Here is a 55631-nt window from a genome sequence, read left to right as displayed (position 1 = left end):
CGTGTCCCGCCGCCTCGGCCCCGAGGTCGCCGAGGACCTGGTGGGCGAGACGTTCCTGGTGGCGTTCCGGCGCCGGGACCGTTACGACCTGACCCGCCCCGACGCCCGTCCCTGGCTGTTCGGCATCGTCAGCAAGCTGGTCTCCCGGCACCACCGTGACGAGGCCGCCCGCTATCGGGCGCTCACCCGCAGCCCGCTCGACGACGTCGCGGAGTCCCCCGCCGAGCGCGTCGAGGACGGCGTGCGCGCGACGGCCGTACGCCCGCTGCTGGCCGCCGCGCTGGCGCGCCTGCCGAAGGGCGACCGCGACGTCCTGCTGCTCATCGCGTGGGCCGACCTGACGTACGAGGAGGTGGCGCAGGCCCTCGGCATCCCCGTGGGCACCGTGCGTTCACGTCTCAACCGGGCGCGTCGCAAGGTGCGCGAGGCGCTCGGCCACACCAATCCGCTGCGGGACGAGGAGTAGCCATGGACGACCTCACGATGCTCCGCGACCTCGGCCGCGACCTCGACCTCGAACATGAGCCCCCGGCAGGGCTCGCGCGCCGGCGGAGCCGCCTGCTCGACGAGGCGGCGGGCGGGCGCCGCCGGCGCCCGACGTGGTTCACCGGCGGACGCCGGGCGGGCTGGATCGCCCTGGCGGCGGTCGCCGTGGTCACCGCCGCGCTGGTTGTGCTGCCGACCGTGCTGCTGCGCGGGACGACCGGCGCGCACACCGTGGCGCCGCCCGCGGGAGACCGTCCTCCCAAGAAGGGCGAGGCCCTGACCGTGCTGCTCCTCGGCTCCGACCGGCGCCCGACGTCCGCACGCGTCGGCGACCTGGGCGAGCGCAGCGACCTCATGGTCCTCCTGCGGCTGTCCGCCGACCGGAAGCAGGCGACGGCCGTCAGCCTGCCCCGGGACTCCATGGTCCGGATCCCGCAGTGCCGGTCGGCCGACGGCCGGACCATCGCCGCACATGAGGACATGATCAACCAGGCGTATGCGATCGGCGGCCTGACCTGCGCGTGGAAGACCGTGGAGACCGCCACGGGCGTGCGCGTCGACCACGCCGTCGCCGTCCGTTACGACGGGCTGGCGAAGCTGGTCGACGCGCTCGGCGGCGTGGAGGTCACCCTCCCCCGTGCCGTGGACGACCCCAGGTCGAAGCTCAGGCTGCCGGCCGGCCGCTCGGTGGTCGACGGCGAGACCGCCGTGGCGTACGCGCGCCTGCGCTATGTGGGCGACGGCTCCGACATCGCCCGCATCAAGCGGAACATGGCCCTGATGCAGGCGATGCTCAAGAAGGTCTCGCGTATCGACACCCCCGCCGCCCTGTCCGCTCTCGTCCGCGTGGCCGCGACGTCCGTCACCACGGACGCGGGTCTGGACCTGGACACCATGCTCGCGCTGGCGGAGGACGTGCGACGGGCCGGCACCCGGGTCACGGCCCTGACCGTGCCCTGGCGGCCCTACGAGAAGGACCCGAACCGGATCGAGTGGAAGCAGCCCGACGCCGCGCGCCTGTTCGCCCGGCTCACCGGCGACGGAGGCTGACCGCACCGGCGTCGTCAGCCTCGCCGGTGCACGTCAGGCCCGCTGGACGGCCGGCTCCCACAGGGCGGTGGTGCGGGCCGCGACGAGGTCGCCGATGCGGGCCAGCGCCTCGGCGGCGGGCATCGCGTCGAGGGCACGGCCGTCGCGCAGGCGCAGCGCGATCTCGTCGCCCGCGGCCTCCTTCGCACCGATCACGGCCTGGTAGGGCGCCAGCCGGGCGGCCCGGACGCGGGCGCCCAGGCTGCCGTGCTCGGGCCCGGAGACCTCCGCCCGCAGGCCCAGCTCGGCGCAGCGCCGTACGAGCGCCTCGGCCCGGGGCAGCTCGGCCTCGGTCACCGGCAGGACCACCACCTGGGTGGGGGCGAGCCAGGCCGGGAAGGCGCCGCCGTACACCTCGATGAGGTGCGCCACGGCCCGCTCGACGCTGCCGATGATGCTGCGGTGGACCATGACCGGTCGGTGCCTGCCGCCGTCCGGGCCGATGTAGTGCAGGTCGAACTGCTCGGGCTGGTGGAAGTCGACCTGCACGGTGGACAGGGTGGCCTCCCGTCCCGCACCGTCGGCGATCTGCACGTCGATCTTCGGGCCGTAGAACGCCGCCTCGCCCTCGACCGCCTCGTACGGCAGGCCGGAGCGGTCGAGGACGTCGGTCAGCATGGCGGTCGCCCGCCGCCACATCTCGGGGGCGGCGACGTACTTGCCGCCGGCCCCGGGCAGGGACAGCCGGTAGCGGACCGGGCGGATGCCGAGGGCGGCGTAGGCGCGCCCGATCATCTCCAGTGCCCCGGCGGCCTCGGCGGCGACCTGGTCGAGGGTGCAGAAGATGTGCGCGTCGTTGAGCTGGATCGCCCGCACGCGGGTGAGCCCGCCGAGCACGCCCGACAGCTCGGAGCGGTACATGCCGCCCAGCTCGGCGACGCGCAGCGGCAGCTCGCGATAGCTGTGCGAGCGCGAGCGGTAGATCAGCGCGTGGTGGGGGCACAGGCTCGGCCGCAGCACGACCTGCTCTCCCCCGAGGTCCATGGGCGGGAACATGTCGTCGCTGTAGTGCGACCAGTGCCCGGAGATCTCGTACAGCTCCCGTTTGCCGAGCACGGGGGAGTACACGTGCCGGTAGCCCGCGCGCCGTTCGGCGTCGCGGATGTACTCCTCCAGGGTGTGGCGGATCACGGCTCCGTCGGGCAGCCAATAAGGCAGCCCCGAGCCGATCAGCGGGTCGGTGTCGAACAGGCCGAGCTCGCGGCCCAGCTTGCGGTGGTCGTGCATCGGGTGGTCGTGCATCGCGGTCTCCTCGCGGTTCGTGTGCGGCGAGGCGAGTGACCGGACGACGAAGCCCCGGGGCACTCGCCCCGGGGCTTCGTCGAAAGTACGTGTCAGCGCGCCGGGACGGTCTCCGGCGTCGTCGTCAGGCAGGCGCGCTTCATGCCGCGAACGCTAGCACAGCCGTTGATCGTCTCTGAACCACTTTCTCACCGCTTTCTCACCGCGCGGCGGACCGCGTTCCCGTCGCCGCTCTCACAGCGAGATGGGGCCGAGGTCGGCGGCGGTCTGCGCCAGCACGTGGATCGCGGGGTTGTCGGCGGTGGAGCGCCATGTCAGGGCCCAGTGGAGGGCGGGGGCGTCGTGGATGGGCAGGAACACGACTCCGGGAGGTCTGTTGTAGCGGGCGGCGATCTCGCCCAGCGGGTGGACGCACTGCCCGGAGGCCACCAGGGAAAGGATCTCGTGGAAAGTCCGCGCCGCGGGCCCGCGCGGGATACGGCGGCCGAGCGGTGTACGCGTGGGGACCATGGACTCGACCCAATACTCGGGGGCGCCGGGGCCGAGGTCGACGACATGGTTGTCGGCGAGGTCCTCCAGGGACGCGGTGCCGCGCCCGGCGAGCGGATGGTCCGCCGGCACGGCCAGCACGCGGCCCCCGGTGAGCACGGTCGGGCCGACCGTGAGGTCCGGTTCGGCGATGGGCAACCACAGCACGTTCACGTCGTGCTCTCCGGTGCGCAGGGCGGTGAACGGGTCGCTGCCGTAGATCTCGCCGAACTGGACGTCGCCGCCCGGGCAGCGGGCGCGGAACGCGTCGACGAGGGGGCGCAGTTCGTGCGCGGCATGACCGAACACGCCCAGCCGCAAGGTCTGACCCGTGCGCAGACCGGCCGCCTCGGCCCGGGCGAGCCCCGCCTTGATCAGGTCGAGGGCCTGCTGGAGGTCTTCCCGGAGGCGCCGGCCCACAGGGGTCAGCGCCACCCGCCGGCTGGTGCGATCGAACAGGGCCACGCCGAGGCGCCGTTCCTGCTTGCTGATGGCCTGGCTGACGCGGGCCTGGGACACGTGAAGCCGTTCCGCCGTGCGGCCGAAGTGCAACTCCTCCGCCAGCGTGAGGAAGATCTCGATGTCGCGCAGCTCCACTGATAACCCCACTGTTATGGATCGCCCCGCGAATCGTACATTGTTCCGCCGCTGACGTGCCTTGATGCTGGACACACCACACCACCGGAGAGGCGGCAGGCGAAGGATCACCGCCTCCCCTTTTCCCCAGGAGCGACCAGCGTGACAACCGCGGCTCTGACCGGCGACTACACCCTCGACATCGCCCGCACCCGGATCGGCTTCGTCGCCCGGCACACGATCGGTCCCAAGGTGCGCGGGTGGTTCGAGGAGTTCGAGGGCCGCGCGCACCTGGACGGCGACGACCCGGCCAAGTCGAACGTCGAGCTCACGATCCAGGCCGGCAGCATCCAGACCCGCAATGCGCAACGCGACGAGATGCTGCGCGGCAGGTTTCTGAACCTGGCCGCCCACCCGACCATCACCTTCGTCTCGACCGCGGCACGGCAGACCGGCGCGACCACCTTCGAAGTCACCGGTGACCTGACCATCCGCGGCGTGACCAAGCCGGTCACCGTGGTCCTCGAACGGATCGGCGCCGAGCACGACCCGCAGGGCGGTGTCCGGGTTCGTTTCACGGGCGGCGCCACGATCAACCGCAAGGACTGGGGTGTCGCCTCGATCGCCGCCGCGGGCCTGGTCGGCAAGAAGGTGGTGCTGGAGTTCGATGTCGCCGCGGTCCGGCGGATCTCTGACCCATCGCGATCCGAATAGGTTGCATTCCTAACTAGCTCGCCTTATCGTCTAGATCGCCAACATGGCTAAGAAGGGCGGCGATCCATGGACATCTCTGCGAGCTTCTCGACCCCGGGCCTGCTCCTGGCGGGCGCGCTGGCCGCCTATCTGGCCTTCGCCGCCCCCGTGCTGGGCAAGCGTCAGTACGACCGGCTGGCGCGACTCCGCGACCACGACCCCGGGGCGCTGGTGCGGGCGTACCGGCAGTGGATCGCCGAGGAGTGGGCCTGGGTCGCCGTGACGGCGCTGGTCCTGGTGCTGTCGCCGGGGGTCGGCCTCGCGGATCTGGGCTTCGCGATGCCGAGCCACTTCGGCACGGTCGCCCCGGCGGTCGCCGGCATGGCGGGGGCCTTCGTGATCAGCATCGTGACGGCGCGACGGCTGGCCCGCTCCGGCCGGAGCATGCCCGGTCTGGAGGGTGTGCGGGAGCTGCTGCCGCGCACGTCCGCCGAGCGGTGGCACGCCCTCGCGATGTCGGTGACCGCCGGTGTCTGCGAAGAGATCGTCTACCGTGGCCTGCTCATCGCGCTCGGCGTCGGCGCGCTGGGTCTGAACACCACCGTGGCCGCCGCCCTGGCCCTGGCGGTCTTCGTGGTGGGCCACCTCTACCAGGGATGGACGAGCATGCTCGGGGTGGCCATCGCCGGTTGCGTGTTCACCGCCCTCTACCTCACCACCGGCAGCCTCCTGCTGCCGATCCTGATGCACGCCCTGATGGACATCAGGGGCCTCGTGTTCACGCCACGGCCCGCCCCGAAGACGGTCGGTCACGCGGTCTAGATAGTGGTCCTACCGTGCGAGGATGAAGCACATGGCGACCGACCGCCGCGCGAGCTGGCTCAAGGGCGTCCTCGACCTGCTGGTGCTGGCCAGCCTGACGGAGGGCGAGAACTACGGCTACGAGATCGCCAAGATGCTCGCCGGTTCGGGGCTCGGGCAGATCCGGGGAGGCACGCTCTATCCCGTGCTCAACCGCCTGGAGGAGGCGGGCCTGGTGTCGGCCGAGTTCCGGGTGACCGAGCGCGGGCCGGGCCGGCGTTACTACCGGCTGACCGAGCAGGGCAGGCGGACGCTGGCCGAGCAGGGCCGCCTTTGGCTGGCGTTCGACGAGTCCGTACGCACGATGCTGGCCTCGGGAGGGCTGGCCACGGGAGGGCTGAAGTGAGCGCCTACCTCGACGAGCTGCGGGCCCTGTTACGCGAGGGCGGCGTGCCCGCCGATCAGGTCGAGGCCACCATCGCCGACCTGGCGTCGTACGTCGCGGAGACCGGCGGCGACCCGGAGGAGGAGTTCGGGCCGGTGGGCGAGTTCGCCGGGCAGTTGCTGGCGGCGCGAGCGCCCGAGGCCGACGCGACGGACGCCACCGAGTGGCGGTGGACCGCCGACATCTTCACCGACCGTCAGATGCTGGCCCGGCTCGGCGACCAGGGCTGGGAGATCGACCGGGTCGACCACATCGGCAGGTTCGTCAGCCACCGCGACCCGGAACGGCCGCAGCGGTGGGAGTATCGCCGGGAACTGTCGATCGGCGGCTCCGCACTGGCCGCCCGCCTGGCGCCCGAGGGCTGGGAGCCCTGCGGCACCTGGGTGTACTACCGGTATTTCAAGCGGCCCAAAGCCGCCAGCGTGGGACCTGCCGCGCAGCTCGACTCCCCGCCCGCGGCGCCCACCCGCAGCGTCTTCTTCAGCCGGCGGTTCTATCTCGTGCTGGCCGTGGCCCTGCTCGCCGTGATCGTGCCCGCGATCCTGTGGGAGCCGTCGGACGGCGACGAGCCGGGCTTCCTCGCCGGCATGGCCGTCGGGGGCGTCGTCGCGATCGCCGCCCTGACGGCGATGTGGCTCTGGACGGCCCGCCGCCGTCCCTGAGCCCACCGCCGGGCCCTCCGCCCCGGGTGCTCAGCGCGTCTGCCGGGCCGGCTCGGCCGCCTCGGCCGATCCGGCCCGCCCGTCGCCGAACACCTCGGCGACGAGGCGCTGCGTCGCCTGCTGGAACGCCACTCCCATGGACATCGTGGCGTCGTCCACATAGTTCAGGGCGGCGGTCAGGGTCGTGCTGCCGTCGGGCGTGCTGTACATCAGCGCCGCGTGACCCGCCATGCCGCCGTTGTGCGTGATGACGGTTCCGCCGCCCGGCCTCTCCTGGACGAACACCCCCAGGCCGTACCCGGCCTTCGTCTCGGGCGTGCACATCTCGGCCAGCAGCCCGGCCGGCAGCAGCCTGCCGCCCAGCAGTGCGGAGATGAACGTGTGCAGGTCGCGGGTGGTGGAGATCATGTCGCCGCCGGAGGAGATCCAGGACGGGTTGTGGCGGGTGACGTCGACCGTCCGGGTCTGGCCGTCCTCCTCATATCGGTAGTAGGCGTGGGCGTGCGGCTCGGGGATCCCGGTCTCGACGGCCGGCTGAATGGTGCCGGTCAGGTCGAGCGGTCCCAGGATCAGCCGCTGCATCTCCTCGGCGACCGAGCAGCCGGTGACCTTCTCGATCAGCAGTCTGGCCAGCACGTAGTTGGTGTTGGAGTAGCTCCAATCGGTGCCCGGCTCGAACCGTGCGGGCTTGGACAACGCCAGCCGGACCAGTTCCTCCGGCCGGTAGGTGCGGAACCGGTTGTCCACCCATTCCCTGCCCGCGGGGGTGGCGGGGATCCCCGAAACGAACGTGCCGTCCTCGAAGTACTCGCCGGTGAAGTTGAACACCCCGCTGGTGTGCTGCAGCAGCATCCGCACCGTGATCCGCCGGTCCAGCCCGAACTCGGGCAGATAGTCGTCCACCGCGGTGTCCAGCCCGAGTTTGCCCTCGGCCACCAGTTGCAGCACCACCGTGGCGGTGAAGGTCTTGGTGTTGCTGCCGATCCGGACGTGCCCGTCGATCGGCGGCTCTTCGATCCCGCCCAGCTCGCGCAGCCCGGCGCTGCCGGTCCACTCGCCGTGCTCGTCGTGCACCCGCAGCGTCACCCCGACGAAACCGGAATCGACCATCTCCTCGATGATCTTCTGCAGCTCCGGGCGGCCCTGGCCGGTGAGAGTGACGGACATGGTGGGGCTCCTTCAGGTCGGCGATGAGTCGGACGCTCGTTTCGTACACCGGAAACGCTACGTTGCGTTTCCAACTACTGCAACTTGATTCTTGCGTTGTAGACCAATAATCGCAGTTCACAGCCATAGAATCGTTGCAATGGTTCTGAAGTCAACGCAACATAGCTTCGCTCGTTCGTTGCAACCGATAGAAAGTGAACGCTATGGTGGAGGGGCCACAGACCACGGAGGAGACCGCGATGCCGGGAGGCAGGCTCACCCAGCAGGACCGCCAGCAGATCGCGCTGGGACTGGCCGACGGCCTCGCCTACGCGGAGATCGCCAGAGGACTCGGCCGCCCCACTTCGACGATCACGCGTGAGGTGATGCGAAACGGCGGCCCCACCGCCTACCGCGCCGACCTGGCCCACCGCGCGACCGAACACCGCACCCACCGCCGCAGGAAGACCGCGCCCCGGGAGCCCGGCGCCCCCTCCCAGGCCCACGGACGCGATGCCGAGGCGGTGCGCGAGTACGAGGAGGTGTTGGCCACGGTCTTCATGCAATCGGGCCTGCCCAAGATGACGGCACGGGTGCTGGCCGGCCTCTACACCACCGACGCCGGCAGCCTCAGCGCCTCCCAACTCGCCGGACGCCTTCAGGTCAGCCCGGCGTCCGTCTCCAAGGCGACCACGTTCCTGGAGAGCCAGGGCCTGATCCGCCGGGAACGCGACGAACGCCGCCGCGAGCGCTACGTCGTCGACGACGACGTCTTGTATCAGTCGATGATGGCCAGCGCCCGTGCCACCGCCCACCTCGGCGAGGTCGCACGACAGGGCGTCGGCGTCCTCGGCCCCGGAACCGCGGCCGCCGCCCGTCTGGAGAACATCGCACGCTTCGTCGCCTTCGTCTCCGAGAGCATCGTCCGGGCCGCTGACCAGGCCCGCGAGATCCTCCACACGAAAGTCGAGACGACTTCGGACAGCGCTCCCTGAGCACGCCCGGGTCACGGGTGGACGGCCTCTGCCACCACCGCCGGGACGCCTGTCCCGAGACGTCACGCGCGGCTGATGGGGACTCATCGCACGGACCCGGGCGGAGGGCCCACTAGCCTGAGCGGCGATGGACCGTATGACGACGGCGCGGGGTGATCTCGACCTCGCCCGCTTCCCCGAGGATCCCCGCGACCCGCTCCGCGCGTGGGACGCGGCCGACGCCTACCTGCTGCGGCACCTCGACGAGCGCGAGGGCGGGCCGGTGGACCTGTCCGGGAGCCTGGTCGTGGTGGGCGACCGGTGGGGCGCCCTGTCCACCGCACTGGCCACTGCACTGTCCACCTCACTGGCCACCGCGCTCGCCGCGCAGCGCCCCGTCCACCGTCCCACGCAGATCAGCGACTCGTTCCTCGGGCAGCAGGCCACCCGCGCCAACCTGGAGCGCAACGGCCTCGGCGCGGACGCCGTACGGCTGCGCACGACCAGGGACGCGCCGCCGGACCGGATCGACGTGCTGCTGGTGCGGGTGCCCAAGAGCCTGGCCCTCCTGGAGGACCAGTTGCACCGGCTCGCCCCGCACGTGCACGAGGACACGGTGGTCGTCGGCGCGGGGATGGTCACCGAGATCCACACCTCGACGCTGAAGCTGTTCGAGCGCGTCCTCGGGCCGACGCGGACCTCGCTGGCGGTCAGGAAGGCGCGGCTGATCTTCTGCTCGCCCGATCCCGGGCTGTCGCGCGGCGCGAATCCGTGGCCGCGCAGCTACGCGTTGCCCGCCGATATCGGCGTGCTCTCCGGCCTGACCGTCGTCAACCACGCGGGCGTCTTCTCCGCCGAGCGCCTCGACGCGGGCACCCGCCTCCTGCTCAGCGCCCTGCCCGCGCGTACGGGGCCCGAGCACGTGGTCGACCTCGGCTGCGGCAACGGGGTGATCGGGCTCGCCGCGGCGCTGTCGAACCACGAGGCCGAGGTGACGTTCATCGACGAGTCCTACCAGGCGCTCGCCTCCGCCGAGGCGACCTTCCGGGCGAACGCACCGGACGACGCCGCCGCGCGCTTCGAGGCGGCCGACGGCCTCGCGGGCTTCCCGCCGGGCACCGCCGACCTGGTGCTGAACAACCCGCCGTTCCACACCCATCGGGGCAGGACCGACGCGACCGCCTGGCGCATGTTCAACGGCTCGCGTGCCGCGCTGCGGCGGGGCGGCGAGCTGTGGGTGGTGGGCAACCGCCACCTCGGCTATCACGTGAAGCTGCGCCGGCTCTTCGGCAACTGCACGGTCGTCGCGAGCGACCCCAAGTTCGTCGTGCTCCGCGCCGTCAAGCGCTGACCCCTGCTGTCCGACCCGGCAGCTCCGAACCGGCAGCTCCGAACCGGCAGCTCCGAACCGGCAGCTCCGAACCGGCTCAGAACAGAGTCAGCGGCTCGTCCGGCGTCTCCGGCGCCATGGGCTCGGGCAGCGGCTCCAGGCCGGGCACCTCGGCGCGTACGTCGTCGTGGAAGCGCCGGGCGAGCGTCGGCGCGTCGGCGTTGTCCGGGGTGTGCACGAACACGGTCGGCGAGCGTCCCTCGCGCAGCCATCCGGCGACGGTCTCCACCCAGTGCCGCCAGCCCTCGGCCGTACGCTCCGGGTCGTCGCGGCCGATGTAGCGGACGATCGGGCGGTCGGTGAGGGCGGCGGTCCGCAGCGGCACGCGCGGCTTCTTCGACCAGGCGTCCCGTTCGGCGTCGCTGGTCGGCGGGGTGCGGAACAGCACGGTCGTGTCGAACGGCACCCACTCGGCGCCGGCCACGGCCAGCACCCGCTCAAGCAGCCGCGCGGCCCGGGTGTCCTCGAAGAACGCGCGGTGCCGCACCTCGACGGCGTAGCGGTGGTCGCGGGGAAGCCGGCCGAGGAAGGCCGCGAGCGCCCCGGCGTCCGCCGGGCCGAACGAGCCGGGAAGCTGGATCCACAGCGCGTGGGCGCGCGGGCCCAGCGGCTCGATCGCGTCGAGGAAGGCCCGCAGGTCGTCGTCGGCCCCGGTCAGGCGGCGCTCATGGGTGATCGGCCGGGGCAGCTTGACCACGAAGCGGAAGCCGGGATCGGTCTGCCCCGCCCACGACTCCACCGTGCTCCGCGAGGGGGTGGCGTAGAACGTCGTGTTGCCCTCGACCGCGTTGCACCAGGTGGCGTAGGCGCGCAGCCGCTCCCCCGGAGGAAGCGGGTGCGGCAGGAGACGCCCCTGCCACGGCGCGTGCGTCCACATCGCGCATCCCACATGAAGCCGCATGGCCCCGACGTTATCCGGTCGGGATCACTCAGACGTGCGGGGGCGTCGGCGTCACGGACCAGGTCACGCGGTGGCGCAACACCTCTCCGGGGGCGAGCGAGGTCAGGGGCGACATGGTCTCGGCCTCGACCAGCCGTGCCGTGGGGCGCAGGCCTTCCAGCCCCTCAAGCTCCTCGTCCTTGGGGTACTGCATCCAGATCGCGACCTCGGAGCCCTGGTCGGGGTAGGGCGCGCCCGGCCGCACGTCGAACCGCTGCGTCAGCGTCGCCCCGCCGGGGGCGACCACGGCGAGCCATCCGGCCGTGCCGCCGATGCCGATCTTGCCGACGACGTCGCGCACCGGCACCCGGCCCGCCGAGGGGGAGACCCGCTCCAGGACCGGCGCGCCGTCGGGCGCGAACAGCGTCACCGGCGCCCGGTGGCGGTCGGTCAGCCCGACCCACACCCCGCATCGGGGATCGTCGTGCCCGCAGAACGACTCGGTCTCGAACTGGGTCACCGTCCAGGCCGCCCACCGCACCGGGTGATCGGTGACGTTCTCCAGCTCGCTCTCCACCACGAGGACCGCCTGGTCGGCCTGCATCGTCACCGTGCGGGTGACGGCCAGCCCGGTGCGCGGGTCGTCACCGCTGCGCAGCCGTACGCGCAGGTCGTCGCGCTCCAGCACCGCGTACGCACCGGCGTCGAGCACCGGGTCGGGCGGCCCCGCCCACTCCTCGGGCGACGACCATCCCTGCGGGGCGGGCCAGGTCTTGTCGCCGCCCCAGTTGGCCCAGCTCGCGAACCCGGTGGGGGCGGGCAGCCGCCGCGCGGCGGGGGTGAGCGCGAGCGACGCGTCGAGCAGCTCGGGGTTGCGCCACAGCCACTCGCGGCCCGCGGCGCGCAGCGAGATGATCCGCCCGCCGCGCCCCGGCAGGACGACCGCCTCTCCCCAGGGCGCGGCCAGCGTGATCAGCGGCTCCTCGCTCATCACGCGCGCTGCGCGGGGACCAGGCAGACCTTGCCGGTGCGCCCGGAGTCGGCCAGCCGGTATGCCTCGTCGGCCTGCTCCAGCGGCAACACGTCGGTCACCAGCCGCTGCGGGCTCGCGCCCCACCGCACCAGGCGGAAGGCCAGCTCCTCCATCGCCTGCAGCGAGGTGACCCAGGAGGCGTACAGGGTGAGCTGGCGGTGCAGCAGCAGGTCGGAGACCTCCGTCTCCAACCGGCCGCCCTCGCCCACCAGGGAGACCCGGCCCCACTCGGCCGCGCCCCGGATCGCGACGCTGCGGCCCGCGGCCGAGCCCGAGCAGTCCATCGTCACCGAGCAGCCGCGTCCTTCGGTCGCCTCGTCGAGGGCCTCGGCGACCCCGTCGTCGGCGATCAGGACCTCGTCGAACAGGCCGAGCGACCGGGCGTGCGCGGCGCGCTCGGGCGAGCGCTCCACGCCGAGCACCCGGGTCGCACCGAGCCCTCGGGAGATCATGGCGGCGGCCAGCCCGACCGGCCCGAGACCGACCACGAGCAGGTCGTCGCGCCCGCCGACCCCAGTGCGCAGCAGGCCCTCGTACGCCGTGCCGAACCCGCAGGCGATCAGGGCGCCGTCCACGTAGGACAGCTCGTCGGGCAGCGGCACGGCCGTGCTCTCCTCGACCAGGATGTATTCGGCGTGGCCGCCGTCGCGCTGCCAGCCGTACGCCGACCTGCGCTCGGGGTCGGAGCAGCTGATCATGTGGCCGCGGCGGCAGTTCGGGCACAGCCCGCAGCCGGAGATGTGGTAGACGATCACGCGGTCGCCCACCCCGAACCGGCGGCAGCCCGGCCCGGCCTCCACGACCTGGCCGCTGGGCTCGTGCCCGGCCACGACCCCCTTGTACGCCGCGCCCTCCTGGCCGACGTGGGTCTTGTGCCCCCGGTAGATGTACGACAGGTCGCTGCCGCAGATGCCGGACGCGCCCACGCGTACGAGCAGCTGGCCGGGGCCGGGCGTGGGCACCTCCACGTCGCGGAGCACGGCGGTGAAGTCGCCGGGCAGGTAGACGCCTTTCATGGTGGTCATGCGCTACGGGCTCCGTTCCGCTTGGAGAGCAACACGTTGATCAGCACGGCGCCGACGATGATCACGCCGCGCACCACGTCCTGGAAGAAGGCGTTGACCCCGAGCAGCACGAGGCCGTTGCCGATGACGGTGATGAAGGCGACGCCCAGCAGGGTGCCGAGCAGCGATCCCTTGCCGCCGGCGAGGGAGGTGCCGCCGATCACGACCGCGGCGATCACGTCGAATTCGAGGCCCACCGACGCGCCGCCGTTGCCGGATCCGAGGCGCGCGGCCAGCAGCAGGCCGCTGACCGCGGCGAGCAGGCCGGTCGTGGCGAACAGGATCACCCGGATCCGCGAGACGTTGATGCCCGCGAGGCGGGCGGCCTCGGCGTTGCCGCCGACCGCGAAGACCGAGCGGCCGTACGCCGTGCGGTTGGCCACGAAGAGGAACACGACGAACAGGACGGCCATGATGATGGCCGGGGTCGGGATGCCGAGGATGCTCCCGGCCAGCACGTCGAGGAACCCGTTGGCGTCCAGCGGCACCGGCAGGCCGTCGGTCATGTACTGCGCCAGCCCGCGCAGCGCGCTCCACAGGCCGAGCGTGGCGACGAACGACGGGATGCCCCAGCGGGCGCGCAGGAATCCGGCCCCGGCCCCGAGCAGCAGGCCCACCGCGAGGCAGACCAGTACGGCGAGGGCGAACGGGATGTGCCACTCCCCGGTGGCCTTGGCCAGCAGGACCGACGAGAACGCCACGGCGGGGCCGATGCTGATGTCGATCTCACCGGCCACGATGACGAGGGTCATCGCCCAGGCCACGACGCCGATCGTCGCCGCGTCGCGCAGGATGGCCAGCTGGTTCGTCACGGACAGGAAGCCCGGCGCGGTGGCGGACAGCACCACGAACAGCACCACGATGGCCCCGATGAGCCCGATTTCGTTCAGCCGTTGGGTGTTGCGTTGCCCGCCCCGGGCGTCCGCCTTGGTCGCGGGCGGGCCGGTGGGCGTGGTCGTGCTCATGTTCTCCCTCACTCCTCGGCAATGGCCAGGGCCATGACCCGGTTCAGCTCGATCTCGTCGCCGCTCAGCTCGGCGACGGCGCGCCCGCCGCGCAGGACGACGATCCGGTCGCAGACGTCGGCCAGCTCCTCCACCTCGCTCGACACGAAGACCACGGCGCGCCCGTCGTCGGCCAGCAGGCGCATCTGGTCGTAGATCTGGCGCTTGGCCTCCACGTCCACGCCGCGGGTGGGCTCGTCGAGGAGCAGCACGTCGCTTCCCGCGTGCAGCCATCGGGCGAGCACGGCCTTCTGCTGGTTGCCGCCGCTGAGCGTGCCGATCGGCGTCCCCGGGCGGGCCGTCTTGATCGCCAGGCGGTCGATGAGCGCCCGGGCGGCCTGCCGGATCGCCCGGCGGTCCAGCACGCCCGACCTGCTCACCTTGCGCAGGTCGCTGATGACGATGTTCTCGTCGACGCCCATCAGCGGCACGATCCCCTCGCGCCGCCGGTTCTCCGGCGTCATGCCGAGCCCCTTGGCGAGCATCGCGGCGAACGCGCCGGGCCGTACGGGCTCGCCGCGCAGACGGATCTCGCCGGACGCCGGGCGGTCGAGCCCGACCAGGGCGCGCAGCGTCTCGGTGCGGCCCGAGCCGAGCACCCCGGCGATGCCCAGGATCTCGCCGGGCCGCACGTCGATGTCGAGGCCGTTCAGCCGGTCGCTGACCAGGCCGCGCGCCGACAGCACGGGCGGCTCGGCGCTGGGGCGGCGGGTCCGGCCCGCGACGGCCTCGGGCGCCGCGCCGAGCATCATCGCCACGATCTCGTGCGTCGAGGCCGTGCGCACCGGCAGCGTCTCGACGATCCTGCCGTCGCGGACGACCGTGGCGGTGTCGGCCACCTGCCGGATCTCGTCCATGCGGTGGCTGACGTAGATGACCGCCACGCCCTGCTCCGCGACGGTCCGTACGACGTCGATGACCTGCCGGACCTCGGCGGCGGCCAGCGAACTGGTCGGCTCGTCGAGGATGAGCAGGGTGGGCCGCTGGGCGACGGCGCGGGCGATCTCCACGAGCTGCTGCCCGGCGGAGCCCAGCGTGCCGACCGGGCTGTCGACGTCGATGTCCACGCCGATGCGCGCCATCGCCTCCTTCGCGTCGGCGCGCATCCTGCGCAGGTCGAGCGCGCCGCGCGAGCGCGGCCAGGCCCCCAGGAACAGGTTCTCCGCGACCGTCATCTCCGGCACCAGGCTCAGCTCCTGGTAGACGGTCGCGACCCCCAGCGCGGCGACGTCGCGCGTGCCGAGGCCCGCCAGCGACGTGCCGCGTACGAGCGCCTCGCCCGAGTCGAGGTGCTCGGCGCCGGACAGGACCTTGATCAGGGTGGACTTGCCGGCGCCGTTCTTGCCCAGCAGCGCGCGGACCTCGCCGCGCCGCACCGCGAAGTCGACGTCGCTGAGAGCGGTGACGCCGGGGTAGCGCTTGGTGCCGGCGCGCACCTCCGCGACGACGTCGGTGTTCGACATGGGAGCCTTCCTGGGAGCCTTCAATGGGGACGAGTCGCCTGGACGGTTTACGGGATGCCGTCGGCGTGCTCGGTCAGCCACTTCTCGTTGGTGGCCTTGTCGTCGGCGGTGTAGAGGATCGGGTCGACCGGGATGACGAACGAGTCGTTCTTGGCGCCGCTCGACGCCTTGCGTGCGGCCTCGTACGCGAGCTTGCCCACGGTCTGCGCGGGGACGTCGATCTCGGCCTTGAGGATGCTGCCGTCGACCAGGGCCTTGGCGATGTCGACGGTCATGTCGCTGCCGAAGACGACGGTCTTGCCCACGCGGGAGCGGGTGGTGACGGCCTTGATGCCGGCCAGGGTGCCGCCGCCCGCCACGGCGTAGAACGCGTCGAGCTCGGGGTTGGCGGTGATGATGTTCTCGGCGACCGGGGTGGCCTTGTCGACGACCGCGCCCTCCTGGTCGGCGACGTACTGGGCGCCGGGCACCGACTCGGCCAGGCCGTCCTTGAAGCCGCGCTTGCGCTCCTTGCAGACCTCGACGAAGTCGCAGTTGAGGATGGCGATCTTCGGCTTGTCGATCTTCTGGGAGGTGAAGTACTTCCCGGCCTGCTCACCCAGCTTCTTGCCGAAGACGTACGGATCGGACAGGACGTAGCCCCACACGTACTTCTTGGCGTCCGCGTCGTTGATGCAGGTGTTGTAGCAGACGACCGGAATGCCGGCCTTGCTCGCCGCCGCGATCGCCGGGGTGGACGCCGTGGCGGAGACGGCCGAGGTGATGATCGCGTCCACGTTGGAGGCGACCAGGGTCGACATGAACGAGGACTCCTTGGCCGCGTCACCCTGCGCGTTGTTGCCCAGCAGCTTGAGCTCGGAGTCCTGGGCGGCGGCGGTCTCGATGCCCTTCTTCACGCCGGCGTAGAAGCCCTGCGAGTCCAGGTAGATCACCCCGACGCGGAGCTGTTGTTTCCCGCCCGATGCGCCGCCGGACCCGGCGGACTGACCGCAGGCGGCGAGCACGGCGCCGACGGCCAGCAGAGCGATGCAGCGCATCGCCGTGAGTCGAACTGATGCCACGAATGGCCTCCCATGAGTCTGTCTTCGGTTGGCGACGCCACCGGGTAGGGCGCGCTGCGCCACGTCCAGATGATGAGGCGGTCGTAACGTGCCTGTCAATAAATTGTCATAAAAAAACACTTATCGTAGAGTGACGGTGTGAACCTCCCCGGACCTTCCACGGAGGCCGGATGCTGCGCGGTCGTGACCGGCGCCGCCTCCGGCATCGGCGCGGCTACCGCCAGGCGCCTCGGCGCGACGGGCATGCCCGTCCTGCTGTGCGACATCTCCCCGGCGGGGGAGGAGGTCGCCGCGGCTGTCGTCGAGGCGGGCGGCACGGCAAGATTCGTGCGCATGGACGTCAGCGACGAGAGCGCGTGGGGGGAGCTCCGCCGCGTCGCCCACCGGGAGTTCGGCCCGGTGCGGCAGCTCGTCAGCAACGCCTACGTCGTGGACGTCAGACCTGTCCACGACCTGGGCGCGGCATCGTGGAACCGCCAGCTGGAAGTGAACCTCACCGCCTCCTACCTGGCCTTTCGCACGCTACACGAGGATCTGCGGGCGACGTCGGGGGCGGTCGTCCTCGTCTCGTCGGTGCACGCCCTCGTCGGCCTGCCCGGCCACCCGGCGTACGCGGCGACGAAGGCGGCGCTGGTGGGTCTCGGCCGCCAGCTCGCGGTGGACTACGGCCCCGACGTGCGCGTCAACACCGTGCTGCCCGGGCCGATCATGTCCCCCGCGTGGGACCGCGTGGCGGAGGAGGACCGGCGCCTGAGCGTGGAGGCCACCATCGCCAAGCGGTTCGGCGACCCCGCCGAGGTCGCCGCGGCGATCGCCTTCCTGCTGTCGGACGAGGCGTCCTACATCACCGCCACCACCCTCGTCGTCGACGGCGGCTGGAGCGCGACGAAGAACTCCTCCTGAGAGGTATGACCGCAGAGCATGAGCACCTACAAAGGGCGTGGCATCCACGGCCAGGTCGTCGAGATCATCGGCCGCCGCCTCGTCACCGGGCAGTTCGCCGAGAACGGGCGCATCGACCTGGTCGAGCTGGAGGCCGAGCTGCAGGTGTCCCGCACCGTGGTGCGTGAAGCGCTGAAGGTGCTGGCCGGCAAGGGCCTGGTCGACTCGCGGCAGAAGCGGGGCACGGTGGTGCGCCCCCGCAGCGAGTGGAACCTGCTCGATCCCGACGTGATCAGCTGGGAGTTCGAGAACCGGGGCAGCGAGATGCTCGGGCAGCTCGCCGAAGTGCGGCAGATGTTCGAACCGGCCGCAGCCGCGCTGGCCGCCGGCCGGCGCACCGACGCCGACCTCGCCGAGCTCGAAGCGGCCCTTGAGGACATGACCGCGGCCACGACACCGGCCGAGGCGGCCTCCGCCGACCTGCGTTTCCACCGCGCCGTCCTGGCCGCGACGGGCAACGAGCTCCTGGTCCGCATGGAGGTCGTCATCGAGTCGGTGCTCGCCGAACGCGACCGCATCGTCCACGACGTCGTCACCACCGACGACCCGGTGCCGAGCCACCGGGCCCTGCTCGACGCCATCCGGGCGGGGGACGGCGAGGCCGCCAGAACCTGCGCGCTCGCGCTGCTCGACAAGTCCATGGCCGACGTCGACCGCGCGGCCCGCCTCCAGGGAGACCGGTGAAGATCACGCGCATCGAAACGTTCCTGGTGCCGCCCCGGTGGCTGTTCTGCCGGGTCGAGACCGACGAGGGACACGTCGGCTGGGGCGAGCCCGTCGTCGAGGGGCGGGCCGGCTCGGTCAGGGCGGCGGTCGGCGAGATCGCCGAGCTGCTCATCGGCGCCGACCCGCTGCGCATCGAGGACCACTGGCAGGTCATGACCAAGGGCGGCTTCTACCGCGGCGGGCCGGTGCTCGCCAGCGCCGTCGCCGGTCTCGACCAGGCCCTGTGGGACATCGCCGGCAAGGCGCGCGGCGTTCCCGTACACGAGCTGCTCGGCGGTCCCGTACGCGACCACGTCCGGGCGTACGCCTGGATCGGCGGCGACGAGCCCGGCGAGATCGAGGAGGAGGCCCGGCGTCAGGTGGAGGCGGGCTTCACCGCGGTGAAGATGAACGCCAGCGGCCGCATGTCCCCCATCGCGGGCCCGGGCGAGATCGACGAGGTCATCGCGCGCGTCACGGCGGTCCGCGAGGTGCTCGGCCCGGGCCGCGACATCGCGGTCGACTTCCACGGCCGGGTCTCCTATCCGAACGCCCGGCGGCTGCTGCCGCTGCTCGAACCGCTCACGCCCCTCTTCGTCGAGGAACCGGTCGTGCCGGAGTCGCTGCCCCAGGTGCGCAGCCTCGTGGAGGCGTCGAACATCCCCATCGCCCTGGGCGAGCGGCTCTACTCCCGCTGGGACTTCCTGCCGGCCTTCCAGGCGGGCGTCGCCGTGGCGCAGCCCGACCTGTCCCACGCCGGCGGCATCTCGGAGGTCCGCCGCATCGCCGCCCAGGCCGAGGTGTTCGGCGCGCTGCTCGCGCCCCACTGCCCGCTGGGACCGATCTCCCTGGCCTCCAGCCTCCAGGTGGCGTTCGCGACCCCCAACTTCCTGATCCAGGAACAGAGCATCGGCATCCACTACAACGACGGCAACGAACTGCTCGACTACCTGGTCGATCCATCCGTCTTCGCGTTCAGCGAGGGCCGCCTCTCCCGGCCGACCGGGCCGGGCCTCGGCATCGTGGTCGACGAGGCGGCCGTACGTGAGGCCGACAAGCGGGGTCACGCCTGGCGCTCCCCGGTCTGGCGCTACCCCGACCACTCCTTCGCAGAATGGTGACCGGCGTGCAACCACACGATCTGCTCGATCTCCTCACGACCCGGCGGCTCCTGGCCATCGTCCGCGGCGACGACCCGGCGGCGGCGCTGCGCAGCGTCGAGGTCCTCGCCGAGGAGGGCGTGACCCTGATGGAGGTCTCGCTCAGCGGCGCCGACGCGCTGTCGGTCATCCGGCAGGCCGCCTCCAGCCTGGGCGCGGGCGTGCACCTCGGCGCGGGCACCGTGCTGACCGCGCGCGACGCCGTCGCGGCCCGGGACGCGGGCGCGACGTTCGCCGTCACCCCCGGCCTCGGCGAAGGGGTGGACGAGGCGCTGCGCCTCGGCATGCCCGTGCTCGCCGGGGCGATGACACCCACCGAGGTCATCGCCGCGACCGCGCGGGGCGCCGCCGCCATCAAGCTCTTCCCCGCTTCCACGGGCGGGGTCTCCTATCTGCGCGCGCTGCGGGACCCGTTCCCCCGCGTGCCGTTCGTGCCGGTCGGCGGCGTCGGGCTCGACAGCGTGCGCGACTATCTTGAGGCCGGTGCCGTCGCGGTCGGGCTCGGCTCGCCGCTGCTCGGCGACGCCCCGCGCGGCGGCGACCTGGACGGCCTGCGCCGCCGGGTGAGAACGGCGCTCGACCTGGTGGGCGCGCGATGAGGGCGGACGTCCTGACGATCGGCGAGGCGATGGTCACGGTCCGCTGCGCCGGGCCGCTGCGCCTCGGCGGCGACTCGCGGATGTCCACCGCCGGCGCGGAGGCCAACGTCGCGATCGCCCTGTCGCGCCTCGGGCACACGGCCCGCTGGGCCGGCGCGCTCGGCGACGACGAGCCCGGCGAGCTGGTCCTGCGCACGCTGCGGGCCGAGGGCGTGCTGACCGACCACGTCGTGCGGCGCACGGACGCCCCGACCGGCCTGCTGCTGCGGGACGTGGCCGCCGGGGGCCGGGCCCGGGTGCACTACTACCGCAGGGACTCGGCCGCCTCGACGCTGTCGTGGGACGAGGTGCGCCCCGCCGTCGAGGCCGGGCAGACGGGCCTGCACATCACCGGCATCACGCCGGCGCTCGGGCCCGCGCCGCTGGAGGCCGTCGCCGCCGCCGCCGGACACGCCCGCGCGGCGGGCGCCTGGGTGAGCCTCGACGTCAACCACCGGTCCCTGCTGTGGAGCAGGGAGGCGGCCGCGCGGGCGCTGCGCCCGCTGCTGCCGTACGTCACGGTGCTGATCGCGTCCGACGACGAGCTCGGCCTCGTGGCGGACGGCGACGGCGAACGCGAGCGTGTGTCGGCCCTGCTGGACGCCGGTGTGGAGGAGGTCGTCGTCAAGCGCGGCGCGGCGGGCGCGAGCTACCACGACGCGCGGACCTCGTTCGACGTCCCGGCTCGGCGGGTGCCCGTGGTGGACGTCGTCGGCGCGGGCGACGCGTTCACCGCCGGATATCTGTCCGGGCGGCTCGACGGGCTCGACGCGTACGGCCGGCTCGAACGGGCGACCCTGCTGGGAGCCGCCAGCGTGGCCTGCGCCGGAGACTGGGAGGGGCTGCCCACCCGGGCGGAGCTGCCCGCGCTGGCCCTGCCCGACGGCGAGACGCTGCGCTGACCTGCGGGCCCGCTCTCCGACGTCGCCTTCCCCGGACCTACGTGATCTGATCGAGCCGGAACATCGCGGCCAGGTCCGCGGCCAGGTCCGCGACGCTCCGGGAGCCGTCGACGTGCACGACCGGCAGCCCGAGCTCGCGGGCCTGGCGTCGCACCTCCTCGTCCCAGAGCAGGTCGCGGGCCAGCCGCTTGGCCAGGGCGTCCGCGTGGTCACCGTCTCCCCAGTTGGCCCGCGCCCGGGCGGGGTCGGCGAACCGGGCGCCCAGCGCACGGGCCCGGAACTCGGGCGCGGGCAGGAGGAAGACGGCCTGCTGCGGCCGGGTGACCAGCGGCGCGACCTCGCTCGGCAGCGTGCGGAAGTCGTCGACGAGGACGGGCCGGTCGGCGGGCAGGGCGAGCAGGTCGTCGAGGACGAACCCGAAGGTCTCGCCGTGCAGGCTGGGCATGGCGTGGAAGATCTCCTCGGCGGTGCGGCCCGCCCATCTGTCCTCGGTGGGCGTTCGCAGCAACGCCCACAGGTGGGGCTGCCGCCGCGGATCGCACCTCTTGACGTAGCCGAGCTCGGCTCGGTCGCCGTCGTAGACGTGCACGTCGTGCCGTTCGGCCAGGGCCTGGGTGACGGTGCTCTTGCCGGCTCCCGTGCCGCCGGCGATCCAGCGGACGTGCGCGAGCCTGCGGCGGAGATCGGCGAGGGAAGACCGGCGTGTCATGTCCGGCAGTCTGGCAAACGCGAGCGGAGACCGGACGATGGCGGTCAGCAGGTGCGCCGAACCATGATCGTGCGGTCGTCTCCCGCGGACGCGAGCGAACGCCCGTCCCTGCTGAACGCGAGAGCCTGCACCGGTGCGGTGTGCCCGGTCGGCGTGGCGTACGACGCCCAGGTGCGCGTGTCCCAGAGCTTCACGGTGCGGTCGGCGCCCGCCGTGGCGACCGTCCCGCCGTCCGGGCTGAAGGCGACGGCCCTGACGTGCGCCCGTCGTCCTCCTCAGGGCGAGCGGGCGGATCACCAGGCGGGATATCGGCAGGGGCATATCCCGCCCGGCGTCCGCCGCACCACCGACAAAAAAGATTGTCTTGACAGTAGAAGTGGTCGGCTGCGAGTCTGGGGTCACGCAAGCGCGAGACCGAGGAGACCCAGATGCGCAAGATCGTCGCCAGCTTTTTCATGTCCCTCGACGGCGTCGTCGAGGCGCCCGACCAGTGGCACTTCCCCTACTTCAGCGAGGAGATGGGCGCGGCCGTCGGCGCGCTGATGTCCGAGTCGGACGCGATGATGATGGGCCGGGTCATGTACGAGAGCTGGGCGGCCTACTGGCCCGGCAAGGCCGGCACGGACGACCCCTTCGCCGACTTCATCAACAACGTCCCCAAGTACGTTGTCTCCACGACCCTCGACACGGTGGAGTGGCAGAACTCCGCCCTCGTCACCGGCGACTTCGCCGAGGAGATCACCAAGCTGAAGCGGCAGCCCGGCAGGACGATCGGCATCAGCGGCAGCACCAACCTCGTCCGCTCGCTGATGCGCCACAACCTGCTCGACGAGCTCCGGCTGCTGGTCCACCCGATCGTCGTGGGCAAGGGCCAGCACCTGTTCGAGGAGGGCCTGGAGATCCCGATGACGCTCGCGTCCTCGGAGACCTTCCCGACCGGCGTGCTGTCCCTCGCCTACCGGCCCGCCGCCGACCAGACCACGGAGAAGTGACGGAGAAGTGACCGCCGGGCCGAGCGCGCACGGACGTACGGCCCCGGGCGTGGGTAGGATCCGGCCACGTGACCGAAGCGCAGCCCGTGATCCGGCAGGTGTCCTCCCGCGTCGTCTACAGCAACCCGTGGATGACGGTCCGCGAGGACGCGATCGAGCACCCCGACGGCTCTCCCGGCCTGTACGGATATGTGGTCAGGCCCGACTTCGTGCTGATCGTGCCGGAGGAGGGCGACGGCTTCCACATCGTGGAGGAATACCGCTATCCGATCGGCCGCCGCTCGTGGAGCTTCCCGCAGGGCGGCGCCGAGGCCGACGACCGTGAGGCAGAGGCCCGGCGCGAGCTGGTGGAGGAGACCGGGCTCCGGGCCGACCGGATGCGCTACCTGGGACGCATGGACAGCGCCCACGGGATGACCGACCAGGGGCTGCACGTCTACGTGGCCACCGGCCTCACCAAGGGCGAACCCCGGCGCGAGCACACGGAGCAGGACATGCGCCAGCGGTGGGTGCATCACACCGAGTTCGAGCAGATGATCCTCGATGGCGTCGTCAGCGACTCGTCGTCCGTCGCCGCCTACCTGCTGTGGCGGCTGCGCCGGCCGTAGCGCGGGCCATGTCGTTTCCGTACAAGACCCGCGCGGGCGTGCCCGCCTAGTGTCGCTCCGCAGCTACCGTCATACGACCAGAGGAGCGGAGCACATGGCCAGGATCGTCGCCAACTTCTTCATCTCGCTCGACGGCGTCGTCGAGTCGCCCGACCAGTGGCACTTCCCCTACTGGAACGACGAGATGGGCGCCGTTATCCAGGCGGGCATGCAGACCTCGGCCGGGATGCTGATGGGCCGCAGGCTCTACGACGAGTGGTCCGCCTACTGGACGACGACGGACCAGGACCCGGAGATCGCCGCGGCCTTCAACAGCGCACCCAAGTACGTCGTGTCGACCACCCTGGAGAAGGCGGACTGGAACAACACCACCGTCGTCGACGGCGACGTCGCCGCCCGCCTGCGCGAGCTCAAGGAGCGGATCCAGGGCGGCGACCTGCAGATGTCGGGCAGCGCGACGACCGTGCGGTGGCTTCTCGCCAACGGGCTGCTCGACGAGCTGAACCTGCTCGTCCACCCGATCGTCGTCGGCCGGGGGCAGCGGCTGTTCGAGGACACCCCGACTCACAAGCTGAAGCTCGTGAAGTCGGAGACGTTCACGACCGGCGTGCTCAACCTGAGCTACGTCCCGGACGCAGGCTGAGAGCGGCGCGTCAGAGGTAGTACCCCTCGACCGGCACGCGCGCCTCGTCGAAGAGCGCCGGCCCCTCCTGCCGGAAGGCCGACGGGCCGGCCGGCGGCTTGAGCGTGCCGAGCTGCTCGGTGGAGAGCGCGAAGACGACACGGCCGAGCCCGGAGCGTTCGATGGCGCCCGCGCACATGCCGCACGGCTGGCAGCTCGTATACATCGTGGTGCCGGCCGCGACGGCCGGGTCGAGCTCGCGGGCGGCCCAGCGCGCGAGCTTCAGCTCGGGATGCGCGGTGATGTCGGCCTCCGTGATCGAGGTGTTGCGCTCCTCGACAAGCACGTCGCCGTCCGGGCCCACCAGCAGCGAGCCGAACGGCGGGTTGCCGCCCGCCCGCGCCTCGGCGGCCAGCTCGATCGCCCTGCGGAGGAACTTCTCGTCGGCGGATGTCATGAATGCTCCTTCGTGTAGGCGGCGGCCACGGTTTCGAGCAGGTGCCACGCCGTCTCCGGATGGTTCGTCTCATCGGGGTCCCCGTTGAAGGGGTCGAGCAGCACGGTCTCGGCGCCCAGGAGGCGCAGCCGGTCCAGGTCGTCCATGACCTGGTCGAGGGTGCCCTCGCCGGCCCGGCGGCCCTCGCCCGTCACCGGGGTGGTGGTGAGCCGCAGCAGAATGCGCGGGGCGAGCACGGGTGTCGCACACCCGAGGGTCTCCGCGACGGCGGCCAGCCGGTCCATCCGCTCGTCCAGCCATGGAAGGGTGAAGCGCAGCGGATGCCATGCGTCGCCGAGCAGCACCGCCCTGCGCAGAGCGGCGTCGCTGCCGCCGCCGACCCAGATCGGAATGTGCCCGGCGCGGTAGTCCTCCTCGTCCTGCCAGGCCAGGCGCATCACGCGCAGGTGCTCGTCGGTCAGCGCGCCGCGCCGCTCGTACGGCACGCCGAGCGCCTCGAACTCCTGCCTGGCCCAGCCGACCCCCACGCCGAGGACGAGCCGTCCACCGCTCAGATCCTGGAGGTTGGCCGCCATCCGGGCGGTCAGCAGCGGGTGGCGGTAGGGCACGATCAGCACGGTGGTGCCCAGCCTGATCCTGGTGGTGATCCCGGCGAGCCACGACAGCGTGGTGAAGGGCTCGTAGAACGGCGCGGGATACTGCCCGGCCACGTCGGGGGTGACCACGACGTGATCGGAGACCATGAGCAGATCGAACCCGAGCCCCTCCACCGTCTCGGCCCAGCCGCGCAGCACGCCGGGCCGCGTGCCCGGCCCGAAGTTCGGGACGTTGACGCCTAGTTTCACCGCACCAGACTATTGACGCGATCACGCTGCCCGGAAGAAGGAACTCCCTGGTTATCGGCGGTTCCGCCGTGGATTTCCCGGTATATTCGGCCGATGGCCGAGAGTCTTGACGCGACCGACTGGTCCATCCTGGCCGAGCTGCAACGCGACGGCCGCGTTCCCCTCACCGAGCTGGCCCGGCGGGTCAGCCTCAGTCCATCCGCGGCGACAGAGCGCGTACGGCGGCTGGAGGCGGCCGGCGTCATCAGCGGCTATCGGGCGGTCGTCGACCTGGGGAAGGTCGGATATGCCGTGCTCGCCGTGGTGCGGCTGAAATATCCGGGCAATCGACACGAACCGCTGCACCGGCTGCTCGGCGAGCGTACGGAGATCCTGGAGTGCCTGCGCACCACCGGTGACGACTGCTACACGCTGAAGGTCGCCGCGACCTCCATGGCCCACCTGGAAAAGGTGATGGACGAGCTCGCCCGGTTCGGCAGCACCACCACCAACATCGTTTACAACGAGACGCTCCCCTACCGAGGACCGCAGGCTCCCGCGCCGCCGGGCGGGTAGACGAGGCTCTGGCCACGGCCCGCCGGAAGATCGGCGCCATCGTGCAGGGCTACTCGCCCGAGCAGCAGGCCGTCCTGTTCGACTACTTCGCCCGCGCCGCCGACGCGTACGTGGAAGCCACGGCGGAGCTCAACGACAAGCCGACCGGCTGACCGACGCCGGCCGGGTCACGCCTCCCGGGTCAGCACGGCCGTACGCGCGACGGCCGAGCAGCGGTCCTCTCCCGCCGGAGCCGCACCGGTGGCGGCATGCTCCAGCAGGGCCAGGAGGACCCGCCGGTCCTCGGGCGGGAGGGTGGACAGCAGTTCGTCCTCGGCCTGGGCGACCCGCGCGTCCACTTCGGCGAGGAGCCGCCGGCCCTGCTCGGTCGGCACGATGCGCCGCGCCCGGCGGTCGGACGGGTCCTGCTTGCGCTCCAGGAGATCGCATCCCTCGAACTTGTCGAGCAGATAGGTCATGACCGTACGGTCGATGCCGAGGCGGGCGGCGAGCGCGGCCTGCGTGGGCGGGGCATCGTGCACGACCGCGGAGAGCACCTGATAGCCGCGCACGCCCTGCGGCAGGTCGCGCGAAGCCTCCTCGACGCGCGCGCTCCACTCGCGCAGCAGCACGGCGAGGGACCACCCGAGCACAGAACCGTGTGACGAGCCCTGCGGGGAGAGTGTCGCGGTTTCGGCTGCTTCGTGTGTGGTCACCTCTCCACTCTAACGCGGAATACGATGACTTCTCGATGAGTTGTGCCGCATATAGTCTGTTGGACAGATTAGTTCTCGAGAGGTCGGCATGACGGACTACGGCCACGAACTGGCCTTCGGCACGTTCCTCACCCCCCAGAACCGCGACCCGCAGGGGCCGGTCCGGCTCGCCCAGGTCTCCGAGGCCGCCGGGCTGGATCTCGTGACGTTCCAGGACCACCCCTACCAGCCGGGTTTCCTGGACACCTGGACGCTGCTGTCCTGGGTCGCCGCGCGCACCGAGCGGGTCACGCTCTCGGGCAACGTCATCAACCTGCCACTGCGCCCGCCGTCCGTGCTGGCCCGCGCCGCGGCGTCGCTCGACCTGCTGTCGGGCGGCCGGTTCGCCCTCGGCATCGGCGCGGGCGGCTTCTGGGACGCGATCGAGTCGATGGGCGGCACCCGCCTGACGCCGGCCGAGTCGGTGACCGCGCTGGAGGAGGCCATCGAGATCTTCCGCGGCATCTGGGACGCGGGCGAGCGCCGCATCCTCCGCGTCGACGGCAAGCACCACCGCGTCGCGGGCGCCAAGCGCGGCCCGGCCCCCGCGCACGACATCCCCATCTGGCTCGGCGCCTACAAGCCGCGGATGCTGCGCCTGGTGGCACGCGAGGCCGACGGCTGGCTGCCCTCGCTCTTCTACCTCAAGGACGGCGACCTGCGGCGCGGCAACCAGATCATCGACGAGACCGCCGCGGAGGCCGGGCGCGATCCGGCGCAGATACGTCGCCTGCTGAACATCGGCGGCGCGGTCACCGAGACCCGCCAGGGTTTCCTCGAGGGGCCGGTCGAGCAGTGGGTGGAGGAGCTGACCGCCCTGGCGCTGGAGGACGGCATCGGCACGTTCATCCTGGCCTCCGACGACCCGCGGCTCATCCAGGTGTACGGCGAGGAGATCGCCCCCGCCGTACGGGACGCGGTGGCGCGCGAGCGGACGGCCAGCGGCACCGTCCCCGCGACCGCCCGCCGCGGCGCCGCCGCCATCGCGCTGCGCCGCGAGGGGATCGACTACGACAAGGTCCCGGCGAGCCTCGCGGCCGACGCCGTCGAGCCCGGCGACCGCGCGTACGAGTCGGTGCGGCACAACTACCTGCGCACCGGATCCCCCGGCCTGGTGCTGCGCCCCCGGACGGCCGGCCAGGTCGTCGAGGGGCTCGCGTACGCCCGATCCCAGGACGTCCCGCTCGGCGTACGCTCCGGCGGGCACGGCATCAGCGGCCGTTCCACGAACAACGGCGGCATCGTGCTCGACGTCGGCGCGCTCGACACCGTCGAGGTCGTGGACCCGGCCACCCGCCGCGTACGGCTGGGCGCGGGCGCGACGTGGGGCAAGGTCGCCGAGGCGCTGGTGCCGTACGGCTGGGCGATCAGCTCGGGCGACTTCGGCGGCGTGGGCGTGGGCGGCCTCGCGACGACGGGCGGCATCGGCCTGCTCGGACGCAAGTTCGGCCTGACGATCGACCACGTCGTCGCCGCGGAGGTCGTGACCGCCGACGGGCGGGTGCTGCACGCCTCACCGGAGGAGAACCCGGACCTGTTCTGGGGCCTGCGCGGCGCCGGGGGCAACCTCGGCGTGGTCACCTGGGTCGAGATCGAGGCGATGGAGCTCGGCGACATCGTCTTCTCCCAGATGACACTGGACGCCCGTGACACGGCCGGGCTCCTGGAGCGCTGGGGCGCCGCGGTCGAGAAGGCGCCGCGTGAGCTGACGAGCTTCCTCATCCTCTCCCCGCCGCGCCGCGGCCAGGACTCGGTCGCCCAGCTCATGACCGTGTACGCCGGCGCGGACACCGAGGCCGCGGTGCGCGAGCTCGAACGGCTCGCCGAGGCCGGTCCGCTGCTGGGGCACGAGGGATACGTGCTGCCCTATTCGGCGGTGGTGCAGCCGGCCGAGAAACACCACACCGGCGGCGGCAACCCCGCCGTACGCTCCGGCCTGGTCAGCCATCTCGACGGTGACGTGAGCCGCGCCTTCGAGCGGGTGGCGCGCTCCGGGGTGTCCTACTTCCTGCAGATACGCGCCACCGGCGGGGCCTCGCACGACCTGGCCCCCGACGCGACCGCCTATCCGCACCGGCACCAGAACTTCGCGCTCACCGCGATGGGCGCCTCGCAGCCGGCCATGAACGCCACGTGGGACGCCGAGGTCGCGCCGTACACCGACGGCCTCTATCTGTCCTTCGACACCGACAGCCGGCCCGAACGGCTGCTCGACGCGTTCGGCGAGGCCAACCTCGCCCGGCTGCGGCAGGTCAAGCGCGCCTACGACCCGGACAACGTGTTCCGCGCCAACTTCCCCATCCCCCCGGCGGAGGAGTGAACTTCAGGCGCGCTGGAACCGGGCTGCCCATTCGTGGACGCGGTCGAGCAGTTCGGGCGGGTGGACGACGTTGAAGTCCGCGCCGAGCACGCCCAGCGACATGATCGGCCAATCCAGGGAGTGCGTGGTCATCCGGATGCGGCAGCGCCCGGCGTCGACCTCCTCGACGGTGCACCACCGGCCGATCCGTTCGCGCGCGACGGAGGCCGGAGCGTCGGCGAGCACCTCCACCCGGTAGGGACGCGGCAGGTTGTCCAGGCCGGCGCGGACGAAGTCGGCGGCGTCGGCGGCGGGCAGCTCCCGGGGACGGAACCGGGCGCCGGTGTTCTCGGGCCCGACGAGCCGGTCGACCCGGAAGCTCCGCCAGTCGTGCCGGGTGAGGTCGTACGCGACCAGATACCAGCGGCGGCCGAGACGGACCAGCCGATGCGGTTCGACATGCCGCTCGGTCCGTGTGCCGTCCGCGGAGGTGTAGGCGATGCGGAGCCGTTCACGGTCGCGGCAGGCCAGCGCGACCGTGGTCAGCACGCCGGGGTCGACGCTCGTCGCGTCCTGGCCGTCCCATCCGGCCGGCACAGTCATCGTGCGCAGCGCCTCGACCCGGTGGCGCAACCGGGCGGGCATCACCTGCACCACCTTGGCCAGCGCCCGCACCGACGACTCGGCGATGCCCTCCACCGCCCCGAGTACGGCGGTCTGCAGTCCCACGGCCAGTGCGACCGCTTCCTCGTCGTCGATGACCAGCGGCGGCAGCGCGGCACCGGCGGCGAGCTGATAACCGCCCTCGACGCCGCGCTGTGCCTCGACCGGATAACCCAGCTCGCGCAGCCGGTCGACGTCCCGGCGCAAGGTGCGTACGGAGACTCCCAGCCGTTCGGCCAGCTCACCACCCTGCCAGTAGCGGTGGGTCTGGAGCAGGGAGAGCAACCGCAGTGTCCGCGAGCTGGTGTTCGCCATGTTCTCGATTGTCGCGTCGATTCAGGTCGGAAACTGACCGCTATGGCTCCTAGTGTGGTCACCGACCGACGAGCGGAACAACGGAAGGCAGAGCCTGTGACCACCAGCGAGACGAGCATCGGCGACCTCGGCGACACCCCGGCCATCAGCGGCGAGCGCGCCGACCTGCTGGCGGCGCTGGCCCAGAGCCGCCACTTCCTGCGCTTCACCACGCGCGACCTGACCGACGAGCAGGCCGCGCAACAGACCACGGCCAGCGAGCTGTGCCTGGGCGGCCTGATCAAGCACGTCACCCTGGTCGAGCGCAACTGGGTGGACTTCATCCTGAACGGCCCGTCGGCGATGGGCGACGCCGCGACCATGACCGAGGCCGAGCAGGCCTGGTGGGCCGACCAGTTCCACATGCAGCCCGGCGAGACGCTCTCCGGCGTGCTGGCCGCCTACGCCGAGGTGGCCCGCCGTACGGACGAAGTGGTGGCCACCCTGCCCGACCTCGGCGCGACCTGGCCGCTGCCGAAGGCCCCGTGGTTCGAGCCCGGTGCGCGCTGGTCGGCCCGCCGCGTGCTGGCGCACATCATCGCCGAGACCGCCCAGCACGCCGGTCACGCCGACATCATCCGCGAGTCCCTGGACGGCGCCAAGAGCATGGGCTGACCGTGAGAACGGGCAGCGCCGCTGAGACCTCCGGCTGGGCCGATCACTGCGCAGGCGTCTCGGTCAGCCGAGCCGCCGCCTTCCTCGCCGCGCTGCACCCCGGCCGTGCTGGTCGGCGGCATGAACGTTCACGCCCTGAAAAACAGCGCCACCGTCCTGCGCCCTGTCGGCTGAATTCAAGCTGAGCGCCGCTCGGGTTGGGACTGACGCAGTTGTGCGAGGTCCAGCTCGATCCGACGCCCGTGGACGGTGACTACGATGCTGGCACCCTCGGCACCGGTGGCCACCAGGTAGTCGAACAGCGTGGACAGCAGCATGTCGTTACGGTTCTCCAGGCGGGAGACGACCCCTTGGCCGACCCCGAGCTTCCTGGCCACCTCCACCTGGGTCATCTGCCCGGCCTTGCGGATCATCGCAAGGTTCATCGCATAGACACGATCCATCTCCTCGGCCGACTCATGTGCCTTGGCGACCTCGGTCGCGATGTCCGGATCGGCCAGGAGTCGCTCCAGGTGGTCATTGCCGCGGACGAAGGTCCGCTCCGGCTCGGTCATGGCTTCTCCTCGTACGACGTCTCCCGTTTCCACTGATCGATGAGGGCGTCCGCCCGGGCGGCAACGCTGTTGTAGAAAACATCCCCCATCCGGGCCTTGTCCCCGGCGAACAGTGCGACGACAACGGTCCCGCTCTCGGGCGGAAACCAGCAGACCAACCGGATCGCCACCTCTGGATGGTAGGCGTGTGAGACTCGCCACAGCAGATAGCGCCGCGACTGGCGTACCCACCGGAGAGTGGCCGTCTCCTCGTCTCTACTTGGAGGCTCGGTTAGCTTCCGCAGCTGATCCAATGCCCGGGCGGTGAGGACCAGCTTCAGTCGAGACCGATGATCACCTGCCCTGGCTTCCGCCTCAAGCCGGTCGAGCCAGGCCCCGAAGTCAGCCGGCCAGTCGATGTCCACAGCCCACAGTATGACATGGAAGGCATATGACTTCCATGCCATACCAGAAGATCAAGCCCCTGGACGGCGCCAAGAGCATGGGCTGAGCGTGAGAACGGGCAGGGCCGCTGAGACCTCCGGCTGTGCCGATCACTGCTCAGGTGTCTCGGTCAGCCGGGCCGCCGCCTTCCTCGCCGCGCGCAGGATCTCTTCGGAGACAGGGGTGCCCACCGTCGCCCGGGCGAGCAGGAGAGCGCCCACGAGGGTGGACAGGGCCGCCAGCCCGGTGTCCCCCGGAGCGATCCACCCGGCCATGTCGCGAATCCCGGCGGCGTAGGTGTCGCGCCATTCGGGATCCCGGGCGAAGTCGCCGGCGAACCCGGCCGCCGGGCATCCGTTGCCGGGGTCGTCACGTGCTTCGGGTGACAGGTAGGCGTCGATCAGCGACGACCACGCGGCATCGTGACCGGCGTGGTCGCCCTCCAAAGCCGCCAGACGCCGCAGCATGTCGGAGAAGGCCTCGGCCGTGGCCTCGTCGACGAGCGCCGCCTTGGAGGCGAACTGCTTGTAGAAGCCGCCCTGCGTCATGCCGACCGACTGCATGACGTCGGCGACGCTCACATCGCGCACCCCCTTCTCGCGGAAGAGTCGCGAAGCGGATTCCACCACACGCTTCCGGTTGGCCCGTGCCTCGGCCTGTGATGCTCGGCTCATCTTCGATCCCTCGCCGCTTCGACTGACTTCGATCGATCACGAGAACGTGATCAGTGGCGTGATGCCGGGTGTCCGGGGGCGGCGTACCGCGCGGAGAACCGGATTACAAGCGCAATCTATACCGGCCGGCCCGGCCAGGAGATCCACGAGTGCACGGTGAGGTGCGTCACGAGACCCGGCCATGGGTGCGCCCATTTAGATTATGACTGTAATCTAAACAGCGCTGCGGCGAACCCGCGTGCGCAGCCACTCGACGGGAGGGTCGACATGAGCACCTACCTGATCAACCACCTCCGCATCCCCGGGGACGTCCCCAACGAAGCGGGCCTGTCCTACCTCGAAGAGGTCGAGGCCACCGTGAAGCCCTACGGCGGCAGGTGGCTCGCCAACGGCGAGGTCAGCGTCGTGGAGGGAGCCTGGCCCGGCCTGGTCGTCCTGATGGAGTTCCCCGACCGCGCCGCCGTCGACCGGTGGTACAACTCGCCGGAATACCAGAACATCCTGCCGCTGCGCGTCAACAACGCCATCTCCGATCTCGTGCTGATCGACAGCCTTCCCGACGGCTACACCGTGCGGGGATTCGCCCAGCAGGTCCGGGCGGCCGTCCAGGCGGCATCCGGCTCCGGCCGCTGAGCGGCGGCACGGTCGTCGTCGCAAGGCCCCGGGCACGGTCGTCGTCGCACGGCCCCGATCCGTGCGGCGAGGCCGGTCACAAGATCTACCGGCGGCAACGCTACAGTTCAGCAGGCGTCACTCGAGCCCCTCCCGCCTGACCGGCCGCTCGTGTGAGGCGGAAAACCGCCTGCGCGCATCACGGACGGGGAGACCCTCCCATGAGCCCCGATCTCGCCTGACGACCGCCGAGTCGGCGAATGTCCCCGTCCGAGTCCATCGATCGGTCGTCGGCTGAAATACATCGGCTGAAATACAAGGGATGACGAATGAGCTCCACCATCTCCCGCCCCCTCGCGCAGGGCAGGCACGAGATCAGCATCGAGGGGACGCGGCAGGTCTTCCACGTCGCGGGCACCGGCCCGGTGTGCCTGGTGCATTCGGGCGGCCCGGGCATCGCCTGGGAGTACCTGCGGGTGCCGGCCCTGGAAGAGCACCTGACCATGGTCTATCTGGAGCCGATCGGCACCGGGTCCTCCGGCCGCCTCGACGACAGCCGCGACTACCGGATCGACACCTACGCCCGGTTCGTCCATGGCGTGGTCGAGCATCTGGGCGCGCCCAAGGTCTTCCTGCTCGGCCACTCGCACGGCGGATTCGTCGTCCAGCGCTACGCCCTCGATCATCCCGATCGCGTCGCCGGAGCGATCCTCTACTCCACCTCGCCGGTCACGGGAGAGGAGTTCTGGGCCGACGCGATGGCGAACATCGGCAGGTTTCCGCAGCGCCTCCCCCACCGGCCCGCGGCCGCCGAGATCCCGGCCGCGTTCCAGCGAGCGCTGGCGGCCCAGGACGACGAGGCGTACACCACATCTCTGCGGGAGATCCTTCCGCTGTACTTCGGCGACTACTGGGCGAACGAGCAGGAGCTGGAGCCGCTGCGCGCCGCCCTGAGCGCCTGGATCGACCCGATGCGCGGCGAGGAGCCCGCGCCGTTCGACGTACGGGACCGGCTCCGCTCGCTCGACGTCCCCACACTGATCATTTCCGGTGTGCACGACTTCTTCGGCGGCACGCGCTGGGCACGCCTCGCTCACGAGATCATCACGGGTTCCCGCCTGAAGGTGCTCGAGAACAGCGGGCACATGGGCCATCTCGAACAGCCCCGGGAGTTCGTCGGCGCGATCCTCGAATTCGCGCGCGCCTGAGCCGCGTACGTCGTCCGGCTTGAGTCTCGAGCCGCTCGAAGGTGCAGGCTCGTCGTGTGACTGACGGAACAGAGCTGTACACCGTAGGCCAGATCGCTCGGCGTACCGGCCTTTCTGTGCACACCATCCGCTTCTGGTCCGACAGCGGCCTGATCGCACCCACCGGCCGCTCGGCCGGTGGATACCGCCTCTACGACGCCGCCGCAGTGGCCCGGTTCGACCTGGTCCGGGCCCTGCGCGAACTCGGCATCGGGCTGGAGGCCGTACGGCGCATCCTGGCGCGGCAGGCGACGGTGGCCGAGGTCGCCGAGGTGCACGCCCAGGCGCTGGACGCGGAGATCAGGGCTCTGAAGCTTCGCCGCGCCGTGCTCCGCACGATCGCCAAGCGCGGCGGCACAACCGAGGAGACGACGATGACGCACAAGCTCGCCCATCTGTCCGCCGCCCAGCGGCAGCAGGTCATCGACGAGTTCGTCGAGAACACGTTCTCGGGGATCGCGCTGGACGGCGACGCCGAGGTGGTCGCGGAGTGGATGCGGGAGCTGCCCGACGAGCTGCCGGACGATCCGGCGCCGGACCAGGTGGACGCCTGGATCGAGCTGACCGACCTGGTCGCCGACGAGGACTTCCGGCAGCGGCTCCGGCGGATCGCCCTGGCCGGCGCCTCACCCGTGGCGTCGCGCCACGGCTATGAGCTCCGTGCGCTGGCCCTGCGGCACGCCGGCCGGGCGACGGCCGAGCCCATTCCACCGGACTCGGCCGAAGGCCGGGCGGTTCTCGACCGGATCATCAGGCCCGGCATGCCATCCGGCGAACGCGACGAGCTGCGCCGCTGGCTCGAGACCGTCGCGGACGCCCGGGTGGAGCGCTACTGGGAGCTGATCGCCGTGCTCAACGGCCGTGGACCCGCTCCGCCGGCCGTGCCCGCCTTCACCTGGCTGATCGCCGCCATGCGCGCCCACGGCTGAGCCGTACGCGCGGCTCCGGGAGGTACGGGGCGGATGAAGAGGTGGGGGCGGCCCGACCCTTGAAGGGCCGCACAGAAAGGCACAATCCGTCCGGCTCGGCCGCATTGGCCGGATGCGAAATGGCGACGCGGTTCCGGCGTTGATAACGGCAATGAGGAACACCCGATCCTCATCGGACAGTGGCCCGGCATGACGGCGATGCGGCGCTTCTACGGACCTGTCCCAAGCCGGGATGGTGCTGTGAATCCGTCCCGTCGCGGGCTCTGATTTGAACCGATTTTTCCAGTGCGGCCGGTCCAGCAGTTGGACGTGACCCGCTTGACTGAAAGTTTCAGGGATTCTTGTCCGGACTTGTCGGGATAAGGCGACCACGCCAGAATCGGTTCATCCTTCAACTATTTGGCGAAGGGTCCCGCACGGATGAGGAGAGGCATGAAGCGCACCATCTCCGTTCTCGCCGTCGCCACCGGCGTCCTCGGCGCCACGCTCACCGGCATCGGTCCCGCGTCCGCGGCCACCCCCGCGGTCGACTGCTCCACGGGCGGATACACACGGACTCTGACCAGCTACGTCCCCACCAATGTCCAGCGGCCGGCGGTGGACGGTCGCAGCTACAACATCGGCGGTCCGCTGGCGTACACGTATGAGGTCTGTCTCGACATCCCGGACACCGAGACGTTCACCATCGAGGTGCGGATCTGGAACAACGGGACACAGACCGTGTTCGTGGACGACCGGCCCGGAGACAAGATCTTCCGCTACTCCCTCGACCCCAACAGCTTCTGGCAGGTCTACGGCACGATGACCGGGCCCGGCAGCACCTACATCTACTACACCTGGAACGAGAAGCAGATCCAGGCCTGACGCCGAACGGGCCGGCCGCCTCGCCCGGCGAGGCGGCCGGCTACAGGGGGCCGGCGGCCTCAGCCCTTGAAGGCGCCGTTCATGATCCCGGCCACCATGCGCCGCCCGACGAAGACGAACAGGACGAGCAGCGGGAGGGTGGCGAGGAACGACCCGGACATGGCGAGGCCGAGGTCGATGTTGAAGCTGTTCTGCAGCGCCTTGATCGCGATCTGGACGGTGTACATCTCCGGCGACTTCAGCACCACGAACGGCCACAGGAAGTCGTTCCACGCGGTGACGAAGCCCAGCAGACCGAGCACGAAGGCGGCGGGACGCACCAGCGGGAACGCGACGCGCCAGAAGACCTGCCAGGTCGACGCCCCGTCGATGCGGGCCGCCTGAAGGATCTCGTCACTGATCGCGGACGCGATGTGCTGGCGCATCCAGAAGATGCCGAAGGCGTTGGCCAGCCCGGGGACGATCAGCGCCTGGAGCGTGTCAACCCAGCCCAGCGACGAGATGATCATGTACTGGGGGACGATGGCGAGCTGGGTCGGCACGGTCATCGTCAGGACGACGAACAGGAACAGCGCGTTGCGGCCGCGGAAGCGCATCTTGGCGAACGCGAAGCCCGCCAGCGCGCACAGCACCGCCTGGCCCACGCCGATCGACCCGGCCACGATCAGGCTGTTGACGATCGACCGGACGAACGGCACGGTCGAGAACACCAGCCCGGCGAGGTGGAAGAAGTTGCCGCCCGGCACGATCTCGGGCGGCAGCTTGATCGCCGTCGCGGTGTCGGTGGTGGCGACGATGAACATCCAGTACAGGGGGAACAGGCAGGCGAAGGCGGCGAGCGCCAGCAGCGCGTAGACCCACCATCGGACCCGATCACCCGAGCGCGGCCTCGTCGTGCGCATGATCGCCCCCTCAGCCCTTGACCGGGCGGATCCGGGTGGACAGGAAGTAGTTGAGGCCGGCGAGCGCGACGACCATCACGAAAAGCGCCACGCCGATCGCCGCGGCGTAGCCGAACTTGAACTGGGTGAACCCCTGCTCGAACAGGAAGAGCGTGAGCGTCTGGCACTGGCGGATCGGCCCGCAGGTGTTGGGCGCGCCGCGGTTGATGAGCAGGGCCTCGGTGAAGATCTGCAGCCCGCCGATCGTCGAGGTCACGATCGTGAACACGATGACCGGGCGCAACGCGGGGAGGGAGATGTGCCGGAACTGCCGCACGCCTCCCGCTCCGTCGACGGCGGCCGCCTCGTAGATCGCCCGGGGAACGGCCTGCAGGGAGGCCAGATAGAGCAGCGCCGTGTAGCCGAACCACCGCCACGTCACCATGACAGCGATCAGCACATGGCTCCCCACCACCGACTGGGTGAAGTCGATGTGCTCGAAGCCCATCAGGCCGAGCAGCCAGTTCAGCAACCCGTAGTCACGGTCGAACATCTGGGCGAACACGATGGCGGTGGCGGCCACCGAGGTGATGTACGGCACGAGCATCGTCATGCGGAAGAACAGAGCCAGGCGCAGCCGTACGTGGTTGAGCAGGTGCGCGAGCACCAGCGCGATCAGCAACTGCGGCACGGTGGACAGCAGCCAGATGCTCACGGTGTTGCGCGCCGCGTTCCAGAACCGCACGTCCCCGGCCAGCCGGCTGAAGTTGTCCAGGCCGACGAACACGTGCTCGCCGATCGGGTTCCAGTCGAACAGCGCCACGTAGAAGGTGAACAGCAGCGGGATGAGGCCGAACACCGCGAAGAGCACGAAGAACGGGGCGATGTAGGCGTAGGGGGCGACGATCTCGGTGAAACGACGCCGCGCCGTCTCCTCCGGCGGGGCCGGGGGCAGGCCCACCTCGGTGGCACTGATGCTCGTCGTCACGGTTGCTCACTTCCTCGCCGCCGGCGCGGGCCGGGGGGACGGCCCGCGCCGGCGGCGTATGCGAAAGGTCCTGGGTCGTGGTCTCCCTAGCCGCCGATCGCGTTCTTGATATTGGTCACCGCCGCGTCCCACGCCTTCGCGGGATCACCCTTGCCCTGCTCGACGTTGGCGATGGCGTTCGTGAACTCGATGCCGATCGTGGTGCTGTCCGGCCCGATGACGAACGGCTTCAGGCCGAGCAGCGAGTTGGTGTAGATCGTGCCGATGGGCGCGCCGGAGAAGAACGGGTCCTTGACCGAGGTGAGCTTCGGGTCCTGGTAGACCGACGGGGTCGAGGGCAGTGACCTGGCCTGAGCGAAGTGATCGAGCTGGCCCTGCGGCGACTGCGTGGCGGCGATGTAGTCCCAGGCGGCCTGCGGGTTCTTGGCGCCCTTGGGAATGGCGAGGAAGCTGCCGCCCCAGTTGCCCGAGCCGCCGGGGATCGTGGCGATGTCCCACTTGCCCGCGGTGTCGGGGGCGTTGTCGCGGATGGAGCCGAGCAACCAGACCGGTGCCGACACGACGGCGAAGTCCCCCCTCTTCATCGCGGCGCTCCAGCCTTCGGTGAACGTGCTCTGCTTGGCGGTGATCCCGGCGGCCACGGCCTTGAGCGCCAGATCGAAGGCGGTCTTGGCCTGGGGGCTCTGTTCGTACACCAGGTTGCCCGCGGGGTCGTAGTACTTCTGATCCCCCTGGTTGACCACCTGCGAGTAGATGCTCCCGCCGGCGTTGTCGATGAACGCCTTGCCGGTGGCCGCCGTGTACTTCTTGCCGGTCTCGATGAAGGCGTCCCAGGTGGGCCAGAGCTTGCCGACCTCCTCGCGGTCCGTCGGCAGCCCGGCTTCCTTGAACAGGTCGGCCCGGTAGGCGATGGCCATGCCGCCGACGTCGGTCGGGATGCCGATGATCGCGCCGTCCTTGGTCGTGGACTGGCTGATCACCCAGTCGAGGTAGTCGCCCTTGATCTTGTCGGCGCCCATCGTGCGCAGGTCGACGAAGTTCTGCGGCTGCTGGACGAACTTGGGCAGGTCGTCGCCCTGGATCAGCACCAGGTCGGGCACTTTGCCGCCGGCGAGTGCGGTGGTGAGCGCCTGCGCCGTCTCCTGCGCGTTCCCCACCTCCGTCAGCTTGATCTCGACGTCCGGCCTGATCTTCTTGTACTCCTCGGCGGACCCCTTCGCGTTGATCCCGGTGAACGACCAGAACTCGAACGACTTGCTGTCCGACCCGCCGGAGGAAGTCTCGGACGACGAGCCTGAGCACGCTGCCATGCTGAGGGCCGCGGTAGCGGCGAGCGCGACCGCTGAGACTTTGCGGAGCTTCACGGCGACCTCTTTTCGCTTGCTGGTGGTCAGGGATGTGATGCGCGGCCCGGCAGCGGGAGTGCGCTGCGCTCGCCGGACACCTCCTACGCGTGCAGAACGGTGACGGCGCCGTGCCGCTTCAGGCTTCGGTTCGCACGTGCCCGACAGGTTCGGCACCGCCATGCCGACCTGGTCTTTCGGTTACAAGCCCTCTGACATCACCCTTGAGTATGAAACTTTCGGAGTTGTCATGCGGATCGTTGATCCAGGACACTAGGCTGCTGCCAACCGGAGCGTCAAGATTTTCCGGGCAATGTTCCTGAAACAATCGGCCCGGCGGCTTTATGTTTTCGGGCTCGCCCTGTACGGCGCAGGGCACCGGCGGCTCGGCCGTCGGATCGCCCTCCACCTGGGGACCGAGCCGCCCCGCGATCACGTACCCGTACGGCAGGGGCGTCGTCGTGAGGCAAGCTGATGGCGTGAGTGACCACGCACCTCGCGGCGATGCCGGAGCCCCACGCGCGCAGGTCGGCCCCAACCCGCAGCACCTGCTGACGACCCTGCTCGGCGAGTACCTCGACTCCGACGACGCGAGCCTTCCCTCGATGGCGGTGGTCGCGATACTCAGGGAGTTCGGCATCAGCGAGCCCAGCGCGCGGGCCGCGCTGTCCCGGCTGACCAAGCGGGGATTGATCGCCGTACGGGGTTCCGGGCGGCCGCCCGTCTATCACCTCACTCCTCAGGCGATCGCCAGGCATCGTGCCAGGATGGATCATTTCCTGAGCTTCGGCGCTCGCCCGCGGCAATGGACCGGCGAGTGGGTGACGGTCTCCTTCTCGATCCCCCAATCAGCGCAGCCACAATCCGGGCAGACACAATCCGGGCAGACACAATCAGGGCAGGCACAGACCGGGCAGGCCCCTCGGCACGCGGTCCGCAAGGCTCTGGGCGCGCTGGGTTTCGCACGGCTGTACGACAGCGTGTGGATCCGGCCGGGATCCGACCCGGCCCCGGTGAGTCAGGCGCTGCGCGACATCCTCGACGACGTCGACGGCGCTCGATGGTCGGTGATGATCACGCGGTTCGCCGAGGAGACCGGCCCGCACGGCCCGGCCGCCGCGTACGATCTGGCCGGCCTCGCCTCGGCCTACGAGGCTTTCATCGCGCGGTATTCGGACCTGCGGGTGGCCGTCCGCAACGGGGATGTCGACGCGACCCGGGCGCTGGTGGCCCGGACCTCCGTCATGGACTCCTGGCGGAAGTTCCCGGACATCGACCCTGACCTCCCCGAGCACCTCCTGCCGGCACCGTGGCCCCGCCAGGCGGCCAGGGAACTCATGCTGGAGATCCACTCCGCTCTGGGCTCGCTCGCCGAGGCGCGGCTCATCGAGGTCGCGACACCATACTGGCCGGACGCCGCGTCATGGATCACCCACTTCGAGGCGTCGGAGGTCGCGGCCTCCGTCAGCGGGGACGGCATCGGCGGAGACGGCTTCGGCGGAGACGGCATCGGCGGCAACGGCTGAAGAAACTTTCACGCGCTCGAACGGCCTGCCCGTCCGCCGGAGCGCGTTCCGTGCCCGCCGCGGCACGTGCCTTCTCGGCCGGCCCTCCGCCGTACGAGATTTCGCCGAAGCCTCGGGCCGACGGGCATCGTGACCTGCGCCGGAGTGACCGGCACCGGCCTGTCCTCCCGGCACGAGGCAGGAGCCGGTCATGCCCTTCCTCCAGCCGGCCGGCCCACGCCCGGACCCGGATGATCAAGGGGCGTCATCGGTCCGCACGCCTGCCGGCCGACTGCCCGAATGCCGTTGCTTGACACTTTTTATTACCACCGTGATATTAACTGCACGCTGCTCTCATCGGCTCGTTTCGCCTGACACGGGCGAAACCTGCAGTCGATTGTTCGCCACATCGATCTCCAGATTCGGTCGGCGCCCACCAGCCTGGCCGCGGTGGGAGCTGCCGTTTCCGTTGTCGGACTCCCTCGGCGTGCGCCCGTATGCGACGTCCGGCGCGGAGTGCCGTCGTGACACTGTCGGAGGGCGAAATGAGAAAACGCTCGATCATCAGCGCATTAGTGGTGGCCGCGGTCGCCCCGGTCTGCGCCGGAATTGTGGCGCTGACCACTACGCCGGCCGCCGCGGCGACCGGCGGCTCGGGCCCTTACCCGGCTGATTACGAGACCTCCACCAGCCTGCCCAATCACACCATCTATCGGCCCAACACCCTCCCGTCCGAAAAACTCCCCGTTTTCGTATGGGGCAACGGAGGATGCTCCGCCGACGGGACGGGACAACTGCCCTTCCTCCGTGAGATCGCCTCGCACGGATTCCTGGTCATCGCCAGCGGCAGCCCGGGCGGTTCCGGATCGACGACGTCCCAGATGCTCACCCAGTCCATCGACTGGGCGGTCGCGGAGAACAACCGTCAGGGCAGCAAATACAACGGCAAGATCGACACCAGCAAGATCGCCGTAGGGGGCTGGTCCTGCGGCGGGCTGGAGGCCTACGCCGTTTCGAACGACTCGCGCATCACCACGACCACCATCTTCAGCAGCGGCCTGTTGAACGACTCCGACGACTACCAGCTCTACCGGCTGACGAAGCCGATCGCCTACTTCATCGGCGGTCCCAGTGACATCGCCTACCCGAACGCCATGGACGACTGGGGCAAGTTGCCCGCGGGCCTGCCCGCGTTCATGGGCAACCTGAACGTCGGGCACGGTGGCACCTACACGCAGACCAACGGCGGCGAGTTCGGCCGTGTGGCGGTGCTCTACCTCAAGTGGCGGCTGAAGGGCGACACCACGGCCGGCACCAACTTCGTCGGCCCCAACTGCGGCCTGTGCAACACGCAGTGGCAGGTCCAGCAGAAGAACCTCACGCTCGGCGACAGCAGCCCCTCCCCGTCACCCGGCGGCAGCCCGACCCCCAGCCCGACCCCCAGCCCGACCGTGTCTCCGACCCCCGGTGGCGGTAGCGGGGCGGTCAGGGGGGTGGCCTCCGGCCGCTGCCTCGACGTGCCGAACGCCAGCACCAACGACGGCACCCAGGTGCAGATCTGGGACTGCCACGGCGGCAGCAACCAGCAGTGGAGCTACACCTCCTCGCAGGAGCTCCGGGTCTACGGCAACAAGTGCCTCGACGCGGCCGGCACCGGCAACGGCGTCAAGGTCCAGATCTACAGCTGCTGGGGCGGCGACAACCAGAAGTGGCGCCTCAACTCGGACGGCTCCATCCAGGGCGTCCAGTCCGGGCTGTGCCTGGACGCCGTCGGAGCCGGCACGGGCAACGGCACCAAGATCCAGCTGTACTCCTGCCACGGCGGCACGAACCAGAAGTGGACCTGGAACAGCTGACCCGCGTCCGTGGCCTGCGGTGCGTACCCCCCACCCCGCACCGCAGGCCACTCCGGCCGTGCCTCGGCCGCTGCGACTAACCCCGTTCGAGCGGCTGCTGTTCGGCGTCGGGCTTCGCCGGCTGCGGCGCGTCGTCCTCCACGAAGCGAGGACGGCAGGCGAACCAGCCGGCGATCGCCCCTGGGACGGCGGTCGCGGCGAGCACCACGAGCGGGACCGACCACGATCCGGTCGCCTCGCGCAGCAGGCCCAGACCGATCGGGCCGACGCACGCCAGTCCATAACCGATGCCCTGAACGAAGCCCGACACGGCGGAGGCCGTCTGCGGGCTCCTGGTCCGGCGGTTGATGAGGGTCATGCAGAGCGGGAAGGTGCTCACCCCGATCCCCAGCGCGCACACCCATACCAGCGTGCCGCCGAGCGGGGACAGGAGCAGGCCCAGGTATCCCGCCACCAGGAAGACCGCGCACCCGACGACCACGACGAACGGGTTCGTCATGCGCGTGGCCAGGTGGGGAACGACCAAGGCCGCGAGCATGCCCCACGCCGAGTAGAGCGCGACCATGGTTCCGCCCAGGGCCGCGCTGCCTCCCGCGTCGGTGAGCACGGCCGGGACCCAGGTGATGATCGCGTAGTTGGACAGCGACATCATCGCGAAGAGGATCACCAGGCCCCAGGCCGTCGATGACCGGCTGATCCTCGGTCGCGCATCGGCAGCCGTCACGGCCGCGGGCGCGTGGTGATCGGCGGGCAGCCTGAGCGCCAGGACGAGCCAGACCACACAGGCCACCGCGGCCGGTCCCGCCCAGATGCCCACCGAGAGCCGCCACGTCGCCGCTTCAGCTATCGGAACCGCGAGGAGCGGGGCGGTGAACTGACCGGCCTGCAGGAGGATCAGGTAGAGCGAGGTTCCCAGCGCCACCCGGTCGGCGAACCATGCCTTGACCAGCGGAACGATCACGACGTTCGCGGCTCCGATTCCGGCCAGTGCCAGCACGGTCGAAAGCAGCAGCAGCGAGGGCGCCGGCGAGAAGGCGCGCGTCAGGAGCGACAGGGCCGTCAGGCCCAGCGCCACAGTGGCCGTGCGCTCGAGTCCGAACCTCCTCGTCACCGCCGGGGCGAGAAACCCGAAGATGCCGAAGGACGCCGCAGGCACCGTGCCGAGCAGGCCCGACAGCGCCACCCCGAAGCCGAGATCGGATCCGATGATTTCCAGGAGCGGAGTGAACCCGGTCACGGCCGTTCGCAGGTTGACCGCTGTCAGGGCGATGGCGACCCAGGCCCACAGGGTCAGACGCCCACGGCGTAACGGAACGAGCGACGAGGAGAGCGCTGTCACGTTATACTCCAGTGTAAGGTCAGCAGATGATGGGATTATGGGATGACCCACGAAGAGTCTGACACGCGACAGCCGGTGCGTCGAGTGGGTCTTATCGACCAGGCCGCCGAGCGCTTCCGCGAGGAGGTGACCTCCGGACGCTGGCCGGTCGGTGAGCGGATACCGTCCGAGGCCGCACTGGTGGCACAGTTCGGGATCGGCCGGAACACCGTGCGCGAGGCGGTGCAGTCACTGGTGCACGCGGGTCTGCTACGCCGTGAGCAGGGCCGCGGCACCTTCGTCATCTCCACTTCCGAGCTGACGGGCACTCTCGAACGTCAGCTCGGCGGCGGCACCCGTCGCCACTACCTGGAACTCCGCCTTGCCCTGGACAGCGCCGCAGCGTCACTGGCCGCGATGAACCGCTCGGACGCCGACGTCGAACTGCTCCGCGAGCTGTGCGACCGCCGGGAAGCGAGCTGGTCGTCCGACGACCCCGACCTGCGCGCGAGCGCGGACCTCGCCCTGCACCGGGCGATCGTGGCGGCGACGCACAACCCTCTCTACGTCAAGCTGTACGCCAGCATGCTCGACATCTTCGCCGCCCACATGCGCGACGAGAAGAACGAGGACGAGGCCGCGGCGCACCGCCACCACCGCGAGCTGGTCCAGGCGATCGCGGACGGGGACGCCGACCGTGCCGCCATGAAGGTGGGAGCCATCTTCAAACTCTTCATGCGCTGAACCACGCGACCACCCGCTGCCCCAGGTGATCGCTGCCGGCCAGCTACCCGGCGCCGGAGGGACGGCGAATCGAATGCCCGAACCTTTTGTCGCACTCGTATGCCAGGATCTCCGTGATCTGTCCCCAGGAAAAAACAGGATTCCCATGAGCGGCTACGAGTGGCTCGATGACGACGCCTTCTGCGCGACCTTCGTCCGCGGCCTCACCCCGCACGAGGCGCTGGCCCGCTTTGGCATCGACGTGTTCGACGGCGATGACGAAGAAGGCGAAATCGATGAGGGCCTCATCTGTGCCCGGCCGGCCGAGGGCGGGACCATTCTGAGCGAGTGGAACGGCTACGCCGGCACGCTGGACGAGGTCCTGCGGCCCTTGTCGGCCGGGACGGTCACGGCGAGTGTCTTCGTCAACGTGAACAGGCTCGCGTCCTTCGTGCATTACGCTGACGGCCGCGAAATCCTCTCCTTCGATCCGCTGTTTCCCGGCGACGAGGATGGCATCCCGGAGGACTACCTGGCCGACCGGGCCGAGCTCGGATTGGTCGGTGACAAGTCGGAGGGCGGGCTCGCCGCTGCGCTGCTGCTGGCCGAGCGCATCACCGAAGTGCGGCCCAACGCCTCCAGCGACACCGTGGCCGCCCACGCCGTTCTCGAATACTGAGCCGCTTCCGCCGCCACCGGCGGCGGGCGCGACGGCCCTCGCCCTTTTCCCACGGCTCGACAATACGGCCTCGAAGCCCGCGCCTCCGCGGCGAACGGTGGTGACGAAGCCAACCCCCACGCGGGTGAGCGCCTCGGGGGTCCTGCTGCGGTTCGATGAGGACGTCCTTCTGGAGACCATCCAGTCTTCGGACGGATGGCTCTCTTCCCAGCTCTGACAGGCCCGGCGGTCAGGCTCGCGATCTGCCGGTGGGCAAGGGGCGCCCCGCCGGCGTCCTCTTCATAGCCGAAGGACGCAACCAGCCGTATCAACGGTCGGCTCGCCCTGGGCCGGAACCCCCCACCTACACGTTCTCATCTGGGGCAGCGCTTACGGATGTCGTGCTCGGCATCCTGGCCAACGGGGACAAAACGCTTTGATGACAACGAGTGCGGTTTGCGAGGATCCGGCCATGGAGCTGCAGATCACCACGCTTGCGGAGCGTCCCGAACTCGAACCGCAGATGTGGAGCATGCCCCACATCTGGCCGGCCTTCATGAACGAGGACCCGGCCGCCAATTTGTTCTATCCGATCGTGGCCGACCAGTACGCGGAGTTCGCACTGGTCGCCGTGGACCGCGCCGATCCTGATGCCGTCGTGGCGCGCGCCTTCTCTGTGCCCTTCGTCCTCGGAGACGACGAGCTGCCCGACGACGGCTGGGACGGCGTGCTCTGGCGCGCCACCGCGGCACGACGACGCGGTAGCACCCCCGACGCGGTGTCGGCACTGGAGATCACGATCAAGGCCGATCTGCTGGGCAGGGGCCTGGCGTCCGTCATGCTCGACGCCATGCGCGCCCAGGCCGCCGGGCTCGGCTTCAGCGAGCTGTTCGCCCCCGTACGTCCCAACAGGAAGCACCTCCAGCCCCGCGTCCCTATGGCCGACTACGCCGCGCTCCGCCGCGAGGACGGCCTGCCGGTCGATCCCTGGCTGCGCGTGCACGTACGTGCGGGCGGAGTGATCGAAAAGATCGCCCGGCGCTCCATGGTGGTGGCGGGCACCCTTGAGGAGTGGCGAGGCTGGACCGGCCTTCCGTTCGACAGGACGGGCGACGTAGAGGTTCCGGGGGCGCTGGTGCCCGTCCACTGCGACACCGACCACGGCCGCGCGGTGTACGTCGAACCCAACGTCTGGGTGCGCCACCGGCTCCAGTAGCCGCCGCAGGCAGCGCGTGCAGTGTTAGAGAGGACGGCCCCGCGACGGGCGGCGGGCCTGCGGGCGCGCCCCGGCTACACTCCGCCGAATGGATCAGCCCCTGCCCCACACGGCTCGGTCTCTTGCGGCGGACCTGCACGCGCTCGGCGTGACCGCGGGCGACGTCGTGCTCCTGCACTCGTCGATGAGAAGCATCGGCTTTGTCGCCGGCGGCCCCCAGACCGTCGTGCAGGCGTTGCTCGACGTGCTCGGCCCGGACGGCACCCTCGTCGTGCCGACCCACACGCCTGCGAACACCGATCCGGCCGGCTGGCGGCATCCGCCCGTCCCTGTGGAGTGGTGGCCGGTGATCCGCGAACAGGCGCCCGGCTTCGACCCGTTGCGTACACCGAGTCAGTGGATGGGCGTCATCGCCGAGACGGTCCGCACCTGGCCCGGCGCCCTGCGCAGCGATCATCCACACGTCTCGTTCGCCGCGCTTGGCACGCACGCGGCGGACATCGTCGACGGGCACCGACTCGACGACGCGCTGGGGGAGCGCTCACCGCTCGGCGCGGTGTACCGGCTGGATGGGAAGGTGCTGCTGCTGGGGTGCGAGCACGGCTCGAACACGTCGCTCCATCTGGCCGAGTGGCGGCAGGCATCACCGCCACGCGCCATCACCGGCGCCTCTGTCCGGCAGCCCGACGGGGCAAGCCAGTGGATCACCTGGATCGACGTGGTGCCCGATACGGACGACTTCGAGCGGCTCGGCACCGATTTCGAGGCCACGGGCGCGGCCATGTCCGGCAAGGTCGGCTGCGCGACGGCACGCTTGATGTCCCAGCGTGCTCTGGTCGACTTCGCGACAGGCTGGATGGCCGCCCATCGTCCCTCGGCGAAGCAGCGGCCAGACCTGTCGGCGAGCACGGGCGCTCCCTGTTCCACCCCGTCCTCTTCGTAGCCGCCGACACCCCGGATGCGCCTCCGTCGAGCGCTCCACGGGTGAAGCGCTCAGGTCCGCCGCGGTGCGGCCTGTCGCCGCCGTCGGGGAACTTCGAACAGCCACGTCGCGCGCACTACGAGCAGCCCGCGGTGGATCGCCAGGCTCAGGCCGATCACCGCGGCGGTCAGCAGAATCGGATACTCCGCCACCATAAGCGCCTGTCCGATGCCACCCAGCCCGGACATCGGACCGACGAGGAACCCGTGCAGCAGGGCGAGCAGCGGCATGTGGATGACGTAGATCGGCAGCGTTCGTCGTCCGAGGGCGGCGAGCGCGTCCCCCACCGGGCGCCACCTGCCCACTCGCGCGGCGGCGGTCACGCCGAAGGCCACCGCCGCGACGGACACCGCCGGCCACACCCCCACCCACCGCTGACCGCCGGTCACGGCCATGACCGTCAGCGCCGCGGCGTACGCCACGAGGGTCAGGGCCAGGCGGCGGTTCGTGGCGGTCGTCGCCCACCGTTCGACGTACGGCTTGAAGTACAGACCGCCGAGGAAGAACACCAGGTTCTGGTAGACACCGCCACGGTCGCCCGGGGTGGCGAGCACGCCGGCGGCCGTGATGACGGACAGGGCCGCGGCGGCCGCGAAGATCACCGGCCGCGGCGCCCACCGTACGGCCCTGGCGAACGCGAAATAGAGCGCGAGGGCGTACAGGTACCAGAGGTTGGACGGGGTGATGGTCAGCTGTTCCACCAGCCCGAGCACGGAATCGGCGTGGGCGGTGTCGAAATCCGGGACCGCGGCCAGGATCACGGTGTGGATGAGCAGCCAGACGGCGTACAAGTACAGGAATTTGGCGACGCGGGATCTGCCCAGCACCCGCCACGGGCGGTTTACGGCGTTCGCCGCGAAAACCCCTGAGATGGTGAAGAACAGCGGCATCCGAAGCGGCAGAAGCTGCTCGCCCAGTGTTCCCCAGGCACTGGGGACGGGAGAGCCGGCATGCCATCTGATCTGCAGATAGTCCTTGACGATGACATGCCACAACACCACGAGGATGATGCAGGCGCCCTTGGCGACGTCCGCCCACTGTGCCCGTTGCCGGGTCGCGTCGGCACCGGGCGTGGTCCGGGCGTTCCCGTCGTGAATCCGAACGGTCGTCACGATTCTCCTTGGTCAGCGTGAGGAAGGGCGCGCGGGAGCCCCCGGGCGGCTGATTCGGTTTCCGGCCGGGTTTCCTGCTTCGGGGGGCAGCGGCCTGTCAGGGCCAGGGCGCGTGGGAGTGGGAGGTCCCGCTGAGCGGACCGGGGGCCTCTTGAAGGCGGCTGTCGGCTCTGGAAAAGCTTCGCTGCCGGGCACGGGACGGCGCATCGGCCTCAGGGCAGGGATCTGCCCGGCACCGGCTCTACCTTTCGGCCGATTTCGGCATCCCGCACTCTGACTACGCTGGTCACGATGACGATGCCGCAGATCCGACGCTTGTGGTTACGCCTGGGCCAGGTGGCCGGGCTGATCGTGATGGCGTTGCTCGGGATCATCGACCTGCGCTACGGCATGCTCCAGCTCTCCCCTGTCGGCCTTGTGCTGTCCCTGGCGCGGGTGGGGCTGGCCGTGGCCACCGTAGGCGTCTGGCTCCCCGAACACCCGCAGAACTCCCGACGCCTGCCGTCGCTGGCTCTGCTGCTCGCCGCCGCGTCGATCGCCGGCACCGTCGCCACGCTGAGGGCCGGGTTCGGCCCGGCGGGCGCGTGGGGCTTCGCCGAGACGTGCGGCCTGCTCGCGAGCATTTACGTGGTGGCGCGCCGGGGGGCGCCCAGGTCGTCGGTCGCCGCGGTTCTGGCCCTTGGGCTGGCCGGGGTCCTGCTGCCGTTGCGCGGTGTCGCCGACGACCAGTACGTCATAGCCGCGCTCCTCGTCGCCCTCGGCGTGGCCGGCGCGAGCGCGGGTGGGGCCTACCTGCGGTTCCTGGACCGTGGGCGGGAGCAGGTTCTCGTCACGATGCGGGCCGAGCAGCGCGCCGAGTTCGCCCGGGAACTGCATGACTTCATCGCCCACCACGTCACGGGAATCGTGGTTCAGGCACAGGGCGCGCGGTTCATCGCCGAGCAGGATCCGCAGCGGGTGATCCTCGCCCTGGAACAGATCGAGCAGGCCGGCGCGGAGACGATGAACTCGATGCGGCGGATGGTGGGCGTGCTGCGCGACCCGCACGCCGCACCGGACGCGCCGTTGACGCCGCTGGCCGGGCTCACGGAGCTCAACCCGTTGCTGGCGGGCTTCAACGGTTCAGGTGCGCCGGTGGCCCACCTGAACGTTGACGGAGATCTGGACGGGATTCCCGTCGAGGTCTCCACGACGGCCTACCGGGTGGTGATGGAGGCGTTGACGAACACCCGCAGACACGCGGCCGGCGCCCGATCGATCGACGTGCAGATCTCCCGCGGCCCGGAGTCCCTTTTCGTCCGGGTGACGGATGATGGCGCCACCCCGCGCGCCGCCGGGCCCCGGCGACAGCACCGGTACGGTCTCATGGGCCTCACCGAGCGGGTCCATGCCCTCGGCGGACGGTTCTCCGCCGGGCCCGGTGCCGGGGGTGGCTGGGTGGTCGACGCGGAGCTGCCGCTCGAACACGAGGCGGCGCGGTGATTCGAGTAGTGATCGCCGACGATCAGGCCATGGTCCGGACCGGCTTCAGCATGATCATCGACAGCCAGCCGGACATGGAAGTGGTGGGCGAGGCGGCGGACGGCGTGGCCGCGGTCGACCTGGCCCGGCGGCTCCGGCCCGATGTGGTGCTGCTGGACATCCGGATGCCCCGGATGGACGGCCTGGAGGCGCTCCGGCTGCTGGCGGGCAAGGATGTCGCCGACCCGATCAAAGTGGTCGTGGTGACCACCTTCGATCTCGACGAATACGTGCACACGGCACTGAGCACCGGCGCGTGCGGGTTCCTGCTCAAGGACTCGGGGCCGGCACTACTGGTGGAGGCGGTCCGGGCGGCGGTGTCGGGCGATGCCATGATCAGCCCGTCGATCACGGTGCGGCTGCTGAAGCATCTCAGCCCCCCGGCCCGGGCGCACGACGACGCGGGCCTGTCGCCGCGGGAACTCGACGTGGTGAAGTTGATCGCCCGAGGCCTGACCAACGCGGAAATCGCCGAGCATCTGTTCATCGCCGTCGGCACCGTCAAGACGCATCTGGGCAGCGTGCACATGAAGCTGGGCGCCCGCAACCGGGTGGAGATCGCGGCCTGGGCGTGGGAACACCGCCTGGTCGATTGAGCCGCCGGGCTACGGCGGACAACGGCCCCGACCTGGGCGAGAAACAGTCCACGAGTGCCCGCTGCTGACCGCCCCTTCATGGCCGCTAATGGCCCGGCGATCAGGCTCGCGACCTCGCTTTCTGGCAGCAGCTCATTCAGACAGGGACTTCGAATATGAGCTCGAGGCCGTCCACCTCGTCCCACTGCTCTCCGACCTCGACGAAGCCGAATCCGGAGATAGTGGCCAGGGACGCGGTGTTCTCGGGGCTGATCGTCACCCGCGCGGTTCTCACTCCGGATTCGGCTACGGCCCGACGCATCAACTCGGTCAACATCGTCCTGGCGTACCCCTGACGGCGGTAGCCGGGAGCCACCGAATAACCGATCTCCACCATGCCCGTCTCATCCGGCGGCCCATGGAACCCGGCATACCCCACCACGACGCCCTCGGGCTCGGCCACTACGGCTCGGGTGAGCCACCCCGCGCTACCCGGGTCCGTGGCCAGCTGATTGACCCGATACCGCCAGACCCACTTTGCCTGATCGGTGAGGAAGTAGTCCGTGAGCTCGACTCCTGCCTCGGCACTGGCCCGGGCAAGGTCGTCCTCCAGCAAGGCGGCCATGGCCGTGCTCGTCAGATCGACAAATCTCACTGACCTCAGGTCCGTACGGGCTGGTGGCCGGCGTTCGGGCTCATCTGTCACAGCGCGGATGATTGCGGAGCGCCCCGGACCGTGTCCAACGGTTTTCGGAGTGGTCGATGTCCAGCGGGCTCACGTCACGACCTCAATGCGTTCACTCGGCTCAAGACCTTCGCCTTGGGTCGAAGGGGCGGCGGATGCTCGTCGCCAGGCCGCGTCGCGCAGCAGGCGCAGGCCGTTGAGACCGACGATTACCGTGGAGCCCTCGTGACCGGCCACGCCGAGGGGGAGGGGCAGCTCGCCGATCAGGTCCCAGGCGACCAGAACGGCGATGAATGTCGCGGCAACGACGAGGTTGGCGACGACCAGACGGCGGGCGCGTCGGGCCAGAGCTATTACAGCGGGTATGGTGCCGAGGTCATCACGGGTGATGACCGCGTCGGCCGTGTCGAGCGCGAGGTCGGACCCGTGACGGCCCATGGCGATGCCCACGTGTGCGGATGCCAGCGCGGGGACGTCGTTCACGCCGTCGCCGACCAGCGCCACCCGTGCCTCTCCGTTCTCCAGCCGGCGTACTTCCTCCACTTTCTGTTCGGGCAGTAGTCCGGCACGTACGTCCCTGATGCCGACCAAGCCGGCCAGCCGATTTGCGGCATGAGGGTTGTCACCGGTCAACAGGACTGGTGGGGAATCGGTCATGGCGTTCAGGCGGGCGATCACATCCGCGGCGCCGGCTCGAATACGGTCGGCCAGAGCCAAGACGGCGACCGGCTGACTGTCCAGGTGCATCAGCACGGCACTGTGGCCGCTGTCCTCCAGTTCGGTCACTACCGCGTGCGCCGCGCCTGAGCGGTCGGGGAGGCGTACGGGGCTGCCGATCTCCACTGAATGTCCGTTCACCTGGGCACGGACACCACGTCCGGGTAGCGATTCGAATGTTTCGGCGGTAGGCCAGGTCAGGTTGGCGTGACGGGCGGCTTGCACGATCGCGCGGCCCAGCGGATGCTCCGAGCCCGCCTCGGCTGATGCGGCCAGCGTGAGCAGGTCATCACGGCTCATGCTGGTGCCGGGCAGAGGGCGGATCTGGGCGATGTGGGGGCGGCCCTCGGTGAGGGTGCCGGTCTTGTCGAAGGCGACCCGAGTGATGGAGGCGAGGTGTTCCATCACCACAGCGGACTTGACCAGCACTCCATGACGGCCGGCGGTGGCGATGGCGGCCAAGAGCGGGGGCATGGTGGCGAGCACGACCGCGCACGGCGATGCGACGATCATGAAGGTCATCGCGCGGAGCAAACTGTCCTGCACAGCCACGCCCCACAGCAGCGGCAGCGCGAACAAGGCGATGGTGGCGATGACCATGACCAGGGAATATCGCTGCTCGACCTTCTCGATGAGCAATTGAGTACGGGCCCTGGTGGCGCTGGCCTGCTCCACCATGGCGACAATCCGGGCGATTACCGTCTCGCTCGCTGGTCGGGTCACCCGTACGCGCAAAACGCCGGTGCCGTTCAGGGTTCCCGCGAAGACCTCGTCGCCCGGCTGCTTGTCGACGGGCAGGCTCTCCCCGGTGATGGACGCCTGGTCGACGTCGCCGGCACCGGCGACCACTTCGCCGTCAGCGCTGATCCGCTCTCCAGGCCGCACCACGATGATGTCGCCAACGGCCAGCGCGACGGCCTCAACGATGTGTTCGTCACCGGAATCGGTCACGCGCGTCGCCCGGTCGGGCGTCAGGTCGAGCAACCCTCGGACAGAGTCGGAGGTGCGCTTGGTGGCCACCGCTTCCAACGCTCCGGAGGTGGCAAAGATGACGATCAACAGTGCGCCGTCGAAGACCTGCCCGATCGCGGCGGCGCCGATCGCCGCAGCCACCATCAGCAGATCGACATCCAATGTTCTGTTACGTAGCGCCTTCAGCCCTGCCAGGCCGGGCTCCCATCCTCCAGCGGCGTAGCAGGCCAGGTAGAGGCTCCACCACAGCCACGATGGCGCTCCGCCGAGTTGGCAGATACCACCCGCTGCGAACAGCGCCGTTGCCGCCAGCGCCCAACGCACCTCAGGCAGCGCCCAGGTGCTGGAGCGACGGGAAGGCAGCCGATCAGGCAGTGCTGACGTGGCGTCAGGCTGCGGGGAGGTTTCCAGGTCCACAGTCATTGTGTCATCGTATATGCGCACTTATGCAGATACGCAAGCAAGTGGCCTTTCGGGTTATGCTGGCGGCATGCACACCTCGCTGCCCGACTTCGACATGCCGAACGAGGAACAGGTGCAGCTGGCCGCCGAGTCGTTCCGACTGCTGTCCGACCCGACGCGGATAAAAATCATGTGGGCGTTGCTGCAAGGGGAGTCGTCCGTGGCCTGCCTGGCCGAACTCGCCCAGGCCGCCCCCACGGCAGTCAGCCAGCACTTGGCCAAGCTTCGCCTCGCCGGATTGGTCAAGGGCCGGCGCGAAGGGACCTTCGTCTACTACACCGCCGCTGACGAACACGTCCGACGCTTGCTGGCACAGGCTCTCTACCATGCTGATCACATTGACCGCGATGAGTCCGCGATCTCACCCGGATCGACACGCACGCCTGCCTAGCAGTTCTCAGGCTGTGTGCCGAGGAGGGACGTACCCAGGTTCGGCCTGGCGCCGAAGGCGATCAATCAGAAGTGATGTTCTGACGTCACGTCTGCGAGGTCGGGCCGCTGCTCGGGCGGGATGCCTCGGTGGAGCTCGACGGGCGGCGGCCAGCCGGCGAGGTGGCCGCCGCCGTCGAGCTGTTGTTCAGCGGTGGCTCTCCGCCGCGGACCTGAGCGCGTCGAGCGTGGACTGGTGTGGCTGGTCGAGGACGGCCTTCGACTCGTCGACGAGGCCGGTCAGGCGGGCTACCTCGGCGTCGGTCAGGTTCTCGGCGACCTCGGCCGCGGCGATGTTGGTGCGCAGGTGATCGGGGTTGGTCGTGCCGGGGATGATGACCATGGCAGGGGAACGGCGTAGCAGCCAGGCCAGCGCTACCTGGGCCAGCGTCGCGCCGAGGCGCTCCGCGGGGCCGGTCAGCGCGTCGTAGCTGGTGAGCCGCCCAGAGGCCAGCGGGAAGTAGGGAACGAACATGATGCCCTGCGCCTCGCAGTCGGCGAGGACCTGGACACCGCTGCGGTCGAGCAGGTTGAAGCGGTTCTGCACGGCCGCGATCGGCGTCATCTTCTGCGCGCGAGCCAGCATCTGCGGCGTCGCGCCGGACAGACCGATGCGGCGGATGAGCCCCTGGTCGCGCAGTTCGACGAGCACGCCGAGCGAGTCCTCCAGCGGCACGTCGCTCTCCTCGCTCTGCGCACCAGGAGTGTCGCCGCCGAGCCGCAGGTACGTCAGCTCGCTCACCTCCGTACCCAGGTCGGTCAGCGCCTCGTGGACCTGCCGGCGGACCGTGTCCGGGTGGTCGGTGATGATCCACGACCCGCCTGGGCCGCGCCCGGCGCCGACCTTGTTGCCGACGATCACCCCCTCCGGGAACGGCCGCAGCGCCTCCCCGATCAGCCGGTTCACCGTACGCGGCCCGTAGGCGTTCGCGGTGTCGAAGAACGTGACTCCCAGCTCGACCGCCAGGCGCAGCACCCGCCGCGCCGACCCGGGGTCGACCGGCGGCCCCCACACGTTCGGTCCGGCGAGCTGCATGGCGCCGTATCCGACACGATCCACTGGCTTCCCCCTCGATGTATCACTGCCACGCCGATCCGCGTATCACTGTTCGTTTCAGTGATACGCGAAATGCCGTAGCATTGCAACCGTGGACGATGCGAAGACCCGTACCCGGCGGCACATCCTCGAGGTAGCGGCCGACATCCTGGAACGGGAGGGCGCCCAGGCGGTCTCCACCCGCTCGGTCGCCGCGGCGGCCGGCATCCGCGCCGCATCCCTCTACCAGCTCTTCGGCGACAAGGACGGCCTCCTCGCGGCCTTGGCCATCCACGCCTTCGAGCTCTACCTGGCCGAGAAGCGCACCCTGGCGCACACCGATGACCCGGTCGACGACATGCGCCGCGGCTGGGACATCCACGTCGACTTCGGCCTGCGCCACCCCGCCTTCTACCTGCTGATGTACGGCACCGACCGGCCCGGCCGCCGCCCACCCGCCGCCGACAGGGCCCACGACCTCCTACTGAAGTTCCTCGACCGCGCCGCCACCGCCGGCCGCCTCCGGATCCCCCCCGCCCTCGCCGCCCGCCTCTTGCTGGCCGCCGTCACGGGCGCCACCCTGTCGCTGATCTGCGTGCCTGCCGAGGACCGCGACCCGGAGATCTCCACGAGAATGCGCGACACCCTCATCGACTCCCTCACCACCGACCCGCCCCCGGCCACCGACCCCGGCCTCGCCTCCCGCGCCCTCGCCCTCGATGCCGCCCTCACCGCCGCGGACGGGGCCCCCCTCCCGCTCCGCCCGACCGAAACCGCCCTCCTCCGCGACTGGCTCCACCAACTCGCCCACTGATCGCCCAGCCATGCCATCAAAATCACGAGCCAACTGAGCCACAGGCTCATCCGGGAAAGCGGATTCCACAGGACTTCGAGGCCGACAAGCGCAAGCCGACCAGAGAATCGCTGACGCACTGAGCGCCCGGGTAGAGACCGACCGGAAGGCGGCCAACGGCAAGAAGGAGAGCAGTGCTGAGAGCTGATGGCCCGTTAA

General features: G+C 70.5%; 59 protein-coding genes and 1 pseudogene (1 of these 60 running past the window's edge). 33 read left to right on the top strand and 27 right to left on the bottom strand.

Annotation, left to right across the window (positions count from 1 at the left end):
- Window positions 1-466, top strand: partial view of a sigma-70 family RNA polymerase sigma factor gene (locus HCK04_RS21425; RefSeq protein ID WP_185949008.1) — the 3' portion only. It extends 113 nt beyond the left edge of the window; the window shows 466 of its 579 coding nt (coding positions 114-579); its start codon lies beyond the left edge, outside the window; its stop codon occupies window positions 464-466.
- Window positions 467-468: 2 nt separating this feature from the next.
- Window positions 469-1536, top strand: coding sequence for an LCP family protein (locus HCK04_RS21420; protein WP_142649156.1), 1068 nt, complete (start codon window positions 469-471; stop codon window positions 1534-1536).
- A gap of 33 nt (window positions 1537-1569) precedes the next feature.
- On the opposite strand, the gene thrS is transcribed toward HCK04_RS21420, so the two are convergent.
- Both thrS and HCK04_RS21410 read right to left on the bottom strand, forming a co-directional pair.
- Window positions 1570-2817, bottom strand: coding sequence for a threonine--tRNA ligase (gene thrS, locus HCK04_RS21415; protein ID WP_142649155.1), 1248 nt, complete (start codon window positions 2815-2817; stop codon window positions 1570-1572).
- Between the two features lie 234 nt (window positions 2818-3051).
- Window positions 3052-3942, bottom strand: coding sequence for a LysR substrate-binding domain-containing protein (locus HCK04_RS21410; protein WP_142649154.1), 891 nt, complete (start codon window positions 3940-3942; stop codon window positions 3052-3054).
- 141 nt (window positions 3943-4083) lie between these two features.
- Here HCK04_RS21410 and HCK04_RS21405 point away from each other — a divergent pair, with 141 nt between their 5' ends.
- From HCK04_RS21405 to HCK04_RS21390, 4 genes are all read left to right on the top strand, one after another.
- Complete coding sequence (locus tag HCK04_RS21405) at window positions 4084-4635, top strand: YceI family protein (RefSeq protein WP_142649153.1); 552 nt, start codon at window positions 4084-4086, stop codon at window positions 4633-4635.
- A gap of 66 nt (window positions 4636-4701) precedes the next feature.
- Complete coding sequence (locus HCK04_RS21400; protein WP_142649152.1) at window positions 4702-5436, top strand: CPBP family intramembrane glutamic endopeptidase; 735 nt, start codon at window positions 4702-4704, stop codon at window positions 5434-5436.
- A 31-nt stretch (window positions 5437-5467) separates the two neighbouring features.
- Window positions 5468-5821: a PadR family transcriptional regulator gene (locus HCK04_RS21395; protein WP_142649234.1), complete on the top strand. Its 354-nt coding sequence runs from the start codon at window positions 5468-5470 to the stop codon at window positions 5819-5821.
- Window positions 5818-6522, top strand: a complete 705-nt coding sequence (locus HCK04_RS21390; protein ID WP_142649151.1) for a hypothetical protein — start codon at window positions 5818-5820, stop codon at window positions 6520-6522. The genes HCK04_RS21395 and HCK04_RS21390 overlap by 4 nt, the downstream gene beginning before the upstream one ends.
- 30 nt (window positions 6523-6552) lie before the next feature.
- On the opposite strand, the gene HCK04_RS21385 is transcribed toward HCK04_RS21390, so the two are convergent.
- Window positions 6553-7689 (bottom strand): serine hydrolase domain-containing protein, encoded by a 1137-nt coding sequence (locus HCK04_RS21385; protein ID WP_142649150.1) that lies wholly within the window; start codon window positions 7687-7689, stop codon window positions 6553-6555.
- Window positions 7690-7928: 239 nt separating this feature from the next.
- On the opposite strand from HCK04_RS21385, the gene HCK04_RS21380 reads away from it, so the two are divergent.
- Together HCK04_RS21380 and HCK04_RS21375 are read left to right on the top strand one after the other, a co-directional pair.
- Window positions 7929-8663 carry a helix-turn-helix domain-containing protein gene (locus HCK04_RS21380; protein WP_142649233.1) on the top strand — a complete coding sequence of 245 codons (735 nt, stop codon included), beginning with the start codon at window positions 7929-7931 and terminating at the stop codon, window positions 8661-8663.
- 127 nt (window positions 8664-8790) lie between these two features.
- Window positions 8791-9993, top strand: a complete 1203-nt coding sequence (locus HCK04_RS21375) for a methyltransferase (protein WP_142649149.1) — start codon at window positions 8791-8793, stop codon at window positions 9991-9993.
- 76 nt (window positions 9994-10069) lie between these two features.
- On the opposite strand, the gene HCK04_RS21370 is transcribed toward HCK04_RS21375, so the two are convergent.
- From HCK04_RS21370 to HCK04_RS21345, 6 genes are read right to left on the bottom strand one after another with little or no spacing between them, the layout of a single operon-like run.
- Window positions 10070-10933, bottom strand: coding sequence for a DUF72 domain-containing protein (locus HCK04_RS21370; protein WP_142649148.1), 864 nt, complete (start codon window positions 10931-10933; stop codon window positions 10070-10072).
- Window positions 10934-10961: 28 nt separating this feature from the next.
- Window positions 10962-11903, bottom strand: coding sequence for a DUF4380 domain-containing protein (locus HCK04_RS21365; protein WP_142649147.1), 942 nt, complete (start codon window positions 11901-11903; stop codon window positions 10962-10964).
- A complete protein-coding gene (locus HCK04_RS21360) occupies window positions 11903-12970 on the bottom strand; it encodes a zinc-binding dehydrogenase (protein WP_205830536.1) in 1068 nt (355 codons plus the stop codon). The genes HCK04_RS21365 and HCK04_RS21360 overlap by 1 nt, the downstream gene beginning before the upstream one ends.
- Entirely contained in the window at window positions 12967-13974 is a 1008-nt protein-coding gene (locus HCK04_RS21355) for an ABC transporter permease (RefSeq protein WP_142649146.1), read from the bottom strand. The genes HCK04_RS21360 and HCK04_RS21355 overlap by 4 nt, the downstream gene beginning before the upstream one ends.
- An 8-nt stretch (window positions 13975-13982) precedes the next feature.
- Window positions 13983-15476, bottom strand: coding sequence for a sugar ABC transporter ATP-binding protein (locus tag HCK04_RS21350; protein WP_142649145.1), 1494 nt, complete (start codon window positions 15474-15476; stop codon window positions 13983-13985).
- Between the two features lie 47 nt (window positions 15477-15523).
- Window positions 15524-16513: a substrate-binding domain-containing protein gene (locus tag HCK04_RS21345; RefSeq protein ID WP_142649144.1), complete on the bottom strand. Its 990-nt coding sequence runs from the start codon at window positions 16511-16513 to the stop codon at window positions 15524-15526.
- 162 nt (window positions 16514-16675) lie between these two features.
- Here HCK04_RS21345 and HCK04_RS21340 point away from each other — a divergent pair, with 162 nt between their 5' ends.
- The 5 genes from HCK04_RS21340 to HCK04_RS21320 are packed head-to-tail and all read left to right on the top strand — an operon-like array spanning window position 16676 to window position 20884.
- A complete protein-coding gene (locus HCK04_RS21340) occupies window positions 16676-17440 on the top strand; it encodes an SDR family oxidoreductase (protein ID WP_142649143.1) in 765 nt (254 codons plus the stop codon).
- Window positions 17441-17458: 18 nt separating this feature from the next.
- Window positions 17459-18163, top strand: a complete 705-nt coding sequence (locus HCK04_RS21335) for a FadR/GntR family transcriptional regulator (protein WP_142649142.1) — start codon at window positions 17459-17461, stop codon at window positions 18161-18163.
- Window positions 18160-19305, top strand: coding sequence for a galactonate dehydratase (dgoD, locus tag HCK04_RS21330; RefSeq protein WP_142649141.1), 1146 nt, complete (start codon window positions 18160-18162; stop codon window positions 19303-19305). Before HCK04_RS21335 ends, dgoD begins: the two co-directional genes overlap by 4 nt.
- Before the next feature lie 5 nt (window positions 19306-19310).
- Window positions 19311-19943 carry a bifunctional 4-hydroxy-2-oxoglutarate aldolase/2-dehydro-3-deoxy-phosphogluconate aldolase gene (locus HCK04_RS21325; RefSeq protein WP_205830535.1) on the top strand — a complete coding sequence of 211 codons (633 nt, stop codon included), beginning with the start codon at window positions 19311-19313 and terminating at the stop codon, window positions 19941-19943.
- Window positions 19940-20884: a sugar kinase gene (locus HCK04_RS21320; protein ID WP_142649139.1), complete on the top strand. Its 945-nt coding sequence runs from the start codon at window positions 19940-19942 to the stop codon at window positions 20882-20884. The genes HCK04_RS21325 and HCK04_RS21320 overlap by 4 nt, the downstream gene beginning before the upstream one ends.
- A gap of 37 nt (window positions 20885-20921) precedes the next feature.
- On the opposite strand, the gene HCK04_RS21315 is transcribed toward HCK04_RS21320, so the two are convergent.
- The 3 genes and pseudogenes from HCK04_RS21315 to HCK04_RS44275 all read right to left on the bottom strand — a co-directional run.
- Entirely contained in the window at window positions 20922-21593 is a 672-nt protein-coding gene (locus HCK04_RS21315) for a hypothetical protein (RefSeq protein ID WP_142649138.1), read from the bottom strand.
- 44 nt (window positions 21594-21637) lie between these two features.
- Window positions 21638-21787 (bottom strand): hypothetical protein, encoded by a 150-nt coding sequence (locus tag HCK04_RS21310; RefSeq protein ID WP_260617365.1) that lies wholly within the window; start codon window positions 21785-21787, stop codon window positions 21638-21640.
- Window positions 21785-21844: pseudogene (locus tag HCK04_RS44275) on the bottom strand (WD40 repeat domain-containing protein); the annotation flags it as partial. The gene HCK04_RS21310 and the pseudogene HCK04_RS44275, both read right to left, overlap by 3 nt.
- Before the next feature lie 177 nt (window positions 21845-22021).
- On the opposite strand from HCK04_RS44275, the gene HCK04_RS21305 reads away from it, so the two are divergent.
- The 3 genes from HCK04_RS21305 to HCK04_RS21295 all read left to right on the top strand — a co-directional run bounded on the left by HCK04_RS21305 (window position 22022) and on the right by HCK04_RS21295 (window position 23836).
- Window positions 22022-22585 carry a dihydrofolate reductase family protein gene (locus tag HCK04_RS21305; protein WP_142649137.1) on the top strand — a complete coding sequence of 188 codons (564 nt, stop codon included), beginning with the start codon at window positions 22022-22024 and terminating at the stop codon, window positions 22583-22585.
- Window positions 22586-22653: 68 nt separating this feature from the next.
- Window positions 22654-23193, top strand: a complete 540-nt coding sequence (locus tag HCK04_RS21300; RefSeq protein ID WP_260617359.1) for an NUDIX hydrolase — start codon at window positions 22654-22656, stop codon at window positions 23191-23193.
- A gap of 94 nt (window positions 23194-23287) precedes the next feature.
- Window positions 23288-23836 carry a dihydrofolate reductase family protein gene (locus HCK04_RS21295; RefSeq protein ID WP_142649136.1) on the top strand — a complete coding sequence of 183 codons (549 nt, stop codon included), beginning with the start codon at window positions 23288-23290 and terminating at the stop codon, window positions 23834-23836.
- A 10-nt stretch (window positions 23837-23846) separates the two neighbouring features.
- Here the strand turns inward: HCK04_RS21295 and HCK04_RS21290 are convergent, their stop codons facing one another.
- Both HCK04_RS21290 and HCK04_RS21285 read right to left on the bottom strand, forming a co-directional pair.
- Entirely contained in the window at window positions 23847-24272 is a 426-nt protein-coding gene (locus tag HCK04_RS21290; RefSeq protein WP_142649135.1) for a nucleoside deaminase, read from the bottom strand.
- On the bottom strand, window positions 24269-25117 hold the full coding sequence (locus tag HCK04_RS21285) for a TIGR03619 family F420-dependent LLM class oxidoreductase (RefSeq protein WP_142649134.1): 849 nt from the start codon (window positions 25115-25117) through the stop codon (window positions 24269-24271). The genes HCK04_RS21290 and HCK04_RS21285 overlap by 4 nt, the downstream gene beginning before the upstream one ends.
- 93 nt (window positions 25118-25210) lie before the next feature.
- Here HCK04_RS21285 and HCK04_RS21280 point away from each other — a divergent pair, with 93 nt between their 5' ends.
- Window positions 25211-25672: an Lrp/AsnC family transcriptional regulator gene (locus HCK04_RS21280; protein ID WP_142649133.1), complete on the top strand. Its 462-nt coding sequence runs from the start codon at window positions 25211-25213 to the stop codon at window positions 25670-25672.
- A 167-nt stretch (window positions 25673-25839) separates the two neighbouring features.
- Here HCK04_RS21280 and HCK04_RS21275 read toward each other — a convergent pair whose 3' ends face one another.
- Window positions 25840-26367 (bottom strand): MarR family winged helix-turn-helix transcriptional regulator, encoded by a 528-nt coding sequence (locus tag HCK04_RS21275; protein ID WP_142649132.1) that lies wholly within the window; start codon window positions 26365-26367, stop codon window positions 25840-25842.
- Between the two features lie 88 nt (window positions 26368-26455).
- On the opposite strand from HCK04_RS21275, the gene HCK04_RS21270 reads away from it, so the two are divergent.
- A complete protein-coding gene (locus HCK04_RS21270) occupies window positions 26456-28726 on the top strand; it encodes an LLM class flavin-dependent oxidoreductase (RefSeq protein WP_142649131.1) in 2271 nt (756 codons plus the stop codon).
- A 3-nt stretch (window positions 28727-28729) separates the two neighbouring features.
- On the opposite strand, the gene HCK04_RS21265 is transcribed toward HCK04_RS21270, so the two are convergent.
- Window positions 28730-29683: a YafY family protein gene (locus tag HCK04_RS21265; protein WP_142649130.1), complete on the bottom strand. Its 954-nt coding sequence runs from the start codon at window positions 29681-29683 to the stop codon at window positions 28730-28732.
- Between the two features lie 96 nt (window positions 29684-29779).
- Between HCK04_RS21265 and HCK04_RS21260 the strand changes: the two genes are divergently transcribed.
- Complete coding sequence (locus HCK04_RS21260) at window positions 29780-30337, top strand: DinB family protein (protein WP_260617358.1); 558 nt, start codon at window positions 29780-29782, stop codon at window positions 30335-30337.
- 176 nt (window positions 30338-30513) lie between these two features.
- Here HCK04_RS21260 and HCK04_RS21255 read toward each other — a convergent pair whose 3' ends face one another.
- From HCK04_RS21255 to HCK04_RS21245, 3 genes are all read right to left on the bottom strand, one after another.
- Complete coding sequence (locus HCK04_RS21255) at window positions 30514-30891, bottom strand: helix-turn-helix domain-containing protein (protein ID WP_142649128.1); 378 nt, start codon at window positions 30889-30891, stop codon at window positions 30514-30516.
- The gene (locus HCK04_RS21250) at window positions 30888-31295 is read right to left on the bottom strand and encodes a hypothetical protein (RefSeq protein ID WP_142649127.1); all 408 of its coding nucleotides are present in this window, start codon (window positions 31293-31295) and stop codon (window positions 30888-30890) included. Before HCK04_RS21250 ends, HCK04_RS21255 begins: the two co-directional genes overlap by 4 nt.
- 129 nt (window positions 31296-31424) lie before the next feature.
- The gene (locus tag HCK04_RS21245) at window positions 31425-31988 is read right to left on the bottom strand and encodes a TetR/AcrR family transcriptional regulator (RefSeq protein ID WP_142649126.1); all 564 of its coding nucleotides are present in this window, start codon (window positions 31986-31988) and stop codon (window positions 31425-31427) included.
- 267 nt (window positions 31989-32255) lie between these two features.
- On the opposite strand from HCK04_RS21245, the gene HCK04_RS21240 reads away from it, so the two are divergent.
- The 4 genes from HCK04_RS21240 (at window position 32256) to HCK04_RS21225 (ending at window position 35640) form a co-directional block, all read left to right on the top strand.
- Entirely contained in the window at window positions 32256-32621 is a 366-nt protein-coding gene (locus HCK04_RS21240) for a DUF1330 domain-containing protein (RefSeq protein WP_142649125.1), read from the top strand.
- 308 nt (window positions 32622-32929) lie between these two features.
- Window positions 32930-33808, top strand: coding sequence for an alpha/beta hydrolase (locus HCK04_RS21235; protein WP_142649124.1), 879 nt, complete (start codon window positions 32930-32932; stop codon window positions 33806-33808).
- A gap of 41 nt (window positions 33809-33849) precedes the next feature.
- Window positions 33850-34776 (top strand): MerR family transcriptional regulator, encoded by a 927-nt coding sequence (locus HCK04_RS21230; protein ID WP_312845757.1) that lies wholly within the window; start codon window positions 33850-33852, stop codon window positions 34774-34776.
- A 432-nt stretch (window positions 34777-35208) separates the two neighbouring features.
- Window positions 35209-35640: a hypothetical protein gene (locus tag HCK04_RS21225; protein WP_142649122.1), complete on the top strand. Its 432-nt coding sequence runs from the start codon at window positions 35209-35211 to the stop codon at window positions 35638-35640.
- 59 nt (window positions 35641-35699) lie between these two features.
- On the opposite strand, the gene HCK04_RS21220 is transcribed toward HCK04_RS21225, so the two are convergent.
- The 3 genes from HCK04_RS21220 to HCK04_RS21210 form a co-directional block, all read right to left on the bottom strand.
- Entirely contained in the window at window positions 35700-36542 is an 843-nt protein-coding gene (locus HCK04_RS21220) for a carbohydrate ABC transporter permease (protein ID WP_142649121.1), read from the bottom strand.
- 10 nt (window positions 36543-36552) lie between these two features.
- Window positions 36553-37509 carry a sugar ABC transporter permease gene (locus tag HCK04_RS21215; RefSeq protein ID WP_260617357.1) on the bottom strand — a complete coding sequence of 319 codons (957 nt, stop codon included), beginning with the start codon at window positions 37507-37509 and terminating at the stop codon, window positions 36553-36555.
- Between the two features lie 86 nt (window positions 37510-37595).
- Entirely contained in the window at window positions 37596-38873 is a 1278-nt protein-coding gene (locus tag HCK04_RS21210; protein WP_142649120.1) for an extracellular solute-binding protein, read from the bottom strand.
- 458 nt (window positions 38874-39331) lie between these two features.
- On the opposite strand from HCK04_RS21210, the gene HCK04_RS21205 reads away from it, so the two are divergent.
- Together HCK04_RS21205 and HCK04_RS42605 are read left to right on the top strand one after the other, a co-directional pair.
- Window positions 39332-40378 carry a PaaX family transcriptional regulator C-terminal domain-containing protein gene (locus tag HCK04_RS21205; protein WP_205830534.1) on the top strand — a complete coding sequence of 349 codons (1047 nt, stop codon included), beginning with the start codon at window positions 39332-39334 and terminating at the stop codon, window positions 40376-40378.
- A 524-nt stretch (window positions 40379-40902) separates the two neighbouring features.
- Complete coding sequence (locus tag HCK04_RS42605) at window positions 40903-42213, top strand: RICIN domain-containing protein (RefSeq protein WP_142649118.1); 1311 nt, start codon at window positions 40903-40905, stop codon at window positions 42211-42213.
- 76 nt (window positions 42214-42289) lie between these two features.
- Here the strand turns inward: HCK04_RS42605 and HCK04_RS21195 are convergent, their stop codons facing one another.
- A complete protein-coding gene (locus tag HCK04_RS21195) occupies window positions 42290-43552 on the bottom strand; it encodes an MFS transporter (RefSeq protein WP_205830533.1) in 1263 nt (420 codons plus the stop codon).
- A gap of 84 nt (window positions 43553-43636) precedes the next feature.
- On the opposite strand from HCK04_RS21195, the gene HCK04_RS21190 reads away from it, so the two are divergent.
- The 4 genes from HCK04_RS21190 to HCK04_RS21175 all read left to right on the top strand — a co-directional run bounded on the left by HCK04_RS21190 (window position 43637) and on the right by HCK04_RS21175 (window position 47071).
- Complete coding sequence (locus HCK04_RS21190; RefSeq protein ID WP_312845756.1) at window positions 43637-44275, top strand: FCD domain-containing protein; 639 nt, start codon at window positions 43637-43639, stop codon at window positions 44273-44275.
- A gap of 145 nt (window positions 44276-44420) precedes the next feature.
- Entirely contained in the window at window positions 44421-44933 is a 513-nt protein-coding gene (locus tag HCK04_RS21185) for a DUF6461 domain-containing protein (protein ID WP_142649116.1), read from the top strand.
- Window positions 44934-45384: 451 nt separating this feature from the next.
- Complete coding sequence (locus tag HCK04_RS21180; protein ID WP_142649115.1) at window positions 45385-46128, top strand: N-acetyltransferase; 744 nt, start codon at window positions 45385-45387, stop codon at window positions 46126-46128.
- Between the two features lie 148 nt (window positions 46129-46276).
- Entirely contained in the window at window positions 46277-47071 is a 795-nt protein-coding gene (locus HCK04_RS21175) for an AAC(3) family N-acetyltransferase (RefSeq protein ID WP_312845755.1), read from the top strand.
- A 50-nt stretch (window positions 47072-47121) separates the two neighbouring features.
- Here the strand turns inward: HCK04_RS21175 and HCK04_RS21170 are convergent, their stop codons facing one another.
- A complete protein-coding gene (locus HCK04_RS21170) occupies window positions 47122-48222 on the bottom strand; it encodes an acyltransferase family protein (protein WP_205830532.1) in 1101 nt (366 codons plus the stop codon).
- A 291-nt stretch (window positions 48223-48513) separates the two neighbouring features.
- Here HCK04_RS21170 and HCK04_RS21165 point away from each other — a divergent pair, with 291 nt between their 5' ends.
- A complete protein-coding gene (locus tag HCK04_RS21165; RefSeq protein ID WP_205830531.1) occupies window positions 48514-49704 on the top strand; it encodes a histidine kinase in 1191 nt (396 codons plus the stop codon).
- A complete protein-coding gene (locus HCK04_RS21160; protein WP_142649113.1) occupies window positions 49701-50339 on the top strand; it encodes a response regulator transcription factor in 639 nt (212 codons plus the stop codon). Before HCK04_RS21165 ends, HCK04_RS21160 begins: the two co-directional genes overlap by 4 nt.
- Before the next feature lie 136 nt (window positions 50340-50475).
- On the opposite strand, the gene HCK04_RS21155 is transcribed toward HCK04_RS21160, so the two are convergent.
- Both HCK04_RS21155 and HCK04_RS21150 read right to left on the bottom strand, forming a co-directional pair.
- The gene (locus HCK04_RS21155) at window positions 50476-50943 is read right to left on the bottom strand and encodes a GNAT family N-acetyltransferase (RefSeq protein WP_205830530.1); all 468 of its coding nucleotides are present in this window, start codon (window positions 50941-50943) and stop codon (window positions 50476-50478) included.
- 150 nt (window positions 50944-51093) lie between these two features.
- Window positions 51094-53115 (bottom strand): heavy metal translocating P-type ATPase, encoded by a 2022-nt coding sequence (locus HCK04_RS21150; protein WP_142649111.1) that lies wholly within the window; start codon window positions 53113-53115, stop codon window positions 51094-51096.
- Window positions 53116-53182: 67 nt separating this feature from the next.
- On the opposite strand from HCK04_RS21150, the gene HCK04_RS21145 reads away from it, so the two are divergent.
- A complete protein-coding gene (locus HCK04_RS21145) occupies window positions 53183-53545 on the top strand; it encodes a metalloregulator ArsR/SmtB family transcription factor (RefSeq protein WP_142649110.1) in 363 nt (120 codons plus the stop codon).
- A 186-nt stretch (window positions 53546-53731) separates the two neighbouring features.
- Here the strand turns inward: HCK04_RS21145 and HCK04_RS21140 are convergent, their stop codons facing one another.
- Complete coding sequence (locus HCK04_RS21140) at window positions 53732-54643, bottom strand: aldo/keto reductase (protein ID WP_142649109.1); 912 nt, start codon at window positions 54641-54643, stop codon at window positions 53732-53734.
- A gap of 88 nt (window positions 54644-54731) precedes the next feature.
- Between HCK04_RS21140 and HCK04_RS21135 the strand changes: the two genes are divergently transcribed.
- A complete protein-coding gene (locus HCK04_RS21135; protein WP_142649108.1) occupies window positions 54732-55433 on the top strand; it encodes a TetR/AcrR family transcriptional regulator in 702 nt (233 codons plus the stop codon).
- The last annotated feature ends 198 nt before the right edge of the window (window positions 55434-55631 follow it).

The sequence above is a fragment of the Microbispora sp. CL1-1 genome (assembly GCF_012034195.1).
Taxonomy (GTDB): domain Bacteria; phylum Actinomycetota; class Actinomycetes; order Streptosporangiales; family Streptosporangiaceae; genus Microbispora.
The sequence above is the reverse complement of the archived record's forward strand: the minus strand, read 5'-3'. Positions and strand labels throughout refer to the sequence as shown.

Coding starts and splice junctions, on each gene's coding strand:
- HCK04_RS21265 (WP_142649130.1), bottom strand. CDS start 29,683: ATGGCGAACACCAGCTCGCGGACACTGCGGTTGCTCTCCCTGCTCCAG.
- HCK04_RS21235 (WP_142649124.1), top strand. CDS start 32,930: ATGAGCTCCACCATCTCCCGCCCCCTCGCGCAGGGCAGGCACGAGATC.
- HCK04_RS21345 (WP_142649144.1), bottom strand. CDS start 16,513: ATGCGCTGCATCGCTCTGCTGGCCGTCGGCGCCGTGCTCGCCGCCTGC.
- HCK04_RS21225 (WP_142649122.1), top strand. CDS start 35,209: ATGAAGCGCACCATCTCCGTTCTCGCCGTCGCCACCGGCGTCCTCGGC.
- HCK04_RS21180 (WP_142649115.1), top strand. CDS start 45,385: ATGGAGCTGCAGATCACCACGCTTGCGGAGCGTCCCGAACTCGAACCG.
- HCK04_RS21145 (WP_142649110.1), top strand. CDS start 53,183: ATGCACACCTCGCTGCCCGACTTCGACATGCCGAACGAGGAACAGGTG.
- HCK04_RS21280 (WP_142649133.1), top strand. CDS start 25,211: ATGGCCGAGAGTCTTGACGCGACCGACTGGTCCATCCTGGCCGAGCTG.
- thrS (WP_142649155.1), bottom strand. CDS start 2,817: ATGCACGACCACCCGATGCACGACCACCGCAAGCTGGGCCGCGAGCTC.
- HCK04_RS21295 (WP_142649136.1), top strand. CDS start 23,288: ATGGCCAGGATCGTCGCCAACTTCTTCATCTCGCTCGACGGCGTCGTC.
- HCK04_RS21245 (WP_142649126.1), bottom strand. CDS start 31,988: ATGAGCCGAGCATCACAGGCCGAGGCACGGGCCAACCGGAAGCGTGTG.
- HCK04_RS21165 (WP_205830531.1), top strand. CDS start 48,514: ATGACGATGCCGCAGATCCGACGCTTGTGGTTACGCCTGGGCCAGGTG.
- HCK04_RS42605 (WP_142649118.1), top strand. CDS start 40,903: ATGAGAAAACGCTCGATCATCAGCGCATTAGTGGTGGCCGCGGTCGCC.
- HCK04_RS21355 (WP_142649146.1), bottom strand. CDS start 13,974: ATGAGCACGACCACGCCCACCGGCCCGCCCGCGACCAAGGCGGACGCC.
- HCK04_RS21420 (WP_142649156.1), top strand. CDS start 469: ATGGACGACCTCACGATGCTCCGCGACCTCGGCCGCGACCTCGACCTC.
- HCK04_RS21350 (WP_142649145.1), bottom strand. CDS start 15,476: ATGTCGAACACCGACGTCGTCGCGGAGGTGCGCGCCGGCACCAAGCGC.
- HCK04_RS21400 (WP_142649152.1), top strand. CDS start 4,702: ATGGACATCTCTGCGAGCTTCTCGACCCCGGGCCTGCTCCTGGCGGGC.
- HCK04_RS21270 (WP_142649131.1), top strand. CDS start 26,456: ATGACGGACTACGGCCACGAACTGGCCTTCGGCACGTTCCTCACCCCC.
- HCK04_RS21185 (WP_142649116.1), top strand. CDS start 44,421: ATGAGCGGCTACGAGTGGCTCGATGACGACGCCTTCTGCGCGACCTTC.
- HCK04_RS21240 (WP_142649125.1), top strand. CDS start 32,256: ATGAGCACCTACCTGATCAACCACCTCCGCATCCCCGGGGACGTCCCC.
- HCK04_RS21380 (WP_142649233.1), top strand. CDS start 7,929: ATGCCGGGAGGCAGGCTCACCCAGCAGGACCGCCAGCAGATCGCGCTG.
- HCK04_RS21365 (WP_142649147.1), bottom strand. CDS start 11,903: ATGAGCGAGGAGCCGCTGATCACGCTGGCCGCGCCCTGGGGAGAGGCG.
- HCK04_RS21370 (WP_142649148.1), bottom strand. CDS start 10,933: ATGCGGCTTCATGTGGGATGCGCGATGTGGACGCACGCGCCGTGGCAG.
- HCK04_RS21305 (WP_142649137.1), top strand. CDS start 22,022: ATGCGCAAGATCGTCGCCAGCTTTTTCATGTCCCTCGACGGCGTCGTC.
- HCK04_RS21360 (WP_205830536.1), bottom strand. CDS start 12,970: ATGACCACCATGAAAGGCGTCTACCTGCCCGGCGACTTCACCGCCGTG.
- HCK04_RS21150 (WP_142649111.1), bottom strand. CDS start 53,115: ATGACTGTGGACCTGGAAACCTCCCCGCAGCCTGACGCCACGTCAGCA.
- HCK04_RS21375 (WP_142649149.1), top strand. CDS start 8,791: ATGGACCGTATGACGACGGCGCGGGGTGATCTCGACCTCGCCCGCTTC.
- HCK04_RS21255 (WP_142649128.1), bottom strand. CDS start 30,891: ATGACCGAGCCGGAGCGGACCTTCGTCCGCGGCAATGACCACCTGGAG.
- HCK04_RS21335 (WP_142649142.1), top strand. CDS start 17,459: ATGAGCACCTACAAAGGGCGTGGCATCCACGGCCAGGTCGTCGAGATC.
- HCK04_RS21220 (WP_142649121.1), bottom strand. CDS start 36,542: ATGCGCACGACGAGGCCGCGCTCGGGTGATCGGGTCCGATGGTGGGTC.
- HCK04_RS21320 (WP_142649139.1), top strand. CDS start 19,940: ATGAGGGCGGACGTCCTGACGATCGGCGAGGCGATGGTCACGGTCCGC.
- HCK04_RS21395 (WP_142649234.1), top strand. CDS start 5,468: ATGGCGACCGACCGCCGCGCGAGCTGGCTCAAGGGCGTCCTCGACCTG.
- HCK04_RS21155 (WP_205830530.1), bottom strand. CDS start 50,943: ATGGCCGCCTTGCTGGAGGACGACCTTGCCCGGGCCAGTGCCGAGGCA.
- HCK04_RS21290 (WP_142649135.1), bottom strand. CDS start 24,272: ATGACATCCGCCGACGAGAAGTTCCTCCGCAGGGCGATCGAGCTGGCC.
- HCK04_RS21315 (WP_142649138.1), bottom strand. CDS start 21,593: ATGACACGCCGGTCTTCCCTCGCCGATCTCCGCCGCAGGCTCGCGCAC.
- HCK04_RS21385 (WP_142649150.1), bottom strand. CDS start 7,689: ATGTCCGTCACTCTCACCGGCCAGGGCCGCCCGGAGCTGCAGAAGATC.